Here is a 57,671-nt window from a genome sequence, read left to right on the forward strand (position 1 = left end):
GCCAGTTTTACCCATTTGCACGTAGGTATTTTTCCTGAAACAACTTGCTTTGCCCACTTGTTTGCTATGTCAACGTTTGGGAAAGCTGTCATTTCTACCTCGTCACATATTCAATACCTTTGCAAACGGGTTATCTTTTGGTTTGCCATTTCCACCAGTTAAACGACTACGAGATGACGGATCCAAACCCAGCAATGAGCCGAAAGTAACCATCTGTTTTGATGCTTCGTTTAAGACTGTTAAAGCCGGATTTTTTATAACTCCACCTTGATCATTTGTCATCGTAACCCCGAACATAGCAACTTCTTTTTGGGCTGAACGCCAGTTGTGGTAAGCAATACAGAAAGCTTCAACATTGTGCATATCAGTAATCCGAAGCACTTTGTTTTTCAGTAGTTCAGGAATCACTGAACGCCACATCATGGCTGCATGCTCCATTGGAGTGATGTACTCAGGAACCTCGATATCTGTAACTTCAGAAAACTCAGGAGCATTATGATTAAGCAGTCGCTTACCCTTGTTGCCTGATGCCTTTTTTGTCTCTTGAGGTTTTGGATTTCTGCCTCGCCCAGGAACAGTCGCAACTCCACTCATTTGTCAATACCCTGAATTTTTAATTTCGCGCACGTAAAAATGTGACTTGGGGGGCGGTCATTTAGGGGCAAAGGTCTGAACTTTTTGACTCCCCCTCCCATTCTTACTGTCTTCTTTTGCCGTTTTCTCTTGGTGGCACGGCGAACAAAGCGATTGGAGGTTAACTAAGTCATCCGTACCGCCATGTTCCTTGGCCACGATATGATCCACGTCTGTTGCTTCTACGATGTAACCATTGGCCGCACAATTCACACAAAGATAATCATCACGGCGCAACGCTTGCTCACGTAGCAATCGCCATGCATGTCCGTATCCACGCTCTGTGGTTGATCCTGATCGTTGTGGGCGTTTGTTCCAGTTGCTTCGCTTGCTGGCGTGATCATCACAGTACCCTTTCTGATCTCTTGTCTTAACAAGATTAGGGCATCCATATTCTCGGCATGGTCTTGACATCATTAGTCATCCAAAGATTGATGCTGATCCTCATCCGTTGACTCATCCGTAAGCAAACATATAAGTTCTTGAATGTGATGGGATTGGTTAGTGTTGATCTGCACTAACTGCTTTATCGCTTTGATCAGTTCGTTTTGGTTTACGATCAGTTGGTTGTTTTGCTTTAGGATCTGGTTGTTTTGTCCCAACACTTGAGAGAGCGTCAATTGCTCGCTGGATGGAACTGATTGATTGTTTTGCTCGGTCATGCAGCCATTTCCTCCGTTGTTCACAACCCTGACAATTTACAAACTTCATAGATTGATCCTCGAATTTGAAAAAGAAAAAGCCCCGCTATCACATCTGTGTTAGCAGGGCTTTGTTTTCCGTAATAAGTTCGGCAAGTTCACGATTAACGTAATATAAATTACTGAGGAATTTTATTTACTTATATATCCAGTATCAAAATCAACTCTTTGTATCAGTAACTGTTCCAAATCTAGCTTTATACTCTTCGTCTGTCATAATCGAAACAAATCGCCCTTCAACTACAATCCATCTTTTTGCTGGAACTAATAGATCTAAACCATTTGGTAATGTAACTAAGAAATGATCAGGATAATCTACGCAATATCCAAGATCTAAACCTAATTCATGACAAGCATTTAAAATTCTCATTCCTTCACGAATAAAATGGGATTTCATCTAATATTTATCCACTAGTTAAGTTTTAAGTATATTTTTCATAAAAAAGCCCGCATTAGCGAGCTTTTAATAAACTTAGTGAACTATTATAACTTCGCTCACTATAGCAGAAATATGCCATACCCTTTGTACAAGGTCAAGTTATGAAATTAATGAGCAGCTTGTGGGACAATTGCAATTTTTAATCCCAATGCACCAACCACTTTTGCAATCGTTTCATAACGAGGGCTTGAATCACCTGATAATGCTTTATATAAGCTTTCACGGTTTAAGCCTGTTTTTTCTGCAATTTCTTTCATACTTCTTGCACGAGCAACAGTACCTAAAGCTTGAATAAATGCCTCTGGATCATCTTCTTCCAAAATCATTGAAAGATAATCAGCGATCGCTTCTTCACTATCTAAGTGGTCTGCCATATCAAAGCGTTTAAGCCCAGAGATTTTAACCATGATCTAATCCTCCAATGTTTTAGACAATTCAATGGCTTTGGCTATATCTCGTTGTTGAGTGGATTTATCACCTCCACCTAACATGACAATAATCACATCACCATGTTGTATGTAATACATACGCCAACCAGGACCAAAGAATTCTCGCATCTCCCAAACACCCTCACCTACTGGCTTTGTATCACCAAGGTTTCCAGATTGAACTTTCTCTAAACGGCGAGCCAATCTTCGCTTGGTTGGGTTGTCACGTAGTCCATTTAACCACTGATCAAATTCATCTGTTAAAAGTACCTGATACATGACAACCTCGTTCTGCTTATTTATATTGTAGCCTATAGGCTACAAATGTCAATTAATCACTATATTGGATTTAGCTAATATTTGCTCCATTCGCAATTTGAACCGAAGACAAGATAGATCCAAAACAGATAAACATAAGAATACCAATAACTAAGACCTGAAATAAAAAATATTCTATCGCTAGTTTTTTGTCACGTTTCCATATTTCTGAAAACTTTATTGCTTCATTTTTTGAAAATTCTAGAAATTGAACACCTTTAACCTTTGGATATAAATAACGGTTGTAGGAGTTATTAAACTCTATGTACGCATTGACTATCCACAAAGCAAATGCAACCCATAGAAATATAGTAAAAATATAAAAAGGAATGTGATCAACTGCTAATTTCAGTACATTCGATTTATATAAAAAAAGAAACGCAATACCACCAAAAATAATTTGAGCGAGTATAGTTGTCATGATTTTGTTGTAGGCTTCTCGACCTTCCTCAAAAATAAACATAGTATCTCCTAAAAATCATTAATTTTCATAAAGTTAAAGTTATTATGTTTGCAAACATGGAGCTAAAGATAATGCTTATTTTTCGACAAAACAATATGCTTAATCTTTGATTTTTAATAATATTAATACGATTTTGCAACTGATTTCTTACATAGCTTCTGCTTAAATACCGAATATAAAGCGCCAACTTTTCCGAGTCGGCGCTTTTTTTTGTTTACAATTCTCTCAGTATTTTTTAGAAAAAAACGTTAAGCAGGCGCATTAAACCAATTCGGATTTGTCTCCATCAACTCACCGTTAGAAAAAGAAACCTGTCTGAAATTTTGGCTGACCAGTGGCTCGCCGTTTTCCCCTTTCAAGTTGTACCGTTTGCTTAGTTTCAGTGCAAGCTGATTAGAGCGAACGATTAAGCCTGAGTAAGTAAAGAAGTCATTTGGGTTTAAATATCTCAATGCATTCCAAACACCCATCATTTTAAAGTTTTGTTGGATGACAGCTTCTACTAATTGTTGCACAGCATGTTGATCTTGGCGTTGTAGTTCATTACTACGTGCAACCACGGCAGTTAGGTTATGCACATACTCAACGGCGAATGGTAAAACATCCTGTGGAATCTCATCGACTTTGTCCACGTCAAAGCGTTGATTAATCATTTTATAAACTTCAACTGTATTGAAGTTAGATTTACTGACTAAAACCGCTACGGCTTCTGCTAGCGGGATGCGATCGCGAATATCAGTCAAAGCTTGTGGTTTGCTTTCTTTTTCTAAAATATCTAGCACCCACTTTCTAAAATCTTTAGCAACTGGAGTACGGGCAAACATGGCAATCAGATGTGCGCCTCTTAATGAGAAAATTCGGTTATCCATTGCAATTAAGCCAGTCGTTCTAACGGTAGCCAAATTGACCACCGTTGTCATACTAGATAAAAACTCATCTGAGTAACGATTATATATTTTAGTCACTGATCGACTATCAGAGTAACCTAGAGCTTTAGCTAGCTCTGATGAAGTAATCCAAATTTGGTCATCGTTTTGTTGTATAGGATGAAATTGGATAGCGTTAAATGATAGACTATTCATGTCTTATCTCCTTGCAGGGATTAGATAGAAGCCTCGATTGCCGTCCAAAGTTCTCGGGGCTTTTTTGCACCTAAATTTAGGTGCATTGACATTAATTTACATGTACCTATAATTAGTGTCAAGAGCAAGGAGATAATCATGCAGAAACAGACAAATTTCATTAAAACGCAAGTCCGCTTACCTCCTGAATTACATCAACAATTAGTAGATTTCGCAGATGAGTTTGATTATTCGCTTAACAGTGCAATGATTGAATTATTAAAAAAAGCTTTGGAAAATAAAATAGATACCAGTGAAGAGAAGACTAGTGTTGAATCGAAGAACTCGGGGAGATCAATTTATTTCAATGACTTAAATTGTATAGCTGAGTCAAAAAATGAACCTCTACACGAACGTACAGCACGTGTTGAGCAAATGATTTCAAATCTGTTCTACCGCAATCCTCAGTTCGAGTTAATTAATATTGAAACTCTGAATAATGGAGAGAAAATTCGCTATTGGTACTCTATTCCAAGAAGTGAAAGTTTTAGCGATTAAAAAGCACCTTATGGTGCTTTTTATTTAATTAACTCAGAATTTCATTTAATTTAGTGTGTAAGCGCTCATCAGTACCAATATACTTAATTGGAATAGACGAAGTAAATGTGGAAATATTTCCGTCAGACTGTTTATGCTTCAAGTTAACCATTAAAGATGCTAATCTTACTAAAGGCTTGTCAGAGGTTACAACAACATAATTTTTATCAGGAAAGTCTTTTGATTTATTTAATAATAATTCGATTAAATTAATATCAAATAAAGCATTATAAACTTTTTCACTATCAACTTCAGAGTGTGGTTTTAATACATTTCTAATTGGGGAATCATCTTGCGGAGAAGATATAATTAAAAGACTACAAATCACAACAATATCTTTACGACTAATACCAATCTGATCAGCTACATCGATAATTTTCTCCCACTTATCAATAATTTTATCTATATTAGGGGAGGGATTTAACAATAGACTTTGTACATTTTTCAAAAAACTACCTCGTAGTTCGATAGTAGGTCTTAAATAATCGATTAATTTTTTTACATAGCAATCTAGCTCAATGTCCTGATATTGAACAATTGGAGTATCAGGCAAAATTTCATTAACCTTTGTTCTAGCCTCTGAAATTTGTTGAGTAATTTGTTCAAAGGTTAAGAAATTATTTTCATTTCCCTCCATTGCATATGGGAGAATATCTATTTGAACACACATTTCATTAAAGTCAGCCAACAAATTATCTCTATACTCTTGTTTAATATCATTTTTTAAAAAATATTGTTTAATTCTACTAATGAAATTCCTATCACCTAAAACCCTTGAGTTGGTCATTCCTATATTAATCGGCAACCAACCACCAGGAACTATACAAAAAACTTCAATTCTATTTTCAAAATTAAAGTCTAGTGAAATTTTTTCAGAATATTCTTTTGTTATAGGAGTTCGAATACCATTTTCAAATTTGAAAGAGTTTTTGATTTTTAAATTGATATCTAAAGTTATTTCTTTTGAATTATCTAAATATAAATCAAGACTATCTAAATCTAACGGTTCAGCCCTCCACTCCCTAAATACAATAGCCTTAGGACCTCCCCCACCTTCACGATCATTAGATGCAAAAACCAAAGCGCCTTCTTTTAGATCAAAAATTGTTTCTTCCATTTTAATTCAACAATTCTGAAAATTATTTTATATTACATATATCTAATTAAAAATACAAAATAAACCCATACCGACAATGCAACGCAGCCAAGCCACACTTCACATCCATACGTGCATCCATCTGACTGCGTTCATCTGTCACCATCTCAGCCCATGAGTTGCCATAAAAGTATCGGCCGATGATTGCATCCATCCAATCATCCATAATCTCAGACTGACCGAACATATCTAATATCAAACGCTGTACGGCGCGAGCTTCATTGTCATTGATTTGGCAGCTTATACGGCTGTTCTTGATTTTAGGTGGTTCAAAGTCCCCTGCGAGATAATCAACAATGATCTGTTGCTGTTTCTTTTTAGAGAGCTTCTTATACTTTCTCGCTTTGGCTGCGCTATCCATCGCGATCGCAATTGGATTAACAATGCGTCCACATGTACCCATTGCAGATAACATCCACGCACCGAACTGGTAGAGCCAGCCTTCCAAATCAAATCGAGTCCAATCCACACTTTGCAAGATATGTTGGTTTACTACTGCAGCATTCATTCTCTATTCCTCAAAACTTAGCAAATCGTTTAAATACCAACATGGCCGCATCTCGCGCATGTTCATTGGTTCGACCTTTCCAACCTGTCATTCGGATAAAGTCTGTTGCATGCTTTTTGGTGGCATTGGCTGCGGGGTGAATCATCTTGTAGGTGTAGCCCTGCTCTTTGCACCAGTCTTCCCAAATCTGAGCGTCTCGTTTTACAGATCCAACGCCTTGTGCTTTTTCACGTCCACCTGTAAACCAAGTACGTTTTCTAGCGTCTTCGATATACAAGCAAACGTTTTGCGCTCCCCATATGCCAATGTACTTTTGCACTTTGGTCATGGCTTGTGTGATGGATAGGCTTTCCACCTGTTCAAGTTCTCCGCCGTTGCCTCGGTCAGCAGCTACGGCGAAACCTGTATTCACTCCAGTATCAATCCCGATCAAGATTTTCATGCTTGCTTCATCCCTAACTCGATCTTGTTATTCAAAAACATGTGGTTCACTGAACCGATGTATCCACACCAACCAAATGTGTCGCTCCAGTAGGTCCATGTGCCGTTTTGGTTTTGCCAAAATGTCCCATCGTTTTCGATGTGTGTTGTGCCCTCAGGAATCATGCTGCCTCCTTCAAGTTGCCGCTAAAGCCGACTTGCTTCAGGTAGCCTTCCCATTTTTTGGCTTGGGTTGGGTTTTGTAGTTTTACGGCGATGCGTGCAGCCAGTTTTTCAAATGATTCACCCGGTTCGCTGTATTTGCCCGAAAATTCAGGATGGTGTGCCAGTTTCTGAGCAAAGCTCGCAATTTGTTTGTCGCTGAGCTGCTTTGGGTTTTCGGATGCAGTGGTTCTGCTGTACCCCGTTTTTTCAGTGTTTGAATATTTGCTTCGGTATGCGTTGAGCAACCAATCGGCAAAGTGAAAATTCATCAGTGCATCGCAAAGGGATCTGTCTTGGTTGTAAATTTCGAATGCGCGTTTTTCTCGTTCAGCCCATTTTGCGTTCAGGATGGTTTCTGGTTCGATGCTGTCATCCGCCAATGAAATTTCTTCACGAAGTTTTTTCAAGCAAAACCAGTCTTTTTTGTTTTTAGATTCTTCTTGAAGATTCTTTGGTAGATTCCGTGTACCACTGTTGGGACTGTTAGGTGGAATTGTTGGTACTCTTTCATGGGAAGAATGGTACTGTTCCATTGTTGGTACTGTTCCACTTTCGGTACTGTTTAAATCGGGGTTTTCCTGTTTAAAGAGTTCCGTTGTTGGTACGGTTTTATTTTCTCGTCCTGAAACGCCACACAAGCGATAAACTTTGACTTGTTTGGTTACTCCTTTTCTTTCACCTGTATCAGCAATCAATCCATCTTCGATCAATTCAGCGATGATCTTCATCACTGTTTTACGGTCGAGTGTGGTGTCGTCTCTTAGTCGGTTAATACTTGGGAAACAGGTATGGTCTTCTCCTGCTCGATCGGCAAGTGACAACAGTACTAATCGTTTTAGTGCTTTTAAGCTGCCGCTAGCTCGTTCAGGGAATTGAACATCCCATGCCCATTTGGTTGCATCTAAGCTCATGGGGTTACCTCTTTTTTATCGTCTACGCACTGGTGTATCTGCGTATCGAGTTCAGCCAATATTTCGTGGAGTCGGTGGATCACCCTAGACATGTCTATAGCTTCCCCGCGTGTGATGCGTCCGTCTGCCATCATTTCTTTAAATAGCGTGTAGACGTTTCCGCCTTTCATTCCAAAGGTCAGGACGAGATCGGTTAGTGCTGCATCTCGGCTTTCGGGTATGTCAGGCAGGTTGATTGCCACTTTGCCGTGTTGGGCATTGAGGCTTTGCAGTATTCGGTAGTCGTTGGTGAGTGCCATCAGTTTTGATGCTTCGAGTAGCGTCAAGTGATGGGTGTCTGTGTTTGGATTGACTTTGCTGTTTAGTACGGCGGGACTTTTGATGCCCATACGAGGAGCAAGTACCGATGCGCCGCCTTTGTAGTCATGCACAGTGTTATAAGCAGCATCTAATATGTTCATATCGAGTTCCTTTGAACGTTTTTATTAGATTGCATGCCTAATAATATTGTTTTGAATGATTGGTTCTCTTAGTTCAATCCAGATTTCTTCATATGTATTTGGGAAAATTTCTTTACGTGTACTTATTCCTTTTTCTTCAGCAATTACAGCCAAACGAATTTTGCGATCAGTTGGAATAGCCTTCCATCCACTTACAGAAGAAGGTTTTATTCCTAATAAACGAGCAACGGCGTTACATCCACCCAATGCATCTATAAGTTGGTTGTCTGTCATGTTTAGCTCCTAATTTTCAAACCCAATTATTAGGCATTCCTTATATTTTATCAATAGGAATGCCTAATTTAATTCGTGTTAGGATTGCCTAATTACTTGGATCAGATTATGAAAACATTAGCTGAACGACTTAGATACGCAATGGAAGTATTACCACCTAAAAGAATTAAGGGGGTTGATCTTGCTCGTGCAGTTGGGGTTAAACCTCCATCTGTAAGTGATTGGCTTACGGGAAAATCTAAAACAATGGAAGGTGAAAATCTTTTAAAAGCTTCTAAATTTTTAGGTGTAAGTGCCAACTGGTTGGCTTCTGGAATTGGTAACCCAACTGATAAAAACAAGCTAATTATTAAAAATGAAGAATTATCTAATATCTTGTATAGAGATTTAAGATTACATAAAATTCCTGTCTTTGATTATGTTCAAGCAGGACAATGGAAAGAAGTCTCATACGATGGTGCAACTCCACTAAGCTATACTTATACTGATTATATTGGTACAGTCCCTGAAGCAATTTTTTGTGTGATTGTACAAGGCAATAGTATGGAACCTGATTTCAAAGAGGGTGACATGCTAATTGTCGATTCATCAATAACTCCTAAACCCGGAAGTTTTGTTATTGCTCAGAATGGTTCACATGAGGCTACTTTTAAGAAATATAGAGTAGTTTCTCATGATGAATATGGACGTGATGTCTTTGAACTAATTCCACTTAATAGCGACTACCCAACGCTTTTCTCAAAAATGCATAACATTCGAATTATTGGTGTAGTGGTCAGACATATGCGAGATTTCAAATAGGGCAAGAGAGTATTCTCTTACCCTATTTATTTTTAAACTGTCAAATATTTTACTGTGCCAAGGGCGATTTCATAAGTTCGAATTTCATCTAAACAATAAACCACATGATGGCATGTATCATTTACAATCCATTCTGGATGCCCTCCATTAAATTTTTTCTCGGAGCATAGTTTTATTCTTTTATCTCCAAAACTATATGTTTCACCCATATAGTGTCTTGATTCTACAACTTTTTTTGCTAAACCCCAAATTTGCTTTTCTTTACTTTTCCCCTCTCCTCTAACCATATGCCCCCTGACGATATAGAAAGCTTTATCTATGGTATATCGGATCTTAGCATTTGCATTACCACCAATTCCTGCTGGTCCTTCTGCAGACTCTGCTGGTTTAACGCCGTAATCACCATAAATAATATTTAAATTTTCGTAAGTTCTTTTGATATATTGCCAAGAACTCATCTCCTTTCTTGGAAGAATATTTGTTTGATCTTTTGCGGCAGCTTTATCAATTGTTGTAGGCATCGAACAGCCAGCAGTTATAAATTGGCTATAACCACTTTTTGATAACAATTTAATAATATGTTCATAGTCATCTAAAACTGTATCTTCATCTGTATTAAAGAGAGAACCAGCATCAATCAAAATAACAACTTTATCTTTAGATAGAACTAGATCTTTAAGAATTGAATCAACATTATCTAAAAAATAACTTGGATCCTCACTATCTTCAATAGCCGTTTTATCTAGTCTAAAACAATAAAATGGGGCTGTATCAAAATGAACAGTTTTATAAAATTGTTTATAAGTCTCATTTTCCCAACGATCATAACCAATGACAGGAATAACTTTTACATTATTCTCAATCAATGAATGAACAACTTTGGAAATAACAAGCTCACCTGTTTCAATTGTACTATTTGGTTCCCAACGATAATTATCAATTAATGCATATTTATTTGATAATACACTTGCTAAATTATCACAAATTTCATCAAGTTGATCCTCAATAAGTGCTGTTGAGGACTCTAATCTTTTAGGGATTTTATCTTTCGTAGGATCTTTCACTAATGGAACATCCATTAATGGTATTACGCCTTCCAGCTGATCATCTTCAACTAAATGCTTTAAAGCTTTAATTTCACTTGGTAAAGCCTTTAGTATAGGCATATAAGAAAAGTTCATAATCATTGATCTCACTAAATTTGGTCAAACAATTTTTCAAACAATACCCTGACTTCACCTTGTCCGATATATTTGTGAAATAAGGTATAATTTCCTAAATCCTTTCTTAAACGCCCAGCTATGATTGCTGGATGTATCCTCAACTCCTTTGCAAGGATCTCAATATTTTCGTTACTCGGCTCAATATATGCTCGTGATCTCCTCCATACTCCTCTAGGTATAAATGCCTCCGAAGCTAGTCTATTTGCTTCAGCCTCTCTACGATCCTCTGATGAAACATCTAAATCATCCATAAAAGCATCATCAGAATCTAAATGTTTCCAAACATGAATAACCTCATGTAACAGAGTAAACCAAAAATTATCCACTCGATCATAACGAAGTGTTAATCCGATAATTGGTGTACCATCCTTATCCTTTAATGCAGCGCCATCCAATAATGTGCCTTTGAGATGAGGCTCTATAATTAAAATAATTCCCTTTTCATTTAACCATTGTCTTGCTAATAATGGACCTTCATTAAATCGACTTAGCTGTGCAAGCTCTCTAATTGATGATAAATCTAAACTGTCTATCTGAAATTTAGGAAATGTCTCAGATTTAATAGCTCTAGCTTCATTAATTATTCTAGCTAACCATGCATAAAGTGCATATTTTGATGTAACAGATTCAGCCTCACCAGACAATGACCTTCTAAATGATGCAGTACCAAAACTAAGACCTGCTTGCTCAATATAATGCTTTACACTATTTTCAACAATACTGGAGTTTCCCTTCTCAATTATATTCACCCAACCTCTTTTAAGCATTTCTTTCAATGGAAATTTTTTCCAATCAAAATTATCTTCGGCTGATGAATATAAGTCACTTTCATTTAGACCTATTAATGTTTCTACTGAAATTCCTAGACCTAAAGAAAGGTTCTTAATCATATCTACAGTAAGATTCCTCTTACCATTCAAAACTTCAGAAACTCGACTACTAGTACCAAAGTAAGGAATTAAATCAGCTTGCTTTAAGTTTTTTTCATGCATTCTAAATTTGATAGCATCAATAGGATTTGGTTGTTCAATTGGAAATGCCTTACTTTCGTAATCTTCGATTAATACTGCGAGTAAATCTAATTTATCACTTTCTGGTGATCCTATTTTTGGTTCCAAAGATATTAGAGACTGTATTTCATTCAGATATGCTTCATATTGAGCATTTGAACGAATAACTTTTAACTCTTCAAACATGATCTCTAACCCTTATTTCCATAACTACAGCAATTGATTGGGTAAAATTAATATTTAGTAAAATCGAATGCATTTGATCTCTTACATGAAATTCAAAAACACCCTTAGATACTTCTTTCGCACTCAAAGGATATTGATTTAAAACTTGTTCAGGGCATTTCCATTTGGCGTGCTTAACTTCAGCTACCCAACTGCATAACCAAGACTGAATTTCATTATTCAAAGATTTTAAGATAAGAAGCTTACCTTGCCCAATTAGACGCATGACTTTACTTTCTTCCCAATTTGGTAAAAATATAACACAATTAAATAAAATACCAAATTGGGAATTATATTAATTGATTAAATTTTCGCACATTGATAAAAATTAGGCAAGCCTATTGACTATATAATTAGGTTTACCTAATATAAATTAAGTAATCAATAAAAAAGCACCCATGAGTTCGAAGGCAGGGGTGCTTTGCAATTAAGCGAGATAAGTATGAAACAAAAGCCTATACACAGTCAAACGACACCTATCCTTTTTCAACATCCAACGGCGGCAGATCTTCGCCTGTCAGTTTGGAAAGTCATATACATCAACCTCAAAGAATTTAGCCGCTTTTCCCTACTCGCCTTTTTACTTTGGCTATTCATCCAATTTTGCTATCTAGTGATTGGAGGGTAAAAACAATGGAAATTAAAGAAGTTAGGATACACCATATTCCCGCTCAAAATGGAGTCGACCCAATTGATGTTTTCATCGCTTGGTATGGAGAACATAAATCTCAAATTACAATACGTTGTTGGGACTGTGCTTGGACTGGTTATCGTGGTTCACATTGGACAGAAAAAGTAGAAAAATACTTAGTAAATTGCGTAGATGAAGGAATGACAGACCACTTGGTTCAATTATTTTCAAGAACGCGTAGTGCTAAAGAAATTAAATGGCTAACTAAGATAATTGGAAATATTCACCAATATTTTAAATGTCTTGAATCGGAGGCAACTCCAAATGGCGACTAATATCAAAAGAATTAAACTCACCATCTTTGCTGAAAAATATTGGACAGATGAAGACTCTCGACCATGCCGTGCAACACTCATTAGCCATATCCAACGCGGTTGGTTAAGTGGAAAGAAAATAGGTACGCAATGGTATATCGAATGCACATCTTGGGGCGCACCTCTCTACTACAACAGCGATACACCCAAAATTGCATTGGAATCTCCACCTGTAACAGGCAATCCGATCGCAGATCGAATATTAGCTGAGATATGACATGACACCACGACCACGCGGAAAAGGGAGTCTCGACCTCCCACCCCATGTCGAGATTGATAAAAAGTCGAATGGTACGATTTACTACCGTTATATGTTGCCAAATGGACAACGCAAATCACTCGGCAAAGATCGTAATGAAGCTATCGTCGCGGCGATGGCTTTAAATGCGGCATTGGACAGACATCCTGATATCGTCGCAAAGATTCTAGAGAGCAATCGCAAAGTTACAACCAACATTCCAAACTTTGAAGATGGCTTAAAAGAGTTTCTACAACTACGATTATCTGAAAAGACCTATGCCAAATCGACATTGACCATTATCAATGCCAACTGCGATAAATACATCGAGACTTGGGGCTCGATCTATTGCAATGAAATCACTTTGAATATGTTGGCCACTTATTTAAAAGAACAAACGCCGTTCCAAGCAGAAAAGCATCGTTCTTTACTGATCGACATATTTAAATACTTCGTGGCAAATGGTTGGGCGAATGACAACATCGCCGAGAAAACCTTAAAACCGATTCGACCGAAGAAAACGCGGCAACGACTGAGCAATGAAACACTTGCTCAAATACGCGCTGTAAGCCCTGATTGGTTGAAGTATGCAATCGACTTGGCGCTGCATTCAACTCAACGCCGTGGCGATCTAGTGGCTCTGTTACGCACGGCGGTGAATGTGAAAGAAAATACATTTACCGTGTTGCAGCACAAGTCATTAAATTATGACAAGCAAATCTATATCGAAGTGGATATGCATCCTGAACTGGCAGAAGCTGTGGTGAAGTGCCTTGAAAATTCATTCCGTTTGAACTGCCCTTACCTCATTGCCACTCGTCCTGTTCGCATCACGGCGCATAACCGCGCTGTGAAGTTACATGCATTTGCTGTGACTGAAGATCACCTGACCAAGCAATTCCAAAAGTATCGGGATTTGTCGGGTGCATGTGATCACTTAGAGCCGAGACAAAGACCATCTTTTCATGATCTACGTGCGTTGGGTATTTTCAATATTACCGAGAAATATGGCAAAGCTTATGCTCAGGCATTGGCTGGTCATGCGACCGAAAAAATGACGGATCACTACCTACAAGGACATGAAGAACCAAAGCCTCAACGAGTCAGTTTTAGGTGATTTTTTAAATTCTAAACACGGCGATTTATTGTACTTATTCACATTAAAACCGAACGGAGTTCCCCGAAAATACCCCTAAAAGTCCCCGAAAACAAAAAAGCCCACTTTTTGAGTGGGCTTTAATATACTGTTTTCACAGTGAATTTTGGTAGGTATATCCAGACTCGAACTGGAGACCTCTACGATGTCAACGTAGCGCTCTAACCAACTGAGCTATACACCTAGAATGAAAAGCATGATATTCATTTTTTTGCATGATCACAAGTTTTTTTGATCTTGTTTGATCACAACCGCACAGTCTTTAAGCAACTTTTTAAATTGTTGTAGATCAGAATCATTCATTTGCTCTAAAAATACCATTTTCTGATAAAGCACAAACACTTGTTCAAATGGTTCTGAATTTTCAACAGTTAAAGATAAACGCTGCATCCACGTTTGGAAGGTTTCAACTGGCATTTTTTGCAAAGGTTTTGGAAGCTGTTTCTGAAACTTTAAAATCATCCGCTGATATGCCGCTTGTTGCTTACGGTGTCGCCACCAAGCAAAAAACAAATAAGTAATTAAAACTCCACTTATACTGACGATTAACACCACCACATAGCCATAAGTTGAATCAAGACCCAGTTTAGCCAGCCAATTTTTCTGTTTTTCAGCATCGTATCCTACAACCTTGCTTTGCCATTGATAGCTTAAATAATCACTCCAAACCCGTACATTTTTAAGAAACTTAAACTGCTGTAAGCGCCAAGCTTTCGCTTGCTGATCGCCCCAAATACGTTGATCTTGCGCCAGATAATCCTGCATACCCGTATCAATACGTTGCGGTGCAATCATTGCGGTTGGGTCTATCCTTTTCCACTTTCCATCTAAATAAACCTCACTCCATGCATGAGCATCTAGTTGACGAACCTCCCAACTTTTCGCATCAAATGCTGGCTGCCCTCCTTGGTAACCCGTTACTACTCGAGCAGGAATTCCGACATAACGCATCAGCATCACGAAGCTAGATGCATAATGTTCACAAAAGCCTTTACGACTGGAAAATAGGAACTGATCTATACGATCGCCACCCAACGTTCCCGGACTTAATGTGTAGACAAAACCATTTTTACGATACCACTCTAAAACAGCTTGCACATATTTTTCAGGATGTTGGTGGCTTTTCTCAAAAAGCTCGATGGCTAATTGTTGGGCTTTTTGATCTCGTGTTTCATCAAATCGGGTGTTTAGTTCAAACTGACGTTCAGCCAATACACTTGGCTCTGCGGTACTTCGTCCTAACCAGTGCATTTGTATCGGTTGATTTCGTTTGATCAGTTTTGTAGGACGAATACTATCGTCCTGATAGAGCTGTAAATATCGCTCTTGGGGAATTGAATATTCTAAACCCATAATCCAGTTGGCTTGTTCATCAGCAGGCAAATACTGATAAGCGACACTCCGTGCAGTGCTTTGCGTGTTTTTTGCATGTTGATTAAAAATACTACTGGTCCATGTCGCACCATCATATTCATCTAAAACTAAAGCACGCCAATACAACTCTTTACGGTTTGGAAACTGATACATGTCAGCTACAACACGAAAGGCTAAAGCAGTAGACTGAGATAAGCGCGCAATATCTCCGGGTGACATTCGATCGCTCATCCCCGTAACTGCTCGATCATTCTGAATCGGAATGGCCCAAAGCGGTGGTAAGCGCGGGAAGAAAATAAACAACAAAATAAAAAATGGCGTTGCTATAGCAATGAACTTAAAAACTTGTTTAACATCTTGTTTTAATTGACTGGAAGACAAAGTATTTTGATTAAACAAACCTGTTTGAATACGATACAAGCCCAATAAGCACATAACAAAGGTTGCAAGAACAATCATTGCCATCCAAAAAGCTTGGCTATGTAAAAGTAAACTTGCACCCACGAATAAGGCAAAATTAAATACAATCAATAAATCACGTGTACTTTTAGCTTCAAGACTTTTGGCAAATAGGCAGGCACTCAGTAAAGCAACACCAGGTTCAACACCAAGCAAACTTTGATAATGCAAATAGATCAGCGCAAATGATGCCAAAGCAAAAATAATGAGTAGCAGTTTCGGAAAAGGCTTTAAATTTTGTTTGTGATAGCGCCAAACCAAGATCAACCACACAATTCCCCATAAACCACTGAGCGAGGTGGGGATAAACGCAATCTGTCCCAACAAAATCAATGCGAGCACAGCTAAAACACAGAAATAAATTTGTTTTGTCATGCTTAGGCCTGCGCCAGTAAAAGTTTTGCTTGAATCAACTGAGATGAGCCTTGTCCACTTTCCAATCTAGCATGCGGCAAAATCAAGGCATAATCATCGCCAAACTGTTCACACTGCTCAATCAATCCCATCATAAAACTTAATTTTTCTTCATGGCTTTGTGCAGGTATCTGTTGATAATCAATTTCTAAATATTGATGATTGGCTTGGGCTTCAAACATTTTAATAAAAAAACCCTGTCCTCGCGCGACTTGCTTCCATGCCACATTTTGATAAGAATCCCCTTGCTGAAAAGTTCTCAGTTCACGAAATTCATCCAAACGATCGTTGGCATTGCTTGGCTGATTTTTATGTTCTTTTTGCCAATCATAAGCTTTCGGTGCAATCCACACTTTTTGCTTTAGATATAAATAGCTCCAAGCGCGAACCAATCCCAATGGATAAGTCGAATAGATTTTTATCGCATCAAAAGAATATTCGCCACGCTGTTGTGGGAAGAAATACAGTTCAAAACTTTGTTGCTTTTGATCTAAATAAAGATTTTGCTCTTGTTCTTGCCATTGAATCCGTAAATATCGAGCTGCATTCGATTTCTGTTTAAGAATAAGTTTGAGTATTAAAACCTGCCCCACTTGTCCGACTTCAGTGGCAACAACATCAACCTGTAAAGCATGTAACTGTTTAAATGTTAAATAAAAACTGACGCATAAAATTGCACTCATTAAAAAGCAAAAACCTAAAATCAAGTTATTGCCATAGTTAATGCCAGCGATAAAAGTAATTAAGATCAAAACGAGATATAAAAAGCCCTGCGTATAAACAAAAACTAAAATGTCTTTTTGTAAGAATGTTTTGCTGTGCTCTATCTGAAATCGTTTAGATATCCATTGCAATATCTGAGGCTTGAAGCGACTTCGCATGCATCTATCCTCAATTACAACACATCAACCAATGGCAAAATTTGTTTTGCCTCCACTTCGGTCAAGCTTAGGCGATGAGCTACTACAGCCACAAAAACAGCTTGTACATCGTCTGTGGTCACAAAACTACGACCTTCAACCAATGCATGTGCTTGTGAAGCCGCTTTGAGCGCCAATACACCGCGCGTTGACAGACCATGACGTTGTTTACGTGTTTCAGCAGCCAAATCTAAAATATAATTTAAGACGGCATTACTTAAAAATACCTGCTGAGCCAATGAACGCAAATGCAATATATCGGCTTGGTCAAATACCGCGACTAGCTGATGAATCAACACATGACGAGAACTTTGCTGTAAGAGTAATTTCTCAGCTTGGCGTGATGGATAACCGAGCGATAAACGCATTAAAAAGCGATCCAATTGTGACTCTGGTAATGCGTATGTCCCACTTTGAAATAGTGGGTTTTGTGTCGCCAACACCCAGAAAGGCTGCGGCAATTCATAATGCACCCCATCAACGGTGACCGCACCTTCTTCCATTGCTTCCAATAAGGCACTTTGGGTTTTTGGACTACAACGATTGATTTCATCGGCCAGCAAAATTTGAGTGAAAATAGGCCCTTTTTTAAACTCAAATAAATGTTCTTTTTGATTAAACATGTTAATCCCAATCACATCACTTGCGAGCATGTCATTGGTAAATTGAATCCGTTGAAACTGCAAACCTGTTAAGCGTGCCAATGCACTGGCTAATGTTGTTTTTCCAAGTCCGGGTAAATCCTCAAACAGCACATGACCACCTGCCAATAAACAGGTCAGCGCCAATTTAGTTTGTTGTGGTTTATCCAGAATAAGCTGATTCACTTCGAGCAAAAAACTTTTGATCTTATGCCCATACTGCTGAATATCTTGTTGTATTTTTTGATTTTGCTGATTGTTTTCTTGAACTGAAACTTTTTCCAGACCCCACATTATTCTATCCCCCAAAAATAAAACAGTGTATGAATCAACATACACTGTTTTAGATTTTTTTCAAAGAAATCAAATAATTTCTATTTCTAACAAGGGCATTTCTTCATCCCACCGCCCGCACTTGGATAGCGCGAATCAACACAATGCCGATAAAAAGTTTTAGCATCCATTGGGGTTAAATCAGGATGGTGTGTTTTCATATGCTGCACATAATTTTCATAGTCAGGGACACCGACCATTAAACGAAAACTCTGTTGCAAATGCTGCCATAAAACCGCGATTTTCGACCAGTTTCTTGGTGACAATAACAAATGTTTTTGCGACATGATGGTGAATTTAATGATCTTCACAATCACTGCACTTCCTTTACGAGCAATTTTAAAATCCATCATCACTCTCCTTTGATACTGTTTGCAGTCATCGGCGTTTCGGTATAGACCGCAGGTGCTTCATTGGCTGTTGGTGTTGGACTTGCCAAGGCTCTCCGAATCGCGCCAATCGAGGCAATAATCATCACAATAGCAACAATCATAAAGAACGCGCACAGCCCAGCATTGATCTGATTTGACAATACAATGGTTTGCATCTCAGCCACTGATTTTGCAGGTGCAAGTACTTCACCACGTGCAATCGCATCCGAGAAACGATTGGCTTGAGCAAGGAAACCAATTTTAGGATTGTCATGGAAGATCTTTTGCCATCCAGCGGTCATTGAAGTAATGATCAAGAAAACAGTTGGTACAATCGTAACCCAAACATATTTTTCTTTTTTCATTTTAAATAGAATAACCGTACCTAAAATCAATGCCATCGATGCAAGGATCTGGTTACCGATACCAAATAAAGGCCATAAAGAATTAATACCACCAAGAGGGTCAACCACACCTTGATAGACAAAGTATCCCCAACCTGCAACCGCAACAAATGTTCCGATTAAATTCCCAACGAATGAACTTGAGTTTTTCACTGCTGGAACAACGATACCCACCGTATCTTGCACCATGAAACGACATGCACGTGTACCGGCATCTACCGCTGTTAAGATAAATAAGGCTTCAAATAAAATCGCAAAGTGATACCAAAATGCCATCATCGAACGATTATTAAAAATTTCCGAGATGATATGCGCCATACCAATTGCAAAAGTTGGTGCACCACCTGTACGCGATAAAATCGAGCTTTCCCCCACTTCATGTGCCAACACAGTCAACATTTCAGGGGTTACCACAAAACCTAAATTTCGTACCGCTTCCGCAGCAGTTTCAACACTTGTTCCCAAAACAGCTGCTGGTGCGTTAATGGCAAAATAAATACCCGGGTCTAAAACAGTGGCACAAATCATCGCCATAATACCGACGAATGATTCCATCAACATACCACCATAGCCAATCACACGAATATTGACTTCGTTATCAACCAGTTTTGGGGTTGTGCCTGACGCTACCAAGGCATGGAAACCTGAAATCGCACCACAAGCAATGGTAATAAATAAGAAAGGAAATAAACTTCCAGAAAAAACAGGACCCGTTCCATCAACAAAATGCGTCACTGCTGGCATTTTTAATTCAGGCATCGCAAATAAAATACCGACTGCAAGACCTGCGATCACACCAATTTTAAGGAATGTAGAGAGATAATCACGCGGTGCCAGTAACAACCAAACAGGTAACACTGAGGCAATAAAGCCATAGATAATCAGCCCCCACGTTAGCTGTGTTCCAGTTAAGGTAAAAAACTCACCCCAATAAGGATGTTTTGCAACATCGCCACCAAATACAATTGCCGCCATCATCAGAACAAAGCCGATGATCGAAACCTCTGCAATTTTCCCGGGGCGCAGATAGCGCATGTATATACCCATGAAGAGAGCGATTGGAATGGTTGCCGCAATACTAAATACCCCCCATGGACTTTCGGCCAGTGCTTTGACCACGACTAAGGCCAATACGGCAAGGATAATCACCATCACGCCTAAGGTACCCAGCATGACGATCACACCAGCAAAGGTGCCCAACTCCTGTTTTGCCATTTCACCCAATGAACGACCGTCGCGTCTGGTAGAGATGAATAACACCAAGAAATCTTGTACTGCACCTGCGATGACCACACCCACTAACAGCCAAATTGTTCCGGGTAAATATCCCATTTGTGCAGCTAGAATAGGTCCAACTAACGGTCCTGCACCTGCAATTGCGGCAAAGTGATGACCAAATAAAACGTATTTATTGGTTGGCACATAGTCCAGACCATCATTCAAGCGATGCGCTGGGGTCAACCGTTTAGGGTTTAACTCAAAAACTTTAGTCGCGATAAATAAACTATAGAACCGATAAGCAATGCTATACACACAGACCGCAGCAAGGACCAGCCAAACTGCATTGACATGTTCACCTCGACTCACTGCGAGTATCCCAAATGAGATAGCGCCTACAATGGCAACCAAACTCCATAAAAGTTTGGAGGGAAGCGATGATTTTGTTTGTGTTGTTTCCATTCAGAACCTCTCAAATACATAACTTTTCGTTAGTTGTTACATGGCTTTCCATACCTATATTTTCTCTTCGGAAATATCTTCGTAAGTTTATCGTTTTTAAAAGTTGACTTATCTAATACTTTGGCATTAAAAAAGGGGATGATTTTCATCATCCCCTCGATAATCTTATCGTTAGATTCGATTATGCACGTTCTAAATAATCACCAGTACGGGTGTCTACACGAACGCTTTCTTCTTGCTGTACGAATAATGGAACACGTACTACCGCACCTGTTTCTAATTTGGCAGGTTTACCACCACCACCAGAGGTATCACCACGTACACCTGGATCAGTTTCAATGATCTTAAGAACCACGAAGTTAGGTGGGTTAACGGTCAAAGGTACGCCATTAAATAACATGATGGTACATTTTTCATTTGAGTCGTCTTTTAACCATTTCGCAGCATCACCCATTGCAGTTTTATCTGCAGCGATTTGCTCGAAAGAGACAGGATCCATGAAATTCCAAAGTTCGCCATCGTTGTAGAGGTAATCCATTTCAACTTCTACAATATCAGCCGCTTCTAAAGAGTCACCTGATTTAAACGTTTTTTCTAATACTTTACCAGAACGTAAATTACGCAATTTTACGCGGTTAAATGCTTGACCTTTACCTGGTTTTACATATTCATTTTCCATGATTGAACATGGGTTACCATCAAGCATAACCTTAAGGCCTGCTTTAAAATCATTTGTAGAATAATAGGCCATGAAAGGCGCACTCCAAACTTAAAACTCAACTTTATTAATGCTAGACTACAACACACAGGCGTAGTCCTCACACTATTTTTACGTATGGCATGATAAACTATTTACATCAAGAGAAAAACTGGCAATCACAACTCAGTGATCTAATTACCGATCCTTTAGAGCTGTTAAATCTGCTTGAGCTATCTACCGAACAGTTATTATCTGGGGCAATCCTCGCCTCTGAGCAGTTCAAATTACGTGTTCCTCGTGCATTCGTCGGGAAAATGAACATAGGCGATCCTTTAGACCCGCTCCTACTACAAGTCTTACCGCATCATTTAGAACTAGAAGAACATCCTGCATTCGTTACAGATCCATTAGGTGAAGAAGCGGCTAACCAAATGGCCGGCGTTTTACACAAATACCAATCACGGTTTTTACTTACCCTCACTGGCGCATGTGCGATTCACTGTCGCTATTGTTTTCGCCGTCATTTTCCATATCAAGAAAATCTGCCTAAGAATGATGATTGGATCAAGATCAAGCAGTACATTGAGCAAAATCCGAAGATCAATGAAGTCATTTTAAGTGGCGGTGATCCACTCACACTTAGTAACCGAAAACTCGCTTTATGGCTAGAACGAGTCGCATCTCTCCCTCAAATTAAAATACTGAGAATTCACTCACGCGTTCCGATTGTTATCCCCAACCGCATCGATAAAGAGCTGATTTCTATTTTAAAAAACAGTAGGCTACGCATAATAGTAGTGGTACACTCAAACCACGCAGCTGAGCTTGATGATTTCACTTGCTCAAAGTTATTACAGTTATCATTACATCATATTACCGTGTTAAATCAGGCGGTTTTACTCAAAGGTGTGAATGATTCTGCAAAAACGTTGACTGAGTTGAGTAGCCGTTTATTTGAAGCAAGAGTGATGCCTTATTACCTGCATGTTTTAGATAAAGTCAAAGGTGCTCAACATTTTGATTTAAGGTCTTCAGAGATAGACCATATATACAGTGATGTATTAGCAAGTTTACCGGGATATTTAGTTCCAAAACTTGTGAGGGAAATTGCGGGCGAAAAAAATAAAACACCGCTTTTTGGGGCTCAAACATTCTGAGATTGATAACACAATGATGAACACAGCTTTTTCGGATATTTTTCAAATTCCAACTGTACTAAGACGGGACAAACTGAGTTTTTGTGACACAAACACCAAAAGTTTGAATGAATGGATTTCCAATCTATCCATCATGCAATTGGGTGATACATCCAAAGCACTCTTTGCCGCATTATTAGAACTGAGCGAGTTAGAATGTTCTGAAACTTTGCGTTTTGATTTAGTCCAAGTGCTACACCCGACCATTGAAAATGTTTTAGGCAGTTTAGAAAAGAATTTTTTCAATCAAGGTGTGATTAGCTCTGACCGCAATGAACATATCATTGAACTTGCGATGTTATTGCGCTGCTACTTTGCAGCGGTTTATATCAATATTGTAAGACGTAGCAATGAACAGTTAGACCAGCAAAAGTTCTCTATATTTGCACTCAATCAAAAGAAGAACTTGCAAACAGCAAGAACACTGGCAACGTTTCAATCTTTACAACAACTAACCCAACTCTTATACCAACAACATATGTTGTATAGTGAACCCGTTGCAGGACAATGGCTCATCGCACATCAACTCTATGATGCCGCTGTTACACATAGATATCACCATACCAACTTAGATCAAGTTCACGGGACATCGAGTTCATTAGGCAATATTTCTCAAGCCTACGCCCAACTCATTTTGATGGATATTTTTAATACCAATCAAATTCGCCAATCTGAAATACAAGCGCTGTTCCAGTGTAGTTTTGACTGGGCGAAGATGGTTCAAATTCTACCCAAAGAAACAGACTTAACCAAATATGTGGTCGATACAAGCAAAGATCACCCACCGATTTATAATAAAAAGCAAAGTTCTGGTTTCCTACCAAATATTTTTATTAGTACGCATAGCCTATTGGATCATGTCACAGCCACCCTACATAAAAATGCAGAATACGTGTCCAAAAATGAAAAGGTCTATCTCACCCCTGCTTTAAAATTTCATGTGCAGACGATTTTAGGAACCATCGCAGAGCGTCGCCATGAACGTTATGAATACAACGCTCAACTGCATATTTGTTTCGGTCTATTGACCGCACATTTTTACCTGTCCAAAGCAAAGAATTTTTCAGAAACATTGTTTTTAGATCATAGTTATGGACTACAAAATGAATCAAGGTTCATGTCGGCTTGGGACAAAAAGAATACAACAGAAAACCAAGAATCTGCGATTCAGCGCTTAAACCGTGAGAGCAAAACGGTCTATCAGGCAGATATATTGGATATTAGTGTCAATGGTTATCGTATTAAGTGGTCTGGAGATGCACCCAAGAACTTAAGAACAGGTGAATATATTCTCGTCAAAGAAACCTCACATGGACATTGGCGTGGTGGTGTGATTCGCTGGCTCAAACAGTCCTCGGAGAAAAGCTTAGAACTGGGTTTGGAAGTACTAGCGCAAGAAATTTTCCCTTGTGCTGCACGCATCCAAGCCGATCTGCATATCAGTAATTACCATCCAGCACTTTTATTAAAAAACCAAAATTTGGATGAAACCAAAACAACTTTAATATTACCAGGTTCGCAAATTTTTCGGGAACACCAAGCTGTTCATTTAAGATTGGGGAAAGAGGAAGTCAAAGTGTATTTATTAAACGCGCAACTCATTACCCAAAGTTTTGTTCAGTTCGAATTTGAACTACTAAATGATGAAGAACAACCTGTTCTTCGTCGATTTATGGCACAAAAAAATATGGATAAAATTGATCAAGACTTATGGGAAGCATTGAAGTGAGAAATTCTTTACTCTCTAAAAAACTAAAACGGACTGAAACTCGTTTACTCATCATTGATGACAATCAATTACGGTATAATCAAATTTCGGCATTATTTGCGGCTCAAGATCATCAAATTCAAGCAACCCTACTTGATGACCTTAAAGCATTTGAAAAGCAACTAAACTTAGCTTGGGATATTGTAATTTTTGGTCGTGCATACGATTTAAAAATTGAACAAACCCTATCGCTCATTCAAGCCTCAGCACAGCCTAGCTTACCGGTTTTATTACTTGAGCCGGATGATTATCAGGCTGAACAATATCAGACCTATATTCATAAAGGTATTTATGATGTCTTGAATCTCGAATCGCCAGAAAAGTTTTACATCAACATCGTTCGCACACTTTCCTACAGTCGTTTGGTTCAAGCTGAGCATCGTTTATTAAGTGAATTAGAAGCAGCTCAAACCCAAGCCCAATCTCTAGTTGCAGAAAGCCACAAAGCCGTTGCGATCTTACAAGAAGGCATTCATATCGAAGTAAATGCCGAATACGCAACGCTATTTGGTTTTGACAGTGCCGACGATCTAGTTGGTTTACCGATTCTCGATGTTTTACAACCTGAAGATTTGAGTCAGTTTAAGTTACGTTTCAAGAAAATTTCACAGGGTCAGTTTGAACAAGCACGCTTTGAACTACGTACTCAGAATCCAGTCATAAAAAATAATCCGCTACACGTTGAGTTCCTCCCTTCTGGCAATGAAGATGAAATCCAACTCAATATTGAATGTGAGACAACACAACAATCTGTAGCTGCTGCGGTTCCAAATACCACAGCAACTGAAAAGAGTTCGAGTTTGTTTAATGCGTTACAACAAATTAACCGCCAACTCACAAACCACCCAGCCAATTCAAATGCACTGGTACTCTTTAGTCTAAATAACTGTCCAAATGAAGTTTTTCAAAAGGATTGGCACGCGACAAAAGCCTATTTCTCCAATATTCCAAACTTCATTAAAGAACAAGTGAGCGTTCCTGTATATCAAGTCGATACTGCGCTTTATGTGGCTTTATTCCAAGCAGAATCTAAAGTGGTATTGAACTCGTTATTGATTAGTTTGAACGGTCTGCAAAAGCCACAACTACTGATCACTGAACAATACAACTTCCCATTACATTTAAAACTGGGCTATTGTGAACTAACCAAACAGATTCCTGACGAAGCTCATTTTGAACGCATACTTTCTAAAGCATTCTTACTGGCGCTACCTGTCTTTAACACGCCGAAGATTGATACCAATATCGGTTTAACCACTGAACATATCCCTAAAACAGTTCAAATCAGCCTATTACAAGAGCTGAAACAGAAGTTAGATACAGGTGATATTCATCTAAAATATCAGCAAACTTATGACAAACAAGATCAATACACCCATACCTACGAAGTTTCCAGTGGGTTTATACATAACAACCAATGGCAGGATTTAAGCGATCTTGCTGATTTAAAAGATGATCCTGAGCTGTCCGTTCAATTAGACCGCTGGATATTGGTAGAAGCATGTAAACAATTACATAATTTCATTACCCAATATCCAAAAGCAAAACTGATTATCAACCTGAACCATCACATCCTATTAAGTGATAAAAAGCTTCCTGAATTAGTTGCAAAATTATTGACCATTATTGGAAGCAAACAAGCCCATCCAATTATTTTGCAGTTCTCCGAGCAAGCTCTGCAACAGAACCTAACACAGGCACAGCCGCAAATCGCTTTACTTCGCCAATATGGTGCTGAAGTTGCTATTCGTGGTTTTGGCAACTCTATTTATAGCGATACGATTCTTCAGCAAATTGACACCCAATACGTCAGTTTTCACCCGACATTATCAAAAATGCTCGCATCAGATAAAGAGATGGTCGCTTTACAAGAAAAAGTACTGCATTTCATTGCCCAGAAACCTGTTGAAATATTCTTAAATGAACTGAATGACATGAACTTATTTGCAAATGCATGGAATGTAGAGAGTCGTTTCTTACAAGGTAATTACTTTCAGAAGAAACTTGATCGCTTAACTGACGTACAAGATCAATAAAAGTCCTCCCTCTAGCATGCAATACTGATCTATTAAATACTTTTAGAATCCCCCTTTGATAAAGGGGGATTTCTCCTCTCTTTTTAACAGGAAGGTTGAGAGAGATTTAGAAAATACAGACACAAAAAAACGGGCATATTGCCCGTTTTTTGTTTTCTTGATATTAACGTTTGATAGAACGTGACATACCAGAAAAACGTTGTTTGAATTTGTCGATACGGCCGCCAGTATCCACATTCTTTTGTTTACCAGTATAGAATGGGTGGCAAGCTGAACATACGTCAAGATAAAGCGTTTCTTTACCTAAAGCAGATTTAGTTTCAATAACGTTACCACATGAACAAGTAGCAACTAAAGTTTGGTATTTTGGATGAATATCGGCGCGCATGCTCGATGCTCCTAATTAGTAAGAAAGGCTTAAGCTGTTATCGCAATTGATCACTCTCAAAACGAGGAAAGCAAAGTGTTTTACACTTGCAGATCAACACCACAACAGACCATTTCTTTTGACTCACCGAGACTCTAAAGGTCAGAGCAAAGCCAACAAGTGCCGAGCATTATACGCCAACAAAATAGATTTAGCGAATTATTCTTGTCTTGTTTTCGACCAATGATTGGCAATTATCCCACAAACCATCAACTGGATTTGATGAAAGATCATAATTGGCAACACAATCATACCTAGAGGTTGTCCTATAAATAAGATTTGCGCCATAGGCACCCCACTCGCCAAAGTCTTCTTTGAACTACAGAAAAAAATTGTCGCTTGATCCGCTTGATTGAATCCTAGCCATTTCGGTACATACAAGGCCAACAACATCACAATGGTGAGCAAAACTGAGCATGCAAGGATCAAATACAATAGTGTTAACCCACTCACTTGCTGCCACAACCCAGCAACTACGGCACTGCTGAACGCCCCATAAACCACCATTAGAATAGAGCCTTGATCAAATACCTTGACTAAACTTGGTCGTTTGAGCATTGCAGGAAAAATATAAGGGCGTAATATTTGACCTAATATAAATGGGACTAATAATAATAGTGTGATTTGAATAATTGACTGAGTTGGATCAAAACCATGTTGGCTTTGTCCAAGAATAAAATAGCTGACCAAAATAGGCGTAATAATCATACCAATGATATTGGAGAATGACGCACTACATACAGCACCTGCGACATTACCTTTGGCCATCGAGGTAAACGCAATCGAAGACTGTACTGTTGATGGCAGAAAACACATAAACAGAAAACCCCAATACAACTGCTGTCCCAAAAGCGGCTCTAAGATCGGTCGGGCCATGAGGCCAATTGCAGGGAAAAGTAGAAAGGTAAACGCAAAGACGAGAGCATGCATCTTCCAATGCAGCATGCCTTCAACCACAGCTTCACGCGACAACTTTGCACCGTGTAAGAAGAAAAGTATCGCGATAGCAACGGTTGTGAGAATATTAAAATAAGATGCGATCTGGCCTGAAACTGGTAAAAATGTTGCTAGTACAACCATCGCAACCAAGAGTAATGTAAAACGATCCAGTGCCAAAATTTTGAACATATCTTATTCCTACTCACCCACTAAGTACAATAAAGCCCAATACAATATTGTTGACCATTTGATCGACATATCATACTGGGCTATATAAATAATGCTAGCGCTTTTAAATGAGAAATCTTCAGCTTAAGATGAATTCAAATTAGTTATTACGTGCATTTTGATCCTGTTGAATTAACTCAATCTTATAACCATCTGGGTCTTCAACAAAAGCGATAACCGTTACACCGCCCTTCATAGGACCTGCTTCACGCACCACTTTCCCGCCACGCGCTTTGATGTCTTCACATGCCTTATAAGCATCTTCCACACCAATCGCGATGTGTCCATAAGCATTACCAAGCTCATAGCTCGAAGTATCCCAATTGTGAGTTAACTCAAGTACGGTATTGTTTTCTTCATCGCCATAGCCAACAAAAGCAAGGGTAAAACGCCCTTCTTCATAGTCGCGTTGGCGTAGCAATTTCATACCAAGTACCTCAGTGTAGAACTTTAAAGATTGTTCTAAATTACCTACACGTAGCATCGTATGTAACATGCGCATCGTTATTCACCTGTCTGTTGTGTTGATGGTTTTTCATGCTCGCGTAACAGCTTTGCAACCCAAACCACGAGGATTAAAATTGGTACCCCAATCAAAGTCGTCATTAAAAAGAAATTCGGGTAGCCCATATTGCTGACCATCGTGCCCGAATAGCCACCCAATAATTTCGGTGTTAATGTCATTAATGAACTAAAAATAGCATATTGAACCGCTGTAAAAGAAACACTGGTTAGGCTCGATAAGAACGCAATAAATGCTGCGCCAGCCAAACCAGCAGCAAGATTATCCACCACAATCGCAAAATACAACCATAAAGAACTATACTGTTTGATGACTTTACCCTTGATTTCGACATCTTGAGTAGACTGAGGATTAATCAGTGGTAAAGGATCAATATTCACATCCAGTTCATTTCCGACGCTGTGGTTAGTATTCGACTGATAACCATGCGATATAGATAATATCGACTGATCGCCATCCAACACCGCAACATCAAGTTGCTTAGATGGTGAAGAAAGCAATTGTTTCGCTTCAATCACAGTGCTAAAAACACCATTTCGATCTAGTTTTGCATCAAAATTTTGACCATCCAAATCAACCACAATTTTTTGTGTCGCGGTTAATGGCTCACCAAAATACTGTCCTCTCACCACGATACTACCCGATTGCTCATGTAGAGTGATTTCATTATTACTAGTGATGGGCAACATCTGAATTTGTGGTTTTTGTGCATCTCCAACCAAATAAGGTTGTGAAATCGAGATCGGTTTTTCATGCACTTTATCGAGATAAGATGCAGTGACTTCAACTTTGTTCGCTTCACTCAAAACAGCGGGTGGCACTTGTAACTTCCAGAAACCCACTTCATCCGTTGGTACTTGATAAGACTGACTGCCGACTTGGACATGAACCTGATCTAATGGTTTTCCAGATTTTACTAAGCCAATAAAAATCAAATTGGTTGAACTTGCAAGCACTGCACCGATAAACATCAACTTCATGATATTCATTCGTTGTGCCAGCAAACCACCTAAGAAACCACCAACTAAGCTAAACAAGACACCATAAACTTTAACTGCTTCAGCAATCTGCTCTTTACTAAAGTTCAAGTCTTGATAGAACACATTGGAAATCACCCCTGCGATAATATCAGAGATTCGGAAAAAGCCGATGAGCAATAACAACACCAACGCGAGTTTCACGCCATAACGTTTAAAGAAATCTAGAATCGGCGCGACCCATGTTTCTTTCGCCATCTGTTGGTTTACAACACCCATTTTGACCAGTCCAAAACCGATCAATAAAGCACAGGCTGTCGCTGTTAAAAACCTCAACGCTTCTAAGCCAAATAATGCTGCTGTGTCTTTAATCGCTGTTGCTTGAATCAACGCCTGTGTAAGTTGACCAGAATAGATATAAGTCATCACAAATGTGGCGACTGCGATAAAAAAGACAAACACCAAACGGTAATAATCTGTTTTCTTATAGTTTTTATAAATACGATTGACTAGTGGCTCACGTACGACCAGTGTGGTTACAATCCCGATCACCATGACAGCAGCCATGGTCAAATAGGTATATTTCCAAGCTTCGTAGATATAGTTGCCTTTAGCTGTACCCAAATAAGCAGCCAAGAATAAAGCACCTGCACCTGCAACGATCATCCCAATACGATAGCCTGCATTATAAGTCGATGCCAATACTGTTTGCATTTCTGTTTCAGCCAACTCAATACGATATGCATCAATCACAATATCTTGAGTTGCCGCAGAGAAGCCCAACAGTACCGCACCTGCTGCCATTTGAATTAAATAGCTTTGCCCCAGTGCAGGGTCAGAAAAAGCCATAATACAAATCGCACAGATAATCAGGCATTGTGCGATCAACAGCCAAGCACGGCGACGGCCTAATGTTTTGGTCAAAAATGGAACTGGCAACTCATCAATCAATGGCGCCCAAACAAATTTAAATGAGTAGCCCAATGCCGCCCAACTAAAAAACGTCACCGCAGTTTTATCAATACCAGCCTCTCCTAACCATAAAGATAAGCTAGAAAAAATTAAAAGGATCGGTATACCTGCTGAAAAACCAAGAAAAAACATAATCAGCGCACGGCGATCTAAAAATGCTTTAAATGCAGCCGCCCAACCAGAGGCTTGAGTCGTCATTGCTTATTATTTTCCAAAATGTTCAAATGTGCCTATTCAATCGTTTCTTGCCTCAGCTTGCAAGTTGCTTTATGCAATCATTGTTTTGTTTTGTCGATAAAAAACACAAGTTCGCTTGATCTTTAGACCCAAAACTGTATACCTTTAATTACTTAACTTTCGTTTCTTTGTTGGATAGCAATAGTGACCCAAAAACTCGACCAAATGACTGCAACAACTTTATCTCTAACACCAACAAACACGATTAAAGCAAATACCAATATTTTTCCAAATGCTTTTGAACAACCCGATATACAACCAACACTGACAAATACAGCTTTGCGCGCTGACCAACTAACGCATATTCCAGATTTAGCCAAAATCCCAAGCTCGACTAAACGCATAAAACCGCTGAATAACTTTTTAGGTCAAGATCGCGCGCGTGCTTCAGTTGAGGCTGGGATTTCACTCCCCTATTCGGGTTATAACATTTTTGCAGTGGGAACAGCAGGACTGGGTAAACGTACCATGATTAAACGTTTACTACAGCAACACGCCAAAACCATGCCGACTCCTGATGATTGGGTCTATGTTAATAATTTCAAAAACCCAAGACAGCCACTTGCTTTGCGTTTTCCTGCGGGTCAAGGTACAAAGTTCCAAAATGCACTACAACAAGCATGGCAAATCAGCTTAAAGCAATTGGAACGTCGCTTTAGCGCAGAGAGTTATCACAATCGTATTGAGCGCATTCGCCAAGACACAGGCGAAGTACAACAACAGGCATTGGTTGAACTCACCAAAGAAGGTGAAGAACTTGATCTAAAGCTCATTTCTCGAAATGACAAACATGTCTTTATTCCGATGTTACTCAAGAATGATGAATATCACGAGTTAACACAAGATGACCTAAATACGCTCACCAGCCAAGAACGAGCGGATATCAAATCAAATCTCCGCTATATGGAGAAAAAATTAGACCGTTTAGGTCTACATTTAGGTGATTTAGAAGATGATGCGCGAGATCAAGTTTCGACTTTAAATCGTGATATTGCAACACAAGTGGTGATGCCACGGATCAACCAGATTCTAAGCCGACATAAAGAGGTCGAACATCTCGAACAATATTTAAAACAATATGCTGATGACATTATTAATAATGTTGAGCTTATTTTAGAACAAGAGGAAGATGATTTTACCCCTGCTTTATTCAATCGCGTGCCAGCGCGCTATCAAGCAAATGTAATTACATCAAACAAGCCAAACAGTGGTGCGCCTGTCATTTTTGAAGACTTCCCAACCCATTACAATTTATTGGGTCATGTCGAACAGTTAACCCATAATGGCACCATTACCACAGATTTCACTTTGATCCGTCCTGGTTCATTGCATCGCGCCAATGGTGGTTTTCTATTACTCGAAGCTGAGCATTTACTTGAACAACCTTATGCATGGCAAGGTTTAAAACGTGCCTTAAAATCAGGAAAACTCAAGCTTTCGTCTTTGGAACACATGCTAACTTTAACGGGTAGCATTTCGATTGAACCCGCGGCAGTTCCTTTAGATATTAAAGTAGTTTTACTGGCAGAACCTGAAATTTATTATGAAATTTTAGAAATAGAGCCTGAGCTTGGTAGTGTTTTTAAGATTCGTGCTGACTTCACCGATACATTACAACGTAATGACAGTAACGAACAGGCTTACATGCAATTGATCGCCGACTATGTTCAAGCAGATAAGCTATTGCCCTTTGATCGTTCTGCGTTGGCCGCATTGTTGACGGACTCTAGTCGCCAAGCTGAAGATCAAAGCTCCTTGTCATTACACGCTTCGACACTTGGTGATCTCATTCGAGAAGCCCATCACCATGCCTTTAAAGCGGATGACAAGCTAGTTACCAATCATCACGTCAATCAAGCCCTGCATCATCGCCAATATCGCTTGGGCTATCTCCGTGAGCTGTACTGGCAAGATTTATCGCGTGGAACGCAATTGATCGAAACCTCAGGACATCGTCTAGGTCAAATCAATGCCCTCTCCGTAATTCACTACGCTGATGTTGAATTTGGCTTGCCTTCTCGCCTCACTGCTTCAGTTTACCAAGGTGGCGGCGATATTCTGGATATTGAACGTAGCGTAGAGTTAGGTGGCTCACTTCATGCCAAAGGTGTGTTACTGATGTCTAGTTTCCTCAAAGCGCATTTTGGGCGTGAGCAAATTCTACATTTCTCTGCCGCACTCGCTTTTGAACAAAGCTATGGACAAGTCGATGGTGACAGTGCCACCGTTGCGGAATTGTCAGCTTTAATCTCGGCGATCTGTCAGATCCCAATTGATCAATCTTGGGCAATTACAGGATCGATGAACCAACTGGGTCAAGTTCAACCCATTGGTGGTGTCAATGCCAAAATTGAAGGTTTCTATGATGCATGTAAGTTGCAAGGTCTAACTGGCAAACAAGGGGTGATTATTCCACGCCAAAACATGCAACATCTGATGCTACGTCAAGACGTAAGTGAGGCTGTTCAAGCGGGGCAATTCCATGTACATGCGATTGATACCATTGATCAAGCCTTAGAAATCTTAATGGCGCGCCCAGTGGGGACATTAGACAAGAAAGGAAGATATAGTAAAAACTCCATCTATGCTGCCGTAATGGAACAACTGGAATATTGGCAAGCGATCGAAGATGGTGATGCCGTTGAGGATGAAACGCCAAAGAAAAAGAAAAAGCGGAAAAAAAGTAAGAAAGACAGCAGTGCAAGCAAAGCATCTGAAGAGGTTTTAGCCGAGACTAAAACCCTTAAATCCTTCGCTAAAAAGCGACGTAAATAAAGAAAAAGCCATGTTCCCTTGAGGAGCATGGCTTTTTAAATCTCGAAGCTATGAAATTTCAATCGCCTTAAGCAACACCCTGTAAGGAACGTCCACCTGGCAATTGGGCAAAATATTGTTTAAGTGCATCAATACAACGATGTACTTTTACTGGATATTGTTCCCGCTTGGATGTGAGTGCTTGTAAGGTATAAACAGGTAGTTGCCAATCTGGTAGGACTTCAACCAATGAACCGCTGATCAGTTCTTTTTGAACATCCATATATAAAATACGCGCGATCCCAAGCCCCTGTTGACACAGTGATTTCGCGACAAAAACATTATTTGTACCTAAACGTGTTTTCATATCAACATTCACGACATCGCCACTTAAACCATGACGAAATGAAAAGTGCTGAACGTTTTGCATCAAAGTGATGGGCAATAATTCATGATGACATAAATCTTGCGGATGAGTAATTGAGGGTGCTTGGTTCAAATAACTAGGTGATGCAACTAAAACCTGATCGACACGCGCTAAAGGAACAATCGTTAGTTGAGGATCATCGACTTTTAAACTCATACGTATCGCAATATCAATACGTTCTTCAATCAAATCAATATAGCGATGGTCTGCTTCAAAATGAACAGCTAGACCCTTATGCGCTGACATCCAATGAGAAAGTGCTGGAACGACATGTAATGCACCTAGCTCAGGCGTAGTTGCAATACGTAAATCGCCGACCAAATCATCGCGCAACTCATTGATTCTAATTTTGCCACGCTCAGCCGCAGCCAACATTTCTTGGCAACTAAAAAAGAATGCCTGTCCAGCCTCTGTAAGACTGAGTTTTCGTGTTGAGCGATGAAGTAATGTGACATCCATTTCTTGTTCTAATGAACGAATTTGTTGACTGACCGCACTTGTTGTTATTCCTAAATCCCGGGCGGCTCCGCTAAAAGAGCTTTTTTCTACAACGCAAGCAAAAACCCCCATTGCACGCAATTGATCTAACATAAACTTCCCTCTCAATTTATTAATATGCTTATTGTTCTAATAAAAGCAAACATAATAAGTATACAGAGAAGTCTATTGTTAGACTAGAGATTATTAACAATTTGTTGAGGGTTTGTTTACGTTATGAAACTAGTTAGGGAGTACTGTTGTTGGGTTAACTGGCTTACCATCCAACCGTACTTGGAACTCCAACATGACACGTGATGCTCCTGAAGAACCCATCTCTGCAATTTTTTGTCCAGCAGTCACATTTTCGCCGCTCTTCACCAACATTTTGCTGTTGTGCGCGTAGGCAGTAATATAACCATCAACATGTTTAACCAAGACCAAATTGCCATATTCTTTCAAGCCATCCGCAGCATAGACCACTTGACCATTTGCAGCAGCAAAGATTGGATCACCTACATTGCCACCGTAACGTGTGCCTTTTACATTACTTGCCAAATTAAAAGTTTGAATAATTGGACCATTTGATGGTTTAACCCAACGTAAGCCAGAGGCTAAAGTAGATGGAGGGTTGACAGGCACGACTGGAACAACAGGTCGTTGGGTCGGTGGTGTAACTGTTTGGGTTGGTGGGGTAACAGGTCGTTGGGTAGGTAAATTGACACTTTGACGCTGAATCGGAGCTGTTTGCGCCATTGCTTGCGTCGATGTAGTCCGCTGCGCAGCTGAACCTTTCAAGCGCAATGATTGGTTGACATAAATTCGATATGGCGGCGCAATATCATTCAGCGCAGCAATATCTAAATAATTCATGCCATAACGATTTGCGATACCACTCAAAGTATCACCAGAGCGAACAGTATAATAGTTGGGTGCGTGTGTATAACTTGCACCACCGCTCACCTGTGGTTTAGATGCACAACCTGTTACAACAGCCGCTGTTGCAACCGCCATAGACAATACGATTGTTTTGATCATTTTTTGTGATTGAAAAATCGAGACATGGTTTAAGTGCATCTTCGCCCTCATCGAAAAATCCTTAATCTATTTGCGCCCTAGAGTACCAAAAAAGTGAGAAAAAACGAGCATTCACGCACGATCTTCACAAAGTTATAACATTCAAGTTATTTACCATTCACATGATTATGCAAATTGTCTAACACTGTGTAATTGGTTGCATCCATTTGAATAGGTGTGACACTGACATATCCACTTGAAACAGCAAAGAAGTCTGACTGAATCTGACTCGAAGCCTGTTGAGGATCAGTTACTGCCTCACCAGCTAGACCGATCCAATAAACTTGTCGCCCACGTGGATCAACATGACTACTAATCGGTTTTGACTGCGCTCTGCGTCCCTGATAAGTGATTTGAGTGCCCTTGATCTGTTTAACATCTGGAATATTAATATTAAAAATATGACGTGGCGGTAAAATTGGCAAGCCTTGAGCAATAAAATCATGCACCCACTGTGCTGCTTGTGCATATTGTTGAGGGTGGTCGTATGCGCGTACATTTGCTCCTGCTAATGAAACTGCAATAGCAGGATGTTTCATTAAGCGCCCTTCAAACGCTGCGCCCACAGTGCCTGAATATAAAACATCATCACCCAAATTCGCCCCATTGTTGATACCACTGACCACAAGATCAAATTCGAAATCAAAAAGTCCATTGGTCGATAAATAAACACAATCTGCAGGTGTGCCATTCACTGCCCAAACATCTTCGGAAATCTGAATAGGACGTAAAGGACGATCTAGGGTCAATGCACTTGAGTAACCACTCCGCTCACTTTCAGGGGCAACCACAACAACTCGACCTAAAGGTTTTAATGCTAAAGCCAAAGCTTGGAGCCCAGGTGCGAATACACCATCATCATTTGCAATTAAAATATTCACTAAAATCCAGTCTCTCTCATTCGCGCTTGCTGCTACTTCAACCATGTATTGATAACATGTCAATAGCCCGTCTACTACACAGTTTTTTCAATTGAATTATTCATTGAATTATATATATTTATTACTTCATAGTATTAGAAATTTATACAATCATGAGACATTTATCTAAATTTATTCGAGTTTTTGGGGTTGCTTTCTCACTTTTAACAGCGCAAGCAATTTATGCAAATGAAGCGGTTTCAGTTCAAGAAGCAAATGCATTGATCAAAGATGATATCGCCAATGCGCAAGTGCTGATCGAAATGTGTCCAAAATTGATCGGTAAAAATGCCCAGTTCGACCAGAACATTAAAACCATCATAGCGTCTTACTTAAGTGGCTATTCTGACAAATCAGCTTCACTTGAAAGCTTGCAGCAAGATGCCGAGTTCAAAGATTTGTTAAAAGATGCACGAGAAGCGACAAAAGAAGTTGACCGAGCTGAGCAAAAGACAGTGTGCCAAGAAGTCGTAGATTTTGAAGCGTAATAGAATCGTCTATTTGTGGTTTTAAATATTAAACTTCTTTCATACATGCATACATCCCTTTTATTTCACCTCATAGGAGAAATAAAAGGGCAAATAATGATGATAGAGGTCGATTTAAAACCACATTTAGTTCAACTCTGGCAACTTAAAAATACAATGAAATTACCAAGCATCTGGCTCACGAACCATATGGATAATGTTGGCTGGATTTGTAATCCATCCCCCTCGAAAGCCCTCTGGCAATGGTTCAATTGCATCGCAACGAACAACACCAGCATCACTAAGATGTTTAGCCGCCTTAGCAAAATCATCCGTAAATAATTCGAGCCAAATCTCGGCTTGGCTCATCTCTGGCGCGATATCAATCCACAATTTGACTGGACCGAATTCGAAGCCTACGTCCGCTCCCTTTTCTGTAATTTGCTTTAGACCGATAACATCACGATAAAAAGCAACAGTCGCTTCGAATTGATGTGGTGGTAACTTCAATGCGATGTCAATACCGCCCTCAAATTTGGTCGCCATACCCTGCTCCTTATCAAGTAGCACTCCTGTGATCCCTAACAGGCTTGCGTAGCTACTAGACTCAAAGTCTGCTGCTGTGAAAAACGAAGCTTGCGCAGAGTGACCACAACGCCACATATTTATTATTTAGATTGCTAATCTGCTGAAACATTCTGAAAAGTTAGTCTCATCAGACGTGATATTTTGATTGTTTTTTAATCATGTCGTAGAATAAATCGCAAGTCAAGCCAAGACCAAAAGCAACTCAACCTAGCGATTAAACTCTTTAATTTTCGAAGATGAATCAATTATTAAAGTGCCGCAGCGGTTCAACACACCGAGCCTTTAAAACCACATTTCCTCCACTTTCCCTACAGCAAATATACAATTTTATTTTTCTTCTATGCTATAAGTTATTCAAATTGTTTAAGTCTTAATTTGAGTTTGGTTTGTTATGAAGAAAAATGTTTTTAAAACACTAGGTTTATCATTGCTTATTGCCTCAAGTGCTTTAACACCAGTTGCATATGCAGCAAATGCAAAACATGAGTCAGAAAACATTGAAGTGACTCCTATGTCGCAAACAACAACGCAAGAAGAGTTAGCTGCAATTTATGTGCTTTCTGAAATTTGTCCAAGTTTAATTGACGAAGATAAGAAGTTTACACAAGGCTACGAACGCTTGGTCAAAGAATACTTACCAAAAGAATCTAAAGCCGTTGACGCCCTCAATAAACGGGCAAAAGCAAAAGATTTCCAAAAATTCCTCGTCGAAGCGCGTAAAGATGCCAAAGCTGCCGCTGATGAAAAGAATCGTCAAATTTGCGAAGATGTTCGAAATTATTAATTCAAAATAACCGCATCAACGTATCAGGTATGAGCAAATAAAAGTCCCCGATATGTATTAGTTACAATACTGTATGAAAAAGCCGACTTCCCCCATAGAAGTCGGCTTTGCTTTATCCTAAAATGCTAGGCTCATCCGTACCATACAAGATATTGGAACCACCTAGAATGACTAGAAAAAGCGCTATTGCTGCATTACTACTTTTGCCAAGCTTTTCATATGCAGCAACTGTCCTATCTGCTCCACCAGAATTAAATAATAAATCCTATGTATTAATGGATTATGAAACAGGTCAGATCCTCGCTGCAAAAAATGAAAATGAAAAACTTGCACCTGCCTCGATGACCAAGATGATGACCAGTTTCATCATTGAACAAAAATTACTACAAGGCAAACTGACCGAAGAAGAACAAGTCCGCATGAACGAATCGGCATGGTGTCGTGGAAGTAGTGCTGAGTCTTGTATGTATGTTCCATTAAATGGTTCTGCAACTGTGCTTGAAATGCTGCGCGGCATCATTGTTCAATCTGGTAACGATGCATCAAAAGCAATGGCTGAACACATCGCGGGCAATGAAGGTACATTTGCTCATATGATGAACCAAGAAGCTAAACGTCTTGGCATGACCAATACCAACTTTATCAACTCAACAGGTATGCCTGCTGAAGGTCATTACTCGACTGCAAAAGATATGGCGATCTTGGCGCAACATATCATTAAGGATAGCTCAAAATACTATCCGATTTATTCAGAAAAAGAGTTTACCTATAACGGTATTAAACAAGGTAACCGTAATGCGTTACTCTACACTGACCCAAGTGTAGATGGTTTAAAAACAGGTCATACCAATGAAGCAGGATTCTGTTTAACCACATCAAGTAAACGTGGTCCTATGCGTCTGATTTCAGTGATCTTCGGCACACCAAGCATGAACGAACGTGCCAATCAAACGCGTGCGCTCCTTTCTTGGGGCTTTGCAAACTTTGAAACTGCAAATGTACAGCCTGCTAACCAAGCCATTGCCAAAGCAAAAGTTTGGTTTGGTAAAGAAGATGACGTTCAAATTGGCTTAGCTGAAAACTTCAATGTCACCATGCCAAAAGGACAAGCTGATAAAATCAAAACTCAGCTCGTGGTACAACCACAACTCAATGCACCTTTGGCGCAGGGTCAAGTGATTGGAAAATTGGTTGCTAGTCTTGATGGTAAAGTCATTGCCGAAAAACCACTTGTTGCGTTAAAACCAATTGAAGAAGCAGGTTTCTTTGCACGTATGATTGATCATATTAAATTATTCTTTGGTAACTTATTCTAAATCCTCATTTTTGAATAAGTGAATTAAGCACTCTGACTATTTAGTCCGAGTGCTTTTTTATTTTATAATTCCGCTATCTTTTATGTTGATGCCCCTTATGACCAAGAACATTCGCGCTTATTTAGACCAAACACCTGATATTGATTCTAGCTGTTATATCGATGACATGTCTGTCGTGATTGGTGATGTCAAATTAGCTGAGAATGTTTCAGTATGGCCATTTGCCGTGATTCGTGGTGATGTGAACTCAATTCAGATTGGCAAAAACAGTAATGTGCAAGATCATTGTATGTTGCATGTCAGCCATAAAAATCAATCTAAACCAAACGGTTCACCTTTAGTGATTGGTGAAGATGTGACTGTTGGGCATCATGTGACTTTACATGGTTGTACTATTGGTAATCGTATCTTAATCGGAATTAATACCGTTGTTTTAGATGACGTGATCATTGAAGATGATGTGATGATCGGTGCTGGTAGTTTAGTGCCGCCACGTAAAGTCTTAAAAAGCGGTTATCTGTATGTGGGTAGTCCAGTACAACAAGTCCGCCCTCTCACAGATAAAGAGAAAGCATTTTTACCTTATTCGGCGCTGAATTATGTGAAAGTGAAGAATGATTATAAAACCAAGTAACCACATAATTAAGAGATAACAATGATCAAAACATCGAAAAAACTCTTATATTTGGGTTTTATTTTACCTTCGCTTGTTGTTTCACTCATATTTTTAGTCATCATATTATTTTCTACTATTAGTGAAATATACTCTGGCGAACATGTTATTACTCGGTATATTTTCAGCATCACTGTATTAGAAGCAATATGGTTTATCATCACCAGTGCAATAGGTATGTACTTATTCATACTTCTGTTTTGTGGTATTCAATCCATCATCTATTCTTTTTTGATGAACTATATCATTTTCCCCAAAGTAAAAAGTCATTTTAGAATAGTGTTAATCAGTGGTGTACTCGGTGGGCTATCAACAACTCTACCAGTATTGTTCCTTTGTTTTTATTCTGCTTTATATGGAACAAGTGATTCTTCAAATATTTATAATAATGAAATTTTAATCATGCTTGGTCCCGTATTTGGTTTTGGGTTCGTAATAGGCCTGTTTTCAGGTTATTTTTTATTAAAAGCATACAAGTCACAAGAAAAGGCTTTAACCTAGCCATCTTGCCCCAAATTTTGTAGAATACGTTTTTTAAAATCATGGTGCTTTCTATGACCGCTTGGACACCTCATGTCACAGTCGCCACTGTTGTCGAAAAAGACGGACGTTTTTTGTTTGTCGAAGAACACAGCGAGGGCTATGTACATACCGTGTTTAATCAACCTGCTGGTCATGTTGAATGTGATGAAACCATTATCCAGGCAGCAATTCGTGAGACCTTAGAAGAAACAGGTCATCATGTTGAAGTTGATCACTTACTCGGTATTTATACCTATACGCCACCGATGTTTCCTGATCGTACCTATTACCGTTTTTGCTTCTTGGCACATGTCACTTCAGTTGAAGAAAATGCACAACTAGATACAGGCATCGTTGCTGCGGTATGGATGAATGTAGATGAACTACAAGAATCAGCACGTGCGCGTAGCCCATTGGTTTTAAAAGCTGTTCAAGATGCCCTCGCTGGCAAAAAATATCCTTTATCGCTTATTTATGAGCACCCTTTCTCTCCCTCATTAACCCCTCATTTGGATGCTTAATCCTATGCAACAACGTGTCATCGTCGGTATGTCTGGTGGTGTAGATTCCTCTGTTTCTGCCGCGCTTTTACTTCAACAAGGATATCAAGTTGAAGGTCTTTTCATGAAGAACTGGGAAGAAGATGATGGTACGGAATATTGCACAGCACTAGAAGACTTGGCTGATGCTCAAGCCGTTGCAGATAAGATTGGTATCAAACTTCATACCGCGAACTTTGCGATGGAGTATTGGGATCGTGTGTTTGAGCACTTCTTAGCAGAATATGCCGCTGGTCGCACACCCAACCCAGATATACTCTGTAATAAAGAAATTAAATTCCGTGCTTTCCTCGATCACGCGATGACTCTTGGCGCAGATTTTATTGCAACTGGTCACTATGCGCGTCGCGGTGCAACGATGCAAAACTCACGTGGTGAAACGTATGCACCGTTATTACGTGGTGTAGATAATAATAAAGATCAGACCTATTTCCTCCATGCAGTTCATGGTCGTGAAATTAATAAAACATTGTTCCCTGTTGGTGAAATTGAAAAACCTCAGGTACGCAAAATCGCAGAAGAATTAGATCTCGCTACAGCCAAGAAAAAAGATTCAACAGGGATCTGTTTTATTGGTGAGCGTCGTTTTAGTGATTTCTTAAAACAATACCTCCCTGCTCAAGCTGGAAAAATTGTTTTAGACAATGGTAAAGAAGTTGGTGAACATCACGGCTTAATGTACTATACGCTGGGTCAGCGCGGTGGTATCGGGATTGGTGGTATGAAGGGTGCACAAGAAGGTGCATGGTTCGTATTACACAAAGATATTGCCAATAACCGACTGGTGATTGGACAGGGACACGAACATCCACTCATGCAAAGTACACAGCTTTGGAGTGAGTCGATTGATTGGGTTGCTGGTGAACAAGAAATTCCGAGCACAGGTTTCCGATGTACTGCTAAAACGCGTTATCGTCAGTCGGATCAAGCATGTACAATTTACCGCGATGAACAGACAGAAAACGGAATTCGTGTTGAATTTGATGAATCACAAAGAGCCGTTACCTCAGGGCAAAGTGTGGTGTTTTATTCAGGAGAGGTCTGCTTAGGCGGTGGTGTTATTCACCATACCAATGCACCTCAGCCAGATTTTATTTAAGGACATTGGAAGCGAAGCATGGCGGAGTTCCCCTTTCAGCCCACTCAAGCGTTGAATGTTAGACAAAACCGTGCTTTGGCATTGGCGGCTGTCTTTCAGGCAACTCAGCTTACGCATATGACGGCGATGGCAGGTCAACAAAGTATTGGTGACAGTGGTAATTTCTATTTAGAACTACTGATCAAAGCCAGTTTAAATATTCGTCCCGCCAGTAATAGTGCAACGCAGACTTTAGATTTTTTTAATCAACTCGCTGATATTTCATTGGGCTTAAAAACCCTAGAAGGCTGTATTACTCAGCCTTTTAATACCGCGCCTAAATCAAGAGTTCCTAAACTGGGCACTGCCAAACTTCCAATGTCTTATGCAATGGCACTATTGCAGTTAGAAAAGAAAGTTTACAGCAACCCAGAATATGTAAAAATCATTGAAAAAGCACAACAAAAAATCTTAAAACAGTTGTCTTTTTTCGATAATAACTATTTACACCCAAGTATTATTGCCAGTTTAGCGCAAACTTATGTTGAAACTGCGGGTCAAATTAATCCACGGATTTTAGTCCGTGGCAATGCTGAAGCCTTCAAAGATATGAACCATACCAATCGCATTCGAGCTTGTCTGTTTACCGGCATACAGCTTGCACACTTATGGCGACAACTCGGTGGCAGTTCGTGGGGTATGATTTTTAGCAAACGTAAATTATTGCACGATATTCAAGCTCTCGCTCGTTTGCAGTATCAGGTGGTTTAAACCGATGCTACAACGAATTTATTTTTATGCCTTTTATGTACCCTCTCTAAATCTCTCCCACAAGGAGAGACTTAAATTTAAGGAATCTGTATGAATGCTTTAACCGCACTCTCACCACTTGATGGACGTTATGCAAGCAAATGCGATGCACTACGCCCTTTTTTGTCTGAGTTTGGTTTAATCCACGCTCGAGTCACAGTTGAAGTGCGTTGGTTACAAGCACTGGCAAATCGTGCAGAAATCATCGAAGTTCCAGCATTCTCCGCTGAAACCAATGCCGCTTTAGATGCGATTGTTGCAGACTTCTCAGAGCAAGATGCCAACCGCATTAAAGAGATCGAACGCACCACCAATCACGATGTAAAAGCAGTTGAATATTTCCTTAAAGAAAAAATTGCCAACATTGATGAATTAAAAAATGCAGGTGAATTTATTCACTTTGCATGTACGTCAGAAGACATCAACAACTTGTCTCATGCATTGATGCTTAAAAATGGTCGTGAAGTTTTAGTTTCAAGTATGAAGCAACTTTTAAATGCGATTTCAGCTTTGGCAACTACACATGCTGAACAACCAATGTTGTCTCGTACCCATGGTCAAACCGCTAGCCCAACTACATTGGGTAAAGAAATGGCAAACGTTGCCTATCGTTTAGCACGTCAGATCAAGCAATTTGAAAATGTTGAATTACTTGGCAAAATCAATGGCGCAGTTGGTAACTACAATGCTCACCTTTCTGCTTATCCAGAAATTGACTGGGCAGTGCATGCACAAGCATTTGTTGAGTCTTTAGGTTTAGCATTTAACCCATACACCACACAAATTGAGCCACATGACTATATGGCTGAATTGTTTGATGCATTACGTCGTTATAACACCATCTTGATCGACTTTAACCGTGACGTTTGGGGTTATATCTCGCTTGGTTACTTCAAACAGAAGTTAAAAGATGGCGAAGTGGGTTCCTCAACGATGCCACACAAAGTGAATCCAATTGACTTTGAAAACTCTGAAGGTAACTTAGGTATTGCCAATGCAGTATTGAGTCACCTCGGTGAAAAACTTCCTGTTTCTCGTTGGCAGCGTGACTTAACTGACTCAACTGTACTCCGTAACATGGGTGTTGGTTTTGCACAAAGCTTGATTGCTTTTGATGCATGCTTAAAAGGTGTCGGCAAACTTGAGCTGAATGCACAGCGTATTAATGAAGATCTAGACCAAGCGCAAGAAGTGCTTGCCGAGCCAATTCAAACCGTTATGCGTCGTTATAACGTTGAAAAACCATACGAAAAATTAAAAGCATTGACGCGTGGTCAAGCAATGACACGTGACATGATGGTTGATTTCGTGAATGGTGATGAACTATTACAAGTACCAGCAGATGAACGCGCGCGTTTAGCAGAGCTTACACCTGCGACATATACAGGTAATGCGGCTGAACAAGCAAAACAAATCAATGATTTGATTAACAAAATCTAAGTTTTTCAGAAAATTAAAAAAGCAAAGCCTCGGCTTTGCTTTTTTGTTTTAAAATAATAAGTCCAAGCTATATCCCCAAATGAATAAAAACTCAGTGTATGGCACACTAAGTTAAATCGCATCATCCACTGTCAAGACAAGTCCTACACTGCCGACTACTATCGATTGAAATAGGCTTATTTTGTAAGTAGATCAGCATGGCAAAACAGACAGAGACTAGATACAGCGAATATCACCGTAACAACCTGATTTTCAAGGTCATTGATTCAGGTCCTATAAATGGAAAACCCGTCATTCTTTTACATGGCTTTCCAGAAACTGCGCAAAGCTGGCAAGCAACCTCTAAGATTTTAAATCAACATAACTTCCGAACATTTGCTATAGAACAACGTGGCTATAGCATAGCAGCGTCTCCCAAAGGGCGTTTTCAATACAGCATCAATGAATTGGTTGCTGATGTAAAAGCATTCATAGATCTACAGGGACAACCTGTTTATGTCATCGGCCACGATTGGGGTTCAATTGTGGCATGCGAACTCTCACTTCAATATCCAGATTTAGTTAAACATCTCACATTGGTTTCCGTCCCTCATACTGGTGCATTTCTAAAAGCGATGCTAAGTAGCACTCAAATCTTCACTTCTTACTATATTGGCTTTTTTCAGTTGCCGTTTATCCCTGAACTGCTATTTAAGAGATCTAGATTTCTAAGCAATTATTTATTAAAGAATTCAGGCATGACTCCTGAGCAACTAAATGATTTTAATCAATACTTTATTAAAGAAAATCGTATTGGCACAGCTATTAACTGGTATCGCAGTATGCCACTGGCCCCTATTGGCTCAACCTTTAAGAAAGTCAAAGTTCCCACTCTGTTTATTTGGGGCAATAAAGATATTGCCATTGGCAAGAAAAGTGCCCAGCTCAATAAACAGTTTTTTGCAGGCCCTTATGAGGAAGTACATCTAGATGCGACTCACTGGATTCCGTCCCAGAATGCCGAACAACTGAGCCATTATTTTCTAAAAGCCGTAAATTAAGGAGAACAGGCATGCACCCTAAACAACGATTAGAAAATCACTTTCTAGAACAACGCCGTGTCCAATTTGATTTTAGTCAAACTCCTGAGCACTGGATCTATGACAACCCTTTTGCCACTCATTTAATTAATGCCGTTCATTTAATTTTGCCAGTAGGTGAATTATGGATGTGCCGTTCCTTTAATGAAGCACTGCCTTATGTCACAGATGAAAAACTTCGTGCCGATGTAAAAGGATTTGTGCATCAGGAAGCTCATCATGCCTCGGCGCATAAAGTTGCACAAGATTATTTAAGATATTATGGCTATGAGATTGATGAATTTATTTCTTCTTTAGATATGATATTCAAACAACTCAATACTTCTCCCCTTGGCTTAGTATTATCAAAAAAACTAGAATATCGTTGGTTAACCATCCGTGTAGGCATGGCATCAGCTGTTGAACATTTTACAACCATGCTTGGTACTTGGTGTTTAAATGACAAACCATGGCAAAATAAAACAGCAGATGAAATTATGTCTGATCTTATGACTTGGCATCTTGCAGAGGAAGTAGAACATCGTAGTGTAGCTTTTGATTTATATATGCATTTATGTGGTGAAGAAAATAAAATATTGGCTTATCTACAACGCCAAATGATCATGATGGCTGTAGCACCTGTATTCACACTTTCGATTTATCAATGCTTTAAAAAACTAGCACAACAAGATAAGCAAGCAAAATCATATAGCAGCTATGGACTCATTCGTGCTCTAGGTCAAACGGTCATCGAAAATGCGCGGACGAATCAAGTACCAAGTTTTTTAGCAGTATTCTTTAGCTTAAGACACTGGATTAAGCCAAATTATCATCCTTATTTCGAGGGCGACACCATGAAAGCATTACAAGTTCTAGAAAATTCGCCAGCAGTCAAATCTTTAAGTAAACTACGTGTTTGCTAATGGCTTAAATTATTAAAATGCTTCCTATTTTTAGGCACTTTATAAGTGCCTATTTTTCCAGCTCAATATAAAACGATCACAAAAAAACCTTATGTATGTCATAAGATTTTAAAATACTAGACTTCTTTCATAAGTATTTAAACCTTTTATACTTCTCTCATCAGGAGAAAGAAAAGGAGTTTATGAAAGAAGTCTAATGTGCTATCTATTTGAAGTGATAGTTAGAATGATCAAATTCCTCTAAATCATTTTTCATATACTGCATAGTCCAAGGATAAATAGAAACATTAACCTTATTTTCATCTAAATAGTAACTTGAACAACCACCTTGATTAAATACTGTTCCATTCAGCTTATTTCGTAGTTTATGATTATATTGATCATCAGCAAAATGTATTATTTCAAAACTATTTAATTTATTATTCAATACAAATTCTATTGCATTTACAGCATAATTAATTTGATTTTCAGCAGTAGAAATTAAGGAGTTATAACTAATACTATTTGGCCCAAGAACCATAAAGGCATTGGGAAGATCTTTAATCATACACCCTTTATAAGCTTGTACCGTATTTTTGAGCCAGACATCATCCAGCAAAGTGCCATTTTTATTAATAATACGTTTTGCAATCGGAGGTTTTGCAACTTCAAAACCAGTACTCCAAACAACAATGTCTAATGGGATTTCTTTTCCATCAACTAAAATACCATTTTTGGTGATTTCTCTAACACCTTGATCAATGAGTTCTACATTCTCTGCGGCCAATGCTGGATAATACGTATTTGAAAATAGAATTCGTTTGCAACCCATTGTAAATTTTGGAGTAACCTTTTCACGTAATACAGGATCTTTAATCTGATAATGCATCCAGTTAATCAATCCTTTTCCTAATACCTCTAAAGTCTTAGGTTGATTTACGCTTGAGCTAAACATATCCATAGAAATACTGGTCAAACGTCGTATTGAGTGCATTGTAAAAGGAACTTTATGCTGTACCTTTTTCGGTACATTGCCAATTATCATATTCGGTTTTGGAATAACCCAAGGTGCTGTTCTTTGAAATACATAGAGCTTATCCACTATAGGTTGAATCGCAGGAATAATCTGTATTGCTGAAGCACCTGTTCCAATGACGGCAACTCGTTTCTTGTTTAAATCAATTGAGTGATCCCATTGAGCAGAATGGAATATTTTTCCCTTAAATCGCTCTAAACCTTTGACTACAGGAGTAACAGGTTCACTTAAAGGACCAGCCGCGAAGAATACAAATTTTGATTTATATCGACCGGTATTGGTTTCAATCAACCAAATTTGTTGTTCATTCGACCAAGATGCTTTGACTAACTCAGTATTAAATACAATATTTTGATCAATTTTGAAGCGTCTCGTCACATCTTTTATATATTGCTGTATCTCTTTTTGTTTAGCAAAAACATGGCTCCAATCTGGATTTGGAGCAAATGAATAAGAGTAAAGAGAAGATGGAATATCACATTCACAACCAGGATAGGTATTTTCTCGCCAGACACCACCAACCTCAGTTGATTTTTCAATAATAATAAAATTATTGATCTTTGCCTCCTTGAGTCTTACTCCTGCCGCAATTCCAGAAAAGCCTGCACCAATAATAATCACATCAAGCAAATAATCATTAGTAACTACATCTCGATCTAAATCTGACATTTCCCACTCCAAAATATAAAATCCTTCCAGTAAAATCTCTCAATCATCATGAAGATCAATTAAAAGAAATATCAGTGGAAAGTAATAACATTTAATGAAAAAAGCTTGACCATAGATGCCACTTCAAAATAATTAAAGTCAAATTGATGAATACTAATTTTTAAAGCATGACTTAATTCTATAAATTTTAATTAGACATTTTAGGATGTGAACACAGCTATTCTGTCCTTTGATGATAAAGATTCTTTGGGTTGAATACGTTAAAATTACTTGGTAAATAGATTCAAGCTTATGGATTTAATGTTTTATTTACACTAGGTTAAAGGATTTGACTTTGATACCAACAGAGCAATTATGACTGAAATGCCAAGTATCCCCTCAGTTCTCTTGGAACTGATCGCAAAGTATTTACAGCGAAATAATATTTCAAATTTTCAGTTAGATGAACTGACTAAACAGTATGCCCATCAATCAAGAATGCCGCTGTATAAATGGTGGAATTTACTAGAGGAAATCTATCAACAACATCCGACCCCAGTATTAGGTCATTATATTGGTGAGCTGGCAGAACCTCATCATATTCATATTTTAGGTTATTTAGCGCTTTCCAACCCTGACCTGAATAATTTTTTGAATTGTTTTAAGAATTTCCAACCTATTTTGCAAAATTCAGCTTCATTTTCAATTGTTCAAAAAGAAGATAGCTTTTGCATGTGTTGGACTCCTGTGGTGCATAAAAATTCACAACTTTCTAATGAGGTATTGATTTCTGGCGTGCTGAGTACAATTCGAAAGATTCTGCAGCGTCCCGAGATTGCACCCTTGAAAATAGAGTTTTCGGCAATTGCACCAGCAGATACAACTCCCTATCCACAGGTCTATGGTTGTCCAGTTATCTTTGATTCTGAGGTTTTACGGTTATGGCTACCACTTGAAATTCTTCACCTTCCAATCCCAAGTAGTGACCCTTATCTTAGGAAACTATTAGACCAACAAGCTGAAGCACTGTTAAATACTATTCCAAATCCAGATACCTTTTTAAAAGATTTACAGTTATTAATCGTCAATATGCTTAAAATTGGCGAACCCTCTGCTGAGAATATTGCCAATCAATTAAATATGTCTTTACGAAGCTTTTATCGAAAGTTAAGTACTTATAACCTACAATACAGCGACTTAATCAAAAATATTCGTTCAGAACTTGCAAAAACTTATCTGACTAAATCAGCACTTTCACTGACCGAAATCGCACTTCTACTGGGCTATGCAGAACAAAGTGCCTTCAGCCGAGCATTTAAACATTGGGAACATGTTTCCCCTTCAGAATACAGAAAAACACATTTTTTGGCTTAAATATCTTAAAAAATTAGATATAAAAAAGAGTAAACCATAAAACTGGCTTACTCCTCCTGATAAGTATATACAGTCAATTTAAAAACTAAATCCAATATTCAAATTAATACGATAAAGCCATTTGTCACTATTTGGAGAGACGGTTGAAGTAAAGCCTGTGGCATTGGTTGCACCACCAATGATATTGGCGTTTTTACCCCATGTATAATCAGTCCACACCATAAATGGCGAAGCAATAAACATCATCCCTGTGGTATTCATTTGCGAATCAGACCAATCATCCCGTTTTTTGTCTAAGTAACTATAATCATTGTAGAAACGGATTGCTTTGAGTTTCCCCATGTCTTGAACGGGTAAGGTATAAGCAAGGTTTAAACTGGCAATCGTTCCTTCAGAAGCAATAAAGTAGGCAGGTGTAAACCCATTCGCGCCCATCAAGGTCATATCGCTATTTACACCGTCAGGATTTTTCGCATCATACTGATAATGAATCACCGAACTTTGTAAATTAAAGCGTTTGTAATTGTTATCTGTATGCAAACCAACAGCATAATACTTACCATCTTTATCAGTAATCTTGTTGTGTAGCTGAGCAATCGCCCCTGATACGCCAAACTCTTGTTTACCAAACTCCGTCTCTAACTTGCGTACAATCCGTGTATTCACCTGATGACGTTTTTCATTTTGATAGGCTTGCTGTGTTGGAAACGCATTTTCAGCCAAATCATCATAAGTGGCACTTTCAGGTGAGTATCGTAAATTGGTTGCGAGCATTTCAGGATAATAGCCGAGCTTCATATCCCAGTCTTTATTCTGAAAATTCCAATTCAAGCCGGGTGCGATATTATTTCCATATCCCAAGAAAAATGGAATGTGGTAAGTCCAACCATTTTGTGGATAAGGATAAATTGCAAAAGGCTTATAGACCAAACCAGCCTCGATGCTGTGATTCTCATTGAGGTTATAACCGACATAGGCTTTCTCAATTGAGCGTTTTCCTTGATCTTGGAAAAGATAACTCGCATTAAAATAGGCGTCGTCAAATTTACCTTTCAGATCAATTCTGAAAATATCAAAATAGAGTTTGCCAAAGCCACCATTTGGCCCTTCCCAATTTTCATAGCGTTGATTGAGTCGAACCACGCCACCGAGTTTGACAGAATCCGTTCCGTCTTCACTTTTCCATTCTAATGCTGAGCTTTGTGCAAATACATTGGTGGTCGTACCCAGAGACAATGCAGCAAACATCGCAATAATAAATGTCTTATTCATATCATATTCCTTCGCTTTTGTTCCAACGATCCTGTTGGCCTGTTTTTGTTTTACCTGTAAAACATAGTTTCCACCCCATTGTAGGCAAAAAAATTTGCCTACAACTTATCTCGACATTCGGAAACACCTCCCAATGACCCAATGCCCAAACGGATTAGTACAATTTTTTCTGCGGTGGTCCAGCAAAGTTAAGTGGGCCAATCGAGTTCATATCGAGTTCAATGACCGTTGGTCCTTGGAATACAACGGCTTCTTGAATCACAGCTTTAAACTCATCAGCACTAGCGACTTTCCAGCTTTTCACCCCCATCGCCTCACCTAGAACTTTGTAGTCTGGGGTATGCAATTCATTGAAATATTGACGACCACCAAAGTAATTTTTTTGGATGCCGCGCATCACCCCATAACCACCATCATTCATGATCATGAGCACCATATTGGTATTTTCTTGCGCCATCGTCGCAATCTCACCGATCCCGAGCATCAGACCACCATCACCGACCAAACCAATGACTTTCTTGTCAGGATTGGCAATCGAAGCGCCAATTGCGGTTGCTAAACCTAAACCAATTGCGCCTGCTAAAGAGTGAATATTTTGGTTTGGTGCTTGTACTGGGAATAAACGACTGCCCCACGTACTGCCTGACATGGTGATATCACGCACAAATATGCCGTCTTGTGGCAATGCTGTACGAAGGTAATCACAGATCAAAGCATATTGATCAAGCTGTGTACGTAAGGCATCTATTGCAGCCTGTTTTGCTTGAACCACGGCTGCATCATATTCTGCATCGACCTTTGATACACCTTGTAAGCCAGTCAATACACGTTGCAATACATCTTTGGCATCGCCACAGATAAAGTTGCGAATTTTGTAATTACGTTGCTGTGCGACAGGGTTGGCATCAACTTGAATAATATTGTCAGGGAACTCCACAGAGTAGGTTTTGGTTTCGTTACTGCGTAAGCGAGAGCCAACCACAACTAATAAATCAGCATCTTTTAAAAGTTGCTCAACACCTGCTGAGTTATGGAATGCACCTAGGCTACGTGGATGATCATCTGCCAATACACCACGCGCATGCGTTGATGACACCACTGGAATACCCAAGTCAGCAATCGCTTTGACTTCATCGACACTATTCAGCGTACCGCCGCCAATCCAAAAAATTGGACGTTTGGCTTTCTTGATTTCATCAACAATCAAATCCACTTCAACTTGCTCAGCCTGCGGCAATTCGAGGGCTTTGACTGGACCTAAATTCAGTGGTAAATCAATTTCAGCTGCTTGAACATCAATCGGTAGCTCAACACTGACTGGCCCCATAGGTACGGTGGTTGCCACTCGAATCGCTTCACGAATCACACCGACTGCATTGTCAGGGCTAGTAATACGAAATGCTGCTTTGCTCGATGCACGTAAGAACGTGAGCTGATCTTTGGTTTCATGAATGAAACTTGCATCACGATCTAAATATTCACGTTCAACTTGACCTGTTAAATGCAATACTGGACTGCCTGCATTCATCGCTTCAATGAGTGACCCGACTGCATTTCCTGCACCCGCACCTGTACTGGTTAAAGCGACACCCAAACCTTTAAAGCGTGAATGACCATCTGCCATTGTCACTGCACCTGCTTCACCACGTGCTGCCACGAAACGGATTTTTTCACGGCGACCAACTGCATCAGCGATCGGCAAGTTATGAATCGAGATCACGCCATAAATACTTTCTACTTGATGTGCTTCTAAAACACGCGCGATGGCTTCGCCTACATTTACACGTTCTGTCATTGGTTTATTCCTCAAAAAAACTATTCATTCCATGAATTTATTAATCACACCAAGGATTTGGCTGCTCGCTCAATCCCATATAAATACTTTTTTGCTGCATGTAAGATAAAATGCCTAAACGCCCTTTTTCACGCCCGATACCACTTTCTTTAAAGCCACCAAACGGCGCTGAAATAGAGAATTTTTTATAGGTATTGATCCAAACTGTACCGACTTCTAAAGCACGGGCAATTTGCCAAGCCTTGCGGTAATTTTCACTCCAAATCCCTGCTGCAAGCCCAAAACAACTATCATTGGCTTGAGCAATCAGATCAGCTTCATCGTCATATTTCATCACGACTAGCACAGGACCAAAAATTTCTTCCTGACAAGTTTGTGCTGAGTTATTGAGACCTGTGATAATGGTCGGTAAATAGAAACTGCCCTTTGCTAACTCGCCATCAGTCAATGCATGACCACCAACAAGGACTTGCCCCCCTTCTTTTTTAGCCAATTGAACATAAGCATCCACCGAAGCTAAGTGTTTTGGATTAATCAAAGAACCGAGATGCACACCTGCTGTTTCAGGATGTCCGACACGTAAGCCTTTGGTAATTTCAACCAAACGATTTAGGAATTGCTCATAAATACTGCTATGCACAAACAACCGAGCGCCTGCAATACATGCCTGTCCTGCGGAACTAAAAATCCCATAAGCCACACCTTTCGCAGCGAGTTCAATATCCGCATCTGGCATCACAATCGTTGGCGATTTACCACCAAGTTCTAAAGATGTTGTGATGAGTTTATCTGCTGCGATATGTGCCAAATGGCGACCTGTACTGGTTCCACCTGTAAATGAAATTTTGCGTACCAGTGGATGCTTCGCAATTGCATCACCAATCACCGAGCCACGTCCGACAAGCACACTCAATAAACCTTTAGGTAAACCGGCTTCTTCAAAGATTTTTGCTAATTCCAGTGCGATCAAAGAAGTCACTTCTGCGGGTTTTAAAATCACAGCATTTCCGCCCGCAATGGCTGGTGCAAGCTTTTGTACTTCACTGGCAATCGGTGAGTTCCAAGGGGTAATTGCCGCGACCACTCCCACAGGTTCATGCACACTCATGGTCATGAAATCTGCTGCACGTTGCGTGGTCAATTCATCATTCATCGTTTCACAAGCTGCTGCCACATAACGCGCTGTTGCAGCTGCACTCATGGTCAAGGCACGTGTTTCCGCCAGTGGCTTTCCATTATCACGTGTTTGTAGTTTAGAAAGTTCATCAACACGCGCTTCGATAATGTCTGCTACCTTATATAAAATACGGGCACGTTCATGCGGTAGGCTATTGCGCCATTCAGCTTTACGCCATGCCAGATCCGCTTTCTCTATCGCTTCATTGACATCTTCCAAACTCGCGGTTGAAATCTCAGCATTCACAGACTGATCTGCTGGAAACAAACTTTGAATCGTACCACCTTTGCCTAATCGCCATTCACCTGCGATATAAATTTCTTTTATCATGATCAAATCCTTTTAAATCTGAATCGCTTGAACACTATTGCGACACGCACGAATCACACTTAGTGCTGCCAAAGTCGAGGTTTTGGGATTGCTTGCCAATGGCACCCCCACCAACTCAATGGTCATTTCACCAAACAGCCCTTCTGCCACGATGGTGTGTTTATTCTTGTTCATCGTCGGATCAACTGTGAGCTCCACCATGGTTTCATCCATGCCCAAACCTGCCAGTGCAATAGTTGCCGCGACATTGGCATTGGCTGGAAACTTCAATGCCGCCTCTCTGGCTGTACCACGGAAAAAAACCGTTGCTTCACGAACCTGATCAAGATCAACCAATTGTTCGGCATAGCTTCCGCGCCAACTATTTGGGCTTTTACAGCCTTTGTAGGTAACCCTTTCTAAACCGCCTTCTTTCGCGGCAGAAATACCATCGATTCCAGCAATTGCACCTGCAAGCAGATGTAAGTGTGCATCATGTTGTTCCGCCGTATTTTTCAGTTGAATGAGAAAATCGTTATCAGCCAAAGTTCCAACAGAAATCAAACCGATGGTCCAACCCTTCGCCAGTACCTTCTGAGCATGCTCTTTCACAGCGGCTTGGCCAGCAACTTCAATCACATAATCAGGGTTGCCGTGACACTCATCAATTGAACTAATCACCTGAACATCGGGCGAGACTTGTGCCTGTACTTTTTCCACGCTCCGCACAGGTACCACAATCCATTTAAGTTGTAAGTCATGTGGCATATGTGCATACACTTCTGCTGCCATCGCGCCAAAACCGATCATCATCAACTGTTTCATGTGAGCACCTTATAAATGTTTATTAAATCCACCAGAGACATCTAATGTTGAACCTGTGGTATAGGATGCCAATGGCGAAGCCAAGAACACCAAAGCACGTGCAGGTTCTTCGGGTTTTCCTAAACGCTGCATCGGGATACCACGACTCTTTGCAATATTTCCTGTCCATTGTTCCCAAGATAAATTTGGGTCTGATCGGATTTCAAAACGGCGTTTCCACTGAGCCGACTCCACCATACCCAACAAAATCGAGTTCACGCGAATACCATATTGGGTAAATTCATGCGCCAGTGAATGCGTCAAATTCAACAATGCCGCACGTGCAGATGAGGTTGCGATCATGTGCGGTTCGGGCTGCAATGCCAGCAACGAATTGACATTGCTAATCGAGCCACAAGCTGATTGCTTTAAATCATTTAAAAATGCACGGATGGGATGCAATACACTGAAATACTTGAGTTCAATTTCTTTCATCCAGTCTTCATCTTGGGTATTTTCAAAATTCGACACACGACCCTGACCAGCGTTATTGATCAACATATCAACATTGCCTAAATTTTGATTCACTTGTTGTGCGAATCGTTTTACATCTTCTTTGTCTAAAACATTGCAAATACTGGTGAAAATGTTGGCATGCGGATATTTCTCTAAAATATAAAGTTTTGATGCTGCTAACCGCTGCTCATCTCGACCACACCACGCCACTTTGGCACCCTCTGCAACTAAAATTTCAACAGCAGCCAAACCAATGCCTGACGAGCCACCTGTTACCACTGCTACTTTTCCTTCAACTTGGAAGCTCATATCCATATCTCTCGTTTAAATCTTAATTTGCCGATAAAACAATGTCGTTAAACTGTTCAGGTTGATCGACATAACTCAGATGACCTGCATCTGTGATGAGATGACATCGGCTCAATTGCATTTCGATAGCAAGTTCCTTGATCGCTTGCGCAGGGGTGATTTCATCCTTGTCACCTGCAATCACCACACAAGGAACGTTGATATTGGTTAAATAATTTCTGATTTCGTCATACGCCAGCAAATACGATGCCCGCGTAAAACCATCTAAAGTTAAATGACTCATGACCTCGTTTACCAAAGCAAGTGCCTGAGCTTCTTGTTTATAAATTAAATGTGGTCCACGGCTCTCCGCCATGCCCGCATTGCCCAAGCTTTTCAGCATATTTGGGCGTTTTTGATAGACCTGTGCTTTAGTTTCATCATCTGCACGTTGGTAGCCTTGTGCCACATTGGCGATGATTAAGGTTTGCACACGTTCAGGATAAAGATGAGCAAAAGCACTGGCCTGTAGCGCACCAAGCGAATGCCCTACCACAATGGCTTTTTGAATCGCTAAAGCGTCCATTAAACCCAATACACGTTGTGCATAATCTGCGGCATTGGGCTGTTCCGTATTTAAGCCAGTTGATATGCCATAACCTGGTGCATCCCAAGCAATGACATGAAAATGATGACTGAGCATATCGAGCTGATTCACCCAAGAGGCTGAACCCGAGCTAATCCCATGCAATAAAATCAGTGGTTGTCCTTGACCTGCTTCACGGTAGGCTTGCACTTGACCATTGACCTCAATAGTTTTCACTGGGTATTTGGCTAATATGTCGATCAAAGTCATCATTTCATTCCTCAAATACTTTTATTCGTCGAATTAACGCTTGATTTGAGACAATGGATGCTCAGGTGGATAGTTGGGAATGGTTGGTTTCCCAGCACCTAACATCACACACATCAAGGCATCTTCTTGACCAGGATTAAATAGACCACGATAAATCCCTGGGGGAATTGAAATCAGATCACGCTCTTTCAGCTTGGTTTGAAATTTCTCACCCTTATGCTCAATGAACAGATCAATCTCACCACGCAACATGAAAAACACTTCTTCCACATCGTGATGAATATGCAAAGGACCTTCACACTGTGCAGGTAGTACCATGGTTGAAAAAGTGAAGTTTTCTGCTGGAACCGTGTTGCCATCATTGACCACACCTGTTGCACCAGTACCCATATAACGCATTTGAGCACGACGATATTTCGGGTCATAATCTGCTTGGAACTTCAACGCATCAAAGTCATATTTACGTGTTTCAAAACGAGCAATACGTGTGTTTAACCAATCATCTAAACTAGTGCCATCAGGCTGTTTCCATGATTCAAATTGTTGAGTAGTCATGTTTTAACTCCTAGATCTTTTGATTAATAACGTTTCAATAAAGGAAGCAAGAAGAACGATCCAAGAACGGCGACTGCTGCCAAGAAGGTAATTCCTAAATTAAAACTATGTGTTTGCATTACGATGTAACCAATCAGAACAGGTGCAATTGCACTGGCAAAATTACCCATTCCATTGAAAATCCCACCCGCAGTTGCACCGACGTCAGCCGTAGTTACACGAGCGAGCAAAGCGAATACAGATGCCACACCAAAACCCCAAGCCATCGCACTGAAAGACATCGCAGCAATCACCAAGATTGGATCAGTCATCAGTACCATCACGTACATGAAAATAC

At 39.6% G+C, this 57,671-nt stretch carries 62 protein-coding genes and 1 tRNA gene (1 of these 63 running past the window's edge); 21 read left to right on the plus strand and 42 right to left on the minus strand.

All coding sequences use genetic code 11. The features are described 5' to 3' along the window. Positions 1-102 precede the first annotated feature (102 nt). The 8 genes from MMO38_RS09450 to MMO38_RS09485 all read right to left on the minus strand — a co-directional run bounded on the left by MMO38_RS09450 (position 103) and on the right by MMO38_RS09485 (position 4,064). Positions 103-594 carry a phage terminase small subunit P27 family gene (locus tag MMO38_RS09450; RefSeq protein WP_241323354.1) on the minus strand — a complete coding sequence of 164 codons (492 nt, stop codon included), beginning with the start codon at positions 592-594 and terminating at the stop codon, positions 103-105. Positions 595-651: 57 nt separating this feature from the next. After that, on the minus strand, positions 652-1,047 hold the full coding sequence (locus MMO38_RS09455) for an HNH endonuclease (protein WP_241323449.1): 396 nt from the start codon (positions 1,045-1,047) through the stop codon (positions 652-654). Positions 1,048-1,049: 2 nt separating this feature from the next. Next, entirely contained in the window at positions 1,050-1,295 is a 246-nt protein-coding gene (locus tag MMO38_RS09460; protein WP_241323355.1) for a hypothetical protein, read from the minus strand. A gap of 199 nt (positions 1,296-1,494) precedes the next feature. Further along, complete coding sequence (locus tag MMO38_RS09465; protein ID WP_241323356.1) at positions 1,495-1,731, minus strand: hypothetical protein; 237 nt, start codon at positions 1,729-1,731, stop codon at positions 1,495-1,497. Between the two features lie 149 nt (positions 1,732-1,880). Beyond that, entirely contained in the window at positions 1,881-2,180 is a 300-nt protein-coding gene (locus MMO38_RS09470) for an addiction module antidote protein (protein ID WP_241323357.1), read from the minus strand. 3 nt (positions 2,181-2,183) lie between these two features. Next, a complete protein-coding gene (locus tag MMO38_RS09475) occupies positions 2,184-2,480 on the minus strand; it encodes a type II toxin-antitoxin system RelE/ParE family toxin (protein ID WP_241323358.1) in 297 nt (98 codons plus the stop codon). A gap of 70 nt (positions 2,481-2,550) precedes the next feature. After that, entirely contained in the window at positions 2,551-2,982 is a 432-nt protein-coding gene (locus MMO38_RS09480; RefSeq protein WP_241323359.1) for a hypothetical protein, read from the minus strand. A 248-nt stretch (positions 2,983-3,230) separates the two neighbouring features. Beyond that, entirely contained in the window at positions 3,231-4,064 is an 834-nt protein-coding gene (locus tag MMO38_RS09485) for a BRO family protein (RefSeq protein ID WP_241323360.1), read from the minus strand. Between the two features lie 138 nt (positions 4,065-4,202). On the opposite strand from MMO38_RS09485, the gene MMO38_RS09490 reads away from it, so the two are divergent. Next, the gene (locus tag MMO38_RS09490) at positions 4,203-4,601 is read left to right on the plus strand and encodes a hypothetical protein (protein WP_241323361.1); all 399 of its coding nucleotides are present in this window, start codon (positions 4,203-4,205) and stop codon (positions 4,599-4,601) included. A gap of 28 nt (positions 4,602-4,629) precedes the next feature. On the opposite strand, the gene MMO38_RS09495 is transcribed toward MMO38_RS09490, so the two are convergent. From MMO38_RS09495 to MMO38_RS09525, 7 genes are read right to left on the minus strand one after another with little or no spacing between them, the layout of a single operon-like run. Continuing rightward, entirely contained in the window at positions 4,630-5,757 is a 1,128-nt protein-coding gene (locus MMO38_RS09495; protein ID WP_241323362.1) for a hypothetical protein, read from the minus strand. A 46-nt stretch (positions 5,758-5,803) separates the two neighbouring features. Then, entirely contained in the window at positions 5,804-6,304 is a 501-nt protein-coding gene (locus MMO38_RS09500; protein WP_241323363.1) for a hypothetical protein, read from the minus strand. 10 nt (positions 6,305-6,314) lie between these two features. Continuing rightward, positions 6,315-6,746, minus strand: coding sequence for a hypothetical protein (locus MMO38_RS09505; protein ID WP_234857192.1), 432 nt, complete (start codon positions 6,744-6,746; stop codon positions 6,315-6,317). Next, positions 6,743-6,910, minus strand: coding sequence for a hypothetical protein (locus MMO38_RS09510; protein ID WP_241323364.1), 168 nt, complete (start codon positions 6,908-6,910; stop codon positions 6,743-6,745). Before MMO38_RS09510 ends, MMO38_RS09505 begins: the two co-directional genes overlap by 4 nt. After that, positions 6,907-7,860 (minus strand): helix-turn-helix domain-containing protein, encoded by a 954-nt coding sequence (locus MMO38_RS09515; protein WP_241323365.1) that lies wholly within the window; start codon positions 7,858-7,860, stop codon positions 6,907-6,909. The genes MMO38_RS09510 and MMO38_RS09515 overlap by 4 nt, the downstream gene beginning before the upstream one ends. Then, positions 7,857-8,321: a phage regulatory CII family protein gene (locus MMO38_RS09520; protein WP_241323366.1), complete on the minus strand. Its 465-nt coding sequence runs from the start codon at positions 8,319-8,321 to the stop codon at positions 7,857-7,859. The genes MMO38_RS09515 and MMO38_RS09520 overlap by 4 nt, the downstream gene beginning before the upstream one ends. A gap of 24 nt (positions 8,322-8,345) precedes the next feature. Continuing rightward, positions 8,346-8,594: a Cro/CI family transcriptional regulator gene (locus tag MMO38_RS09525; protein WP_241323367.1), complete on the minus strand. Its 249-nt coding sequence runs from the start codon at positions 8,592-8,594 to the stop codon at positions 8,346-8,348. Between the two features lie 108 nt (positions 8,595-8,702). On the opposite strand from MMO38_RS09525, the gene MMO38_RS09530 reads away from it, so the two are divergent. Next, positions 8,703-9,395, plus strand: coding sequence for an XRE family transcriptional regulator (locus MMO38_RS09530; RefSeq protein WP_241323368.1), 693 nt, complete (start codon positions 8,703-8,705; stop codon positions 9,393-9,395). Between the two features lie 32 nt (positions 9,396-9,427). Here the strand turns inward: MMO38_RS09530 and MMO38_RS09535 are convergent, their stop codons facing one another. Genes MMO38_RS09535 through MMO38_RS09545 form a run of 3 tightly spaced genes read right to left on the minus strand, consistent with a single transcriptional unit; the run spans position 9,428 to position 12,079 of the window. Continuing rightward, on the minus strand, positions 9,428-10,576 hold the full coding sequence (locus MMO38_RS09535; protein WP_241323369.1) for a beta family protein: 1,149 nt from the start codon (positions 10,574-10,576) through the stop codon (positions 9,428-9,430). A gap of 14 nt (positions 10,577-10,590) precedes the next feature. After that, on the minus strand, positions 10,591-11,814 hold the full coding sequence (locus MMO38_RS09540) for an ImmA/IrrE family metallo-endopeptidase (RefSeq protein ID WP_241323370.1): 1,224 nt from the start codon (positions 11,812-11,814) through the stop codon (positions 10,591-10,593). After that, positions 11,807-12,079 carry a type II toxin-antitoxin system HigB family toxin gene (locus tag MMO38_RS09545; RefSeq protein WP_241323371.1) on the minus strand — a complete coding sequence of 91 codons (273 nt, stop codon included), beginning with the start codon at positions 12,077-12,079 and terminating at the stop codon, positions 11,807-11,809. The genes MMO38_RS09540 and MMO38_RS09545 overlap by 8 nt, the downstream gene beginning before the upstream one ends. A gap of 407 nt (positions 12,080-12,486) precedes the next feature. Here MMO38_RS09545 and MMO38_RS09550 point away from each other — a divergent pair, with 407 nt between their 5' ends. The 3 genes from MMO38_RS09550 to MMO38_RS09560 are packed head-to-tail and all read left to right on the plus strand — an operon-like array spanning position 12,487 to position 14,213. Beyond that, a complete protein-coding gene (locus MMO38_RS09550) occupies positions 12,487-12,819 on the plus strand; it encodes a hypothetical protein (protein ID WP_241323372.1) in 333 nt (110 codons plus the stop codon). Continuing rightward, the gene (locus tag MMO38_RS09555) at positions 12,809-13,075 is read left to right on the plus strand and encodes a hypothetical protein (RefSeq protein ID WP_241323373.1); all 267 of its coding nucleotides are present in this window, start codon (positions 12,809-12,811) and stop codon (positions 13,073-13,075) included. Before MMO38_RS09550 ends, MMO38_RS09555 begins: the two co-directional genes overlap by 11 nt. Before the next feature lies 1 nt (position 13,076). After that, a complete protein-coding gene (locus tag MMO38_RS09560) occupies positions 13,077-14,213 on the plus strand; it encodes a phage integrase Arm DNA-binding domain-containing protein (RefSeq protein ID WP_241323374.1) in 1,137 nt (378 codons plus the stop codon). A gap of 146 nt (positions 14,214-14,359) precedes the next feature. Here the strand turns inward: MMO38_RS09560 and MMO38_RS09565 are convergent. The 7 genes from MMO38_RS09565 to efp all read right to left on the minus strand — a co-directional run bounded on the left by MMO38_RS09565 (position 14,360) and on the right by efp (position 21,599). Continuing rightward, positions 14,360-14,436, minus strand: a tRNA-Val gene (locus tag MMO38_RS09565). A gap of 35 nt (positions 14,437-14,471) precedes the next feature. Further along, on the minus strand, positions 14,472-16,460 hold the full coding sequence (locus MMO38_RS09570; RefSeq protein ID WP_241323375.1) for a DUF3488 and transglutaminase-like domain-containing protein: 1,989 nt from the start codon (positions 16,458-16,460) through the stop codon (positions 14,472-14,474). Positions 16,461-16,462: 2 nt separating this feature from the next. Further along, positions 16,463-17,380, minus strand: coding sequence for a DUF58 domain-containing protein (locus tag MMO38_RS09575; protein ID WP_241323376.1), 918 nt, complete (start codon positions 17,378-17,380; stop codon positions 16,463-16,465). A 14-nt stretch (positions 17,381-17,394) separates the two neighbouring features. Beyond that, positions 17,395-18,354: an AAA family ATPase gene (locus MMO38_RS09580; RefSeq protein WP_241323377.1), complete on the minus strand. Its 960-nt coding sequence runs from the start codon at positions 18,352-18,354 to the stop codon at positions 17,395-17,397. A gap of 86 nt (positions 18,355-18,440) precedes the next feature. Next, on the minus strand, positions 18,441-18,746 hold the full coding sequence (locus MMO38_RS09585; RefSeq protein WP_171063447.1) for a CstA-like transporter-associated (seleno)protein: 306 nt from the start codon (positions 18,744-18,746) through the stop codon (positions 18,441-18,443). Then, a complete protein-coding gene (locus MMO38_RS09590; protein WP_004671875.1) occupies positions 18,746-20,848 on the minus strand; it encodes a carbon starvation CstA family protein in 2,103 nt (700 codons plus the stop codon). Before MMO38_RS09590 ends, MMO38_RS09585 begins: the two co-directional genes overlap by 1 nt. A 181-nt stretch (positions 20,849-21,029) precedes the next feature. Then, a complete protein-coding gene (gene efp, locus MMO38_RS09595) occupies positions 21,030-21,599 on the minus strand; it encodes an elongation factor P (RefSeq protein WP_005196243.1) in 570 nt (189 codons plus the stop codon). An 89-nt stretch (positions 21,600-21,688) separates the two neighbouring features. Between efp and epmB the strand changes: the two genes are divergently transcribed. Genes epmB through MMO38_RS09610 form a run of 3 tightly spaced genes read left to right on the plus strand, consistent with a single transcriptional unit; the run spans position 21,689 to position 26,548 of the window. Then, complete coding sequence (epmB, locus tag MMO38_RS09600; RefSeq protein WP_241323378.1) at positions 21,689-22,705, plus strand: EF-P beta-lysylation protein EpmB; 1,017 nt, start codon at positions 21,689-21,691, stop codon at positions 22,703-22,705. 13 nt (positions 22,706-22,718) lie between these two features. Beyond that, positions 22,719-24,473, plus strand: a complete 1,755-nt coding sequence (locus tag MMO38_RS09605; protein WP_005196240.1) for a hypothetical protein — start codon at positions 22,719-22,721, stop codon at positions 24,471-24,473. Then, complete coding sequence (locus tag MMO38_RS09610) at positions 24,455-26,548, plus strand: EAL domain-containing protein (RefSeq protein WP_241323379.1); 2,094 nt, start codon at positions 24,455-24,457, stop codon at positions 26,546-26,548. The genes MMO38_RS09605 and MMO38_RS09610 overlap by 19 nt, the downstream gene beginning before the upstream one ends. Before the next feature lie 163 nt (positions 26,549-26,711). Here MMO38_RS09610 and rpmE read toward each other — a convergent pair whose 3' ends face one another. The 4 genes from rpmE to MMO38_RS09630 form a co-directional block, all read right to left on the minus strand. After that, positions 26,712-26,936, minus strand: a complete 225-nt coding sequence (gene rpmE, locus MMO38_RS09615; protein WP_004671881.1) for a 50S ribosomal protein L31 — start codon at positions 26,934-26,936, stop codon at positions 26,712-26,714. 198 nt (positions 26,937-27,134) lie between these two features. Further along, positions 27,135-28,103: a bile acid:sodium symporter family protein gene (locus tag MMO38_RS09620; RefSeq protein ID WP_005196235.1), complete on the minus strand. Its 969-nt coding sequence runs from the start codon at positions 28,101-28,103 to the stop codon at positions 27,135-27,137. Positions 28,104-28,242: 139 nt separating this feature from the next. Beyond that, positions 28,243-28,644, minus strand: a complete 402-nt coding sequence (gene gloA / locus MMO38_RS09625; protein WP_241323380.1) for a lactoylglutathione lyase — start codon at positions 28,642-28,644, stop codon at positions 28,243-28,245. A 2-nt stretch (positions 28,645-28,646) separates the two neighbouring features. After that, a complete protein-coding gene (locus tag MMO38_RS09630) occupies positions 28,647-30,812 on the minus strand; it encodes an MFS transporter (protein ID WP_241323381.1) in 2,166 nt (721 codons plus the stop codon). Positions 30,813-30,995: 183 nt separating this feature from the next. Between MMO38_RS09630 and MMO38_RS09635 the strand changes: the two genes are divergently transcribed. Continuing rightward, the gene (locus tag MMO38_RS09635) at positions 30,996-33,626 is read left to right on the plus strand and encodes an AAA family ATPase (RefSeq protein ID WP_241323382.1); all 2,631 of its coding nucleotides are present in this window, start codon (positions 30,996-30,998) and stop codon (positions 33,624-33,626) included. A 67-nt stretch (positions 33,627-33,693) separates the two neighbouring features. Here the strand turns inward: MMO38_RS09635 and MMO38_RS09640 are convergent, their stop codons facing one another. From MMO38_RS09640 to surE, 3 genes are all read right to left on the minus strand, one after another. Beyond that, a complete protein-coding gene (locus tag MMO38_RS09640) occupies positions 33,694-34,623 on the minus strand; it encodes a LysR family transcriptional regulator (protein WP_241323383.1) in 930 nt (309 codons plus the stop codon). A 129-nt stretch (positions 34,624-34,752) separates the two neighbouring features. Next, positions 34,753-35,586, minus strand: a complete 834-nt coding sequence (locus MMO38_RS09645; RefSeq protein ID WP_241323384.1) for a peptidoglycan DD-metalloendopeptidase family protein — start codon at positions 35,584-35,586, stop codon at positions 34,753-34,755. A gap of 107 nt (positions 35,587-35,693) precedes the next feature. Beyond that, on the minus strand, positions 35,694-36,467 hold the full coding sequence (gene surE, locus MMO38_RS09650) for a 5'/3'-nucleotidase SurE (RefSeq protein ID WP_241323450.1): 774 nt from the start codon (positions 36,465-36,467) through the stop codon (positions 35,694-35,696). Between the two features lie 152 nt (positions 36,468-36,619). Between surE and MMO38_RS09655 the strand changes: the two genes are divergently transcribed. Continuing rightward, complete coding sequence (locus tag MMO38_RS09655; RefSeq protein WP_005196220.1) at positions 36,620-36,994, plus strand: hypothetical protein; 375 nt, start codon at positions 36,620-36,622, stop codon at positions 36,992-36,994. 162 nt (positions 36,995-37,156) lie between these two features. Here the strand turns inward: MMO38_RS09655 and MMO38_RS09660 are convergent, their stop codons facing one another. Further along, positions 37,157-37,519 (minus strand): hypothetical protein, encoded by a 363-nt coding sequence (locus MMO38_RS09660; protein ID WP_241323385.1) that lies wholly within the window; start codon positions 37,517-37,519, stop codon positions 37,157-37,159. A 433-nt stretch (positions 37,520-37,952) separates the two neighbouring features. Between MMO38_RS09660 and MMO38_RS09665 the strand changes: the two genes are divergently transcribed. The 10 genes from MMO38_RS09665 (at position 37,953) to MMO38_RS09710 (ending at position 46,725) form a co-directional block, all read left to right on the plus strand. Continuing rightward, positions 37,953-38,345 carry a hypothetical protein gene (locus MMO38_RS09665; protein ID WP_005196217.1) on the plus strand — a complete coding sequence of 131 codons (393 nt, stop codon included), beginning with the start codon at positions 37,953-37,955 and terminating at the stop codon, positions 38,343-38,345. 167 nt (positions 38,346-38,512) lie between these two features. Next, on the plus strand, positions 38,513-39,661 hold the full coding sequence (gene dacC / locus MMO38_RS09670; RefSeq protein ID WP_005196215.1) for a D-alanyl-D-alanine carboxypeptidase PBP5/6: 1,149 nt from the start codon (positions 38,513-38,515) through the stop codon (positions 39,659-39,661). A gap of 97 nt (positions 39,662-39,758) precedes the next feature. Next, positions 39,759-40,295, plus strand: coding sequence for a gamma carbonic anhydrase family protein (locus MMO38_RS09675; protein WP_241323386.1), 537 nt, complete (start codon positions 39,759-39,761; stop codon positions 40,293-40,295). Between the two features lie 21 nt (positions 40,296-40,316). Continuing rightward, positions 40,317-40,835 (plus strand): hypothetical protein, encoded by a 519-nt coding sequence (locus tag MMO38_RS09680; RefSeq protein ID WP_241323387.1) that lies wholly within the window; start codon positions 40,317-40,319, stop codon positions 40,833-40,835. Positions 40,836-40,888: 53 nt separating this feature from the next. Then, positions 40,889-41,377 carry an NUDIX hydrolase gene (locus MMO38_RS09685; protein ID WP_004671900.1) on the plus strand — a complete coding sequence of 163 codons (489 nt, stop codon included), beginning with the start codon at positions 40,889-40,891 and terminating at the stop codon, positions 41,375-41,377. Positions 41,378-41,381: 4 nt separating this feature from the next. Then, positions 41,382-42,515 (plus strand): tRNA 2-thiouridine(34) synthase MnmA, encoded by a 1,134-nt coding sequence (gene mnmA, locus MMO38_RS09690; RefSeq protein ID WP_241323388.1) that lies wholly within the window; start codon positions 41,382-41,384, stop codon positions 42,513-42,515. Positions 42,516-42,533: 18 nt separating this feature from the next. Next, entirely contained in the window at positions 42,534-43,265 is a 732-nt protein-coding gene (gene hflD, locus MMO38_RS09695) for a high frequency lysogenization protein HflD (protein WP_004671904.1), read from the plus strand. Between the two features lie 90 nt (positions 43,266-43,355). Beyond that, complete coding sequence (gene purB, locus MMO38_RS09700) at positions 43,356-44,744, plus strand: adenylosuccinate lyase (RefSeq protein ID WP_241323389.1); 1,389 nt, start codon at positions 43,356-43,358, stop codon at positions 44,742-44,744. 197 nt (positions 44,745-44,941) lie between these two features. Beyond that, entirely contained in the window at positions 44,942-45,784 is an 843-nt protein-coding gene (locus tag MMO38_RS09705; RefSeq protein WP_241323390.1) for an alpha/beta hydrolase, read from the plus strand. A gap of 11 nt (positions 45,785-45,795) precedes the next feature. Next, positions 45,796-46,725 carry a metal-dependent hydrolase gene (locus tag MMO38_RS09710; protein WP_241323391.1) on the plus strand — a complete coding sequence of 310 codons (930 nt, stop codon included), beginning with the start codon at positions 45,796-45,798 and terminating at the stop codon, positions 46,723-46,725. Between the two features lie 205 nt (positions 46,726-46,930). On the opposite strand, the gene MMO38_RS09715 is transcribed toward MMO38_RS09710, so the two are convergent. Beyond that, on the minus strand, positions 46,931-48,409 hold the full coding sequence (locus MMO38_RS09715; protein ID WP_241323392.1) for an NAD(P)/FAD-dependent oxidoreductase: 1,479 nt from the start codon (positions 48,407-48,409) through the stop codon (positions 46,931-46,933). Between the two features lie 354 nt (positions 48,410-48,763). Here MMO38_RS09715 and MMO38_RS09720 point away from each other — a divergent pair, with 354 nt between their 5' ends. Continuing rightward, positions 48,764-49,762: an AraC family transcriptional regulator gene (locus MMO38_RS09720; RefSeq protein ID WP_241323393.1), complete on the plus strand. Its 999-nt coding sequence runs from the start codon at positions 48,764-48,766 to the stop codon at positions 49,760-49,762. Positions 49,763-49,840: 78 nt separating this feature from the next. Here the strand turns inward: MMO38_RS09720 and MMO38_RS09725 are convergent, their stop codons facing one another. The 8 genes from MMO38_RS09725 to MMO38_RS09760 all read right to left on the minus strand — a co-directional run. Then, positions 49,841-51,034, minus strand: a complete 1,194-nt coding sequence (locus MMO38_RS09725; RefSeq protein ID WP_241323394.1) for a hypothetical protein — start codon at positions 51,032-51,034, stop codon at positions 49,841-49,843. A 154-nt stretch (positions 51,035-51,188) separates the two neighbouring features. Further along, positions 51,189-52,829, minus strand: coding sequence for a thiamine pyrophosphate-binding protein (locus MMO38_RS09730; RefSeq protein WP_241323395.1), 1,641 nt, complete (start codon positions 52,827-52,829; stop codon positions 51,189-51,191). 40 nt (positions 52,830-52,869) lie between these two features. Next, positions 52,870-54,336: an aldehyde dehydrogenase gene (locus MMO38_RS09735; RefSeq protein ID WP_241323396.1), complete on the minus strand. Its 1,467-nt coding sequence runs from the start codon at positions 54,334-54,336 to the stop codon at positions 52,870-52,872. Positions 54,337-54,348: 12 nt separating this feature from the next. Next, on the minus strand, positions 54,349-55,140 hold the full coding sequence (locus MMO38_RS09740) for an aspartate dehydrogenase (protein WP_241323397.1): 792 nt from the start codon (positions 55,138-55,140) through the stop codon (positions 54,349-54,351). A gap of 9 nt (positions 55,141-55,149) precedes the next feature. Next, positions 55,150-55,944, minus strand: a complete 795-nt coding sequence (locus MMO38_RS09745) for an SDR family oxidoreductase (RefSeq protein WP_241323398.1) — start codon at positions 55,942-55,944, stop codon at positions 55,150-55,152. Positions 55,945-55,966: 22 nt separating this feature from the next. Beyond that, a complete protein-coding gene (locus MMO38_RS09750) occupies positions 55,967-56,782 on the minus strand; it encodes an alpha/beta hydrolase (protein WP_241323399.1) in 816 nt (271 codons plus the stop codon). Positions 56,783-56,812: 30 nt separating this feature from the next. Then, positions 56,813-57,334 (minus strand): cupin domain-containing protein, encoded by a 522-nt coding sequence (locus MMO38_RS09755; RefSeq protein WP_241323400.1) that lies wholly within the window; start codon positions 57,332-57,334, stop codon positions 56,813-56,815. Positions 57,335-57,357: 23 nt separating this feature from the next. Next, a protein-coding gene (locus tag MMO38_RS09760) for an MFS transporter (RefSeq protein WP_005196202.1) crosses the window boundary here: on the minus strand, positions 57,358-57,671 show its final stretch. Its footprint extends 910 nt past the window's final position; 314 of the gene's 1,224 nt are visible here — the last part of the coding sequence; its start codon lies off the right edge, out of view; it ends in the stop codon at positions 57,358-57,360.

It is taken from the genome of Acinetobacter sp. NIPH 1852, assembly GCF_022549455.1.
In the GTDB taxonomy this organism is placed as follows: domain Bacteria; phylum Pseudomonadota; class Gammaproteobacteria; order Pseudomonadales; family Moraxellaceae; genus Acinetobacter.

Excerpts from the sequence above, each read along its gene's own strand:
- MMO38_RS09450 (WP_241323354.1), bottom strand. The coding sequence starts at position 594 with ATGAGTGGAGTTGCGACTGTTCCTGGGCGAGGCAGAAATCCAAAACCT.
- MMO38_RS09455 (WP_241323449.1), bottom strand. The coding sequence starts at position 1,047 with ATGTCAAGACCATGCCGAGAATATGGATGCCCTAATCTTGTTAAGACA.
- MMO38_RS09460 (WP_241323355.1), bottom strand. The coding sequence starts at position 1,295 with ATGACCGAGCAAAACAATCAATCAGTTCCATCCAGCGAGCAATTGACG.
- MMO38_RS09465 (WP_241323356.1), bottom strand. The coding sequence starts at position 1,731 with ATGAAATCCCATTTTATTCGTGAAGGAATGAGAATTTTAAATGCTTGT.
- MMO38_RS09470 (WP_241323357.1), bottom strand. The coding sequence starts at position 2,180 with ATGGTTAAAATCTCTGGGCTTAAACGCTTTGATATGGCAGACCACTTA.
- MMO38_RS09475 (WP_241323358.1), bottom strand. The coding sequence starts at position 2,480 with ATGTATCAGGTACTTTTAACAGATGAATTTGATCAGTGGTTAAATGGA.
- MMO38_RS09480 (WP_241323359.1), bottom strand. The coding sequence starts at position 2,982 with ATGTTTATTTTTGAGGAAGGTCGAGAAGCCTACAACAAAATCATGACA.
- MMO38_RS09485 (WP_241323360.1), bottom strand. The coding sequence starts at position 4,064 with ATGAATAGTCTATCATTTAACGCTATCCAATTTCATCCTATACAACAA.
- MMO38_RS09490 (WP_241323361.1), top strand. The coding sequence starts at position 4,203 with ATGCAGAAACAGACAAATTTCATTAAAACGCAAGTCCGCTTACCTCCT.
- MMO38_RS09495 (WP_241323362.1), bottom strand. The coding sequence starts at position 5,757 with ATGGAAGAAACAATTTTTGATCTAAAAGAAGGCGCTTTGGTTTTTGCA.
- MMO38_RS09500 (WP_241323363.1), bottom strand. The coding sequence starts at position 6,304 with ATGAATGCTGCAGTAGTAAACCAACATATCTTGCAAAGTGTGGATTGG.
- MMO38_RS09505 (WP_234857192.1), bottom strand. The coding sequence starts at position 6,746 with ATGAAAATCTTGATCGGGATTGATACTGGAGTGAATACAGGTTTCGCC.
- MMO38_RS09510 (WP_241323364.1), bottom strand. The coding sequence starts at position 6,910 with ATGATTCCTGAGGGCACAACACACATCGAAAACGATGGGACATTTTGG.
- MMO38_RS09515 (WP_241323365.1), bottom strand. The coding sequence starts at position 7,860 with ATGAGCTTAGATGCAACCAAATGGGCATGGGATGTTCAATTCCCTGAA.
- MMO38_RS09520 (WP_241323366.1), bottom strand. The coding sequence starts at position 8,321 with ATGAACATATTAGATGCTGCTTATAACACTGTGCATGACTACAAAGGC.
- MMO38_RS09525 (WP_241323367.1), bottom strand. The coding sequence starts at position 8,594 with ATGACAGACAACCAACTTATAGATGCATTGGGTGGATGTAACGCCGTT.
- MMO38_RS09530 (WP_241323368.1), top strand. The coding sequence starts at position 8,703 with ATGAAAACATTAGCTGAACGACTTAGATACGCAATGGAAGTATTACCA.
- MMO38_RS09535 (WP_241323369.1), bottom strand. The coding sequence starts at position 10,576 with ATGAACTTTTCTTATATGCCTATACTAAAGGCTTTACCAAGTGAAATT.
- MMO38_RS09540 (WP_241323370.1), bottom strand. The coding sequence starts at position 11,814 with ATGTTTGAAGAGTTAAAAGTTATTCGTTCAAATGCTCAATATGAAGCA.
- MMO38_RS09545 (WP_241323371.1), bottom strand. The coding sequence starts at position 12,079 with ATGCGTCTAATTGGGCAAGGTAAGCTTCTTATCTTAAAATCTTTGAAT.
- MMO38_RS09550 (WP_241323372.1), top strand. The coding sequence starts at position 12,487 with ATGGAAATTAAAGAAGTTAGGATACACCATATTCCCGCTCAAAATGGA.
- MMO38_RS09555 (WP_241323373.1), top strand. The coding sequence starts at position 12,809 with ATGGCGACTAATATCAAAAGAATTAAACTCACCATCTTTGCTGAAAAA.
- MMO38_RS09560 (WP_241323374.1), top strand. The coding sequence starts at position 13,077 with ATGACACCACGACCACGCGGAAAAGGGAGTCTCGACCTCCCACCCCAT.
- MMO38_RS09570 (WP_241323375.1), bottom strand. The coding sequence starts at position 16,460 with ATGACAAAACAAATTTATTTCTGTGTTTTAGCTGTGCTCGCATTGATT.
- MMO38_RS09575 (WP_241323376.1), bottom strand. The coding sequence starts at position 17,380 with ATGCGAAGTCGCTTCAAGCCTCAGATATTGCAATGGATATCTAAACGA.
- MMO38_RS09580 (WP_241323377.1), bottom strand. The coding sequence starts at position 18,354 with ATGTGGGGTCTGGAAAAAGTTTCAGTTCAAGAAAACAATCAGCAAAAT.
- MMO38_RS09585 (WP_171063447.1), bottom strand. The coding sequence starts at position 18,746 with ATGATGGATTTTAAAATTGCTCGTAAAGGAAGTGCAGTGATTGTGAAG.
- MMO38_RS09590 (WP_004671875.1), bottom strand. The coding sequence starts at position 20,848 with ATGGAAACAACACAAACAAAATCATCGCTTCCCTCCAAACTTTTATGG.
- efp (WP_005196243.1), bottom strand. The coding sequence starts at position 21,599 with ATGGCCTATTATTCTACAAATGATTTTAAAGCAGGCCTTAAGGTTATG.
- epmB (WP_241323378.1), top strand. The coding sequence starts at position 21,689 with ATGATAAACTATTTACATCAAGAGAAAAACTGGCAATCACAACTCAGT.
- MMO38_RS09605 (WP_005196240.1), top strand. The coding sequence starts at position 22,719 with ATGATGAACACAGCTTTTTCGGATATTTTTCAAATTCCAACTGTACTA.
- MMO38_RS09610 (WP_241323379.1), top strand. The coding sequence starts at position 24,455 with ATGGGAAGCATTGAAGTGAGAAATTCTTTACTCTCTAAAAAACTAAAA.
- rpmE (WP_004671881.1), bottom strand. The coding sequence starts at position 26,936 with ATGCGCGCCGATATTCATCCAAAATACCAAACTTTAGTTGCTACTTGT.
- MMO38_RS09620 (WP_005196235.1), bottom strand. The coding sequence starts at position 28,103 with ATGTTCAAAATTTTGGCACTGGATCGTTTTACATTACTCTTGGTTGCG.
- gloA (WP_241323380.1), bottom strand. The coding sequence starts at position 28,644 with ATGCGCATGTTACATACGATGCTACGTGTAGGTAATTTAGAACAATCT.
- MMO38_RS09630 (WP_241323381.1), bottom strand. The coding sequence starts at position 30,812 with ATGACGACTCAAGCCTCTGGTTGGGCGGCTGCATTTAAAGCATTTTTA.
- MMO38_RS09640 (WP_241323383.1), bottom strand. The coding sequence starts at position 34,623 with ATGTTAGATCAATTGCGTGCAATGGGGGTTTTTGCTTGCGTTGTAGAA.
- MMO38_RS09645 (WP_241323384.1), bottom strand. The coding sequence starts at position 35,586 with ATGCACTTAAACCATGTCTCGATTTTTCAATCACAAAAAATGATCAAA.
- MMO38_RS09655 (WP_005196220.1), top strand. The coding sequence starts at position 36,620 with ATGAGACATTTATCTAAATTTATTCGAGTTTTTGGGGTTGCTTTCTCA.
- MMO38_RS09660 (WP_241323385.1), bottom strand. The coding sequence starts at position 37,519 with ATGGCGACCAAATTTGAGGGCGGTATTGACATCGCATTGAAGTTACCA.
- MMO38_RS09665 (WP_005196217.1), top strand. The coding sequence starts at position 37,953 with ATGAAGAAAAATGTTTTTAAAACACTAGGTTTATCATTGCTTATTGCC.
- dacC (WP_005196215.1), top strand. The coding sequence starts at position 38,513 with ATGACTAGAAAAAGCGCTATTGCTGCATTACTACTTTTGCCAAGCTTT.
- MMO38_RS09675 (WP_241323386.1), top strand. The coding sequence starts at position 39,759 with ATGACCAAGAACATTCGCGCTTATTTAGACCAAACACCTGATATTGAT.
- MMO38_RS09680 (WP_241323387.1), top strand. The coding sequence starts at position 40,317 with ATGATCAAAACATCGAAAAAACTCTTATATTTGGGTTTTATTTTACCT.
- MMO38_RS09685 (WP_004671900.1), top strand. The coding sequence starts at position 40,889 with ATGACCGCTTGGACACCTCATGTCACAGTCGCCACTGTTGTCGAAAAA.
- mnmA (WP_241323388.1), top strand. The coding sequence starts at position 41,382 with ATGCAACAACGTGTCATCGTCGGTATGTCTGGTGGTGTAGATTCCTCT.
- hflD (WP_004671904.1), top strand. The coding sequence starts at position 42,534 with ATGGCGGAGTTCCCCTTTCAGCCCACTCAAGCGTTGAATGTTAGACAA.
- purB (WP_241323389.1), top strand. The coding sequence starts at position 43,356 with ATGAATGCTTTAACCGCACTCTCACCACTTGATGGACGTTATGCAAGC.
- MMO38_RS09705 (WP_241323390.1), top strand. The coding sequence starts at position 44,942 with ATGGCAAAACAGACAGAGACTAGATACAGCGAATATCACCGTAACAAC.
- MMO38_RS09710 (WP_241323391.1), top strand. The coding sequence starts at position 45,796 with ATGCACCCTAAACAACGATTAGAAAATCACTTTCTAGAACAACGCCGT.
- MMO38_RS09715 (WP_241323392.1), bottom strand. The coding sequence starts at position 48,409 with ATGTCAGATTTAGATCGAGATGTAGTTACTAATGATTATTTGCTTGAT.
- MMO38_RS09720 (WP_241323393.1), top strand. The coding sequence starts at position 48,764 with ATGACTGAAATGCCAAGTATCCCCTCAGTTCTCTTGGAACTGATCGCA.
- MMO38_RS09725 (WP_241323394.1), bottom strand. The coding sequence starts at position 51,034 with ATGAATAAGACATTTATTATTGCGATGTTTGCTGCATTGTCTCTGGGT.
- MMO38_RS09730 (WP_241323395.1), bottom strand. The coding sequence starts at position 52,829 with ATGACAGAACGTGTAAATGTAGGCGAAGCCATCGCGCGTGTTTTAGAA.
- MMO38_RS09735 (WP_241323396.1), bottom strand. The coding sequence starts at position 54,336 with ATGATAAAAGAAATTTATATCGCAGGTGAATGGCGATTAGGCAAAGGT.
- MMO38_RS09740 (WP_241323397.1), bottom strand. The coding sequence starts at position 55,140 with ATGAAACAGTTGATGATGATCGGTTTTGGCGCGATGGCAGCAGAAGTG.
- MMO38_RS09745 (WP_241323398.1), bottom strand. The coding sequence starts at position 55,944 with ATGAGCTTCCAAGTTGAAGGAAAAGTAGCAGTGGTAACAGGTGGCTCG.
- MMO38_RS09750 (WP_241323399.1), bottom strand. The coding sequence starts at position 56,782 with ATGATGACTTTGATCGACATATTAGCCAAATACCCAGTGAAAACTATT.
- MMO38_RS09755 (WP_241323400.1), bottom strand. The coding sequence starts at position 57,334 with ATGACTACTCAACAATTTGAATCATGGAAACAGCCTGATGGCACTAGT.